At 70.8% G+C, this 56,719-nt stretch carries 51 protein-coding genes and 1 pseudogene (1 of these 52 cut by a window edge); 23 read left to right on the forward strand and 29 right to left on the reverse strand.

Annotation, left to right across the window (positions count from 1 at the left end):
- Positions 1-371 precede the first annotated feature (371 nt).
- On the reverse strand, positions 372-554 hold the full coding sequence (locus ACFYM0_RS35940; RefSeq protein ID WP_388509318.1) for a hypothetical protein: 183 nt from the start codon (positions 552-554) through the stop codon (positions 372-374).
- Between the two features lie 153 nt (positions 555-707).
- Here ACFYM0_RS35940 and ACFYM0_RS35945 point away from each other — a divergent pair, with 153 nt between their 5' ends.
- Together ACFYM0_RS35945 and ACFYM0_RS35950 are read left to right on the forward strand one after the other, a co-directional pair.
- A complete protein-coding gene (locus tag ACFYM0_RS35945; protein WP_388509321.1) occupies positions 708-1,643 on the forward strand; it encodes an NADP-dependent oxidoreductase in 936 nt (311 codons plus the stop codon).
- On the forward strand, positions 1,640-3,859 hold the full coding sequence (locus tag ACFYM0_RS35950) for a hypothetical protein (protein WP_388509324.1): 2,220 nt from the start codon (positions 1,640-1,642) through the stop codon (positions 3,857-3,859). Before ACFYM0_RS35945 ends, ACFYM0_RS35950 begins: the two co-directional genes overlap by 4 nt.
- 370 nt (positions 3,860-4,229) lie before the next feature.
- Here the strand turns inward: ACFYM0_RS35950 and ACFYM0_RS35955 are convergent.
- Positions 4,230-4,440, reverse strand: a pseudogene (locus ACFYM0_RS35955) (transposase); the annotation flags it as partial.
- A 71-nt stretch (positions 4,441-4,511) separates the two neighbouring features.
- On the opposite strand from ACFYM0_RS35955, the gene ACFYM0_RS35960 reads away from it, so the two are divergent.
- The 5 genes from ACFYM0_RS35960 (at position 4,512) to ACFYM0_RS35980 (ending at position 10,127) form a co-directional block, all read left to right on the forward strand.
- Complete coding sequence (locus tag ACFYM0_RS35960; RefSeq protein ID WP_388509326.1) at positions 4,512-4,853, forward strand: hypothetical protein; 342 nt, start codon at positions 4,512-4,514, stop codon at positions 4,851-4,853.
- Between the two features lie 323 nt (positions 4,854-5,176).
- Positions 5,177-6,412 (forward strand): MFS transporter, encoded by a 1,236-nt coding sequence (locus ACFYM0_RS35965; RefSeq protein WP_388509328.1) that lies wholly within the window; start codon positions 5,177-5,179, stop codon positions 6,410-6,412.
- A 5-nt stretch (positions 6,413-6,417) separates the two neighbouring features.
- Positions 6,418-7,341 carry a putative adhesin gene (locus ACFYM0_RS35970; protein WP_388509331.1) on the forward strand — a complete coding sequence of 308 codons (924 nt, stop codon included), beginning with the start codon at positions 6,418-6,420 and terminating at the stop codon, positions 7,339-7,341.
- 9 nt (positions 7,342-7,350) lie between these two features.
- A complete protein-coding gene (locus ACFYM0_RS35975; protein WP_388509333.1) occupies positions 7,351-9,723 on the forward strand; it encodes a hypothetical protein in 2,373 nt (790 codons plus the stop codon).
- A 41-nt stretch (positions 9,724-9,764) separates the two neighbouring features.
- Positions 9,765-10,127, forward strand: a complete 363-nt coding sequence (locus ACFYM0_RS35980) for a hypothetical protein (protein WP_388509336.1) — start codon at positions 9,765-9,767, stop codon at positions 10,125-10,127.
- A gap of 224 nt (positions 10,128-10,351) precedes the next feature.
- Here the strand turns inward: ACFYM0_RS35980 and ACFYM0_RS35985 are convergent, their stop codons facing one another.
- Together ACFYM0_RS35985 and ACFYM0_RS35990 are read right to left on the reverse strand one after the other, a co-directional pair.
- Positions 10,352-10,930: a hypothetical protein gene (locus tag ACFYM0_RS35985; RefSeq protein ID WP_388509338.1), complete on the reverse strand. Its 579-nt coding sequence runs from the start codon at positions 10,928-10,930 to the stop codon at positions 10,352-10,354.
- A 471-nt stretch (positions 10,931-11,401) separates the two neighbouring features.
- Positions 11,402-11,926 (reverse strand): hypothetical protein, encoded by a 525-nt coding sequence (locus tag ACFYM0_RS35990; protein ID WP_388509340.1) that lies wholly within the window; start codon positions 11,924-11,926, stop codon positions 11,402-11,404.
- A gap of 205 nt (positions 11,927-12,131) precedes the next feature.
- Between ACFYM0_RS35990 and ACFYM0_RS35995 the strand changes: the two genes are divergently transcribed.
- Entirely contained in the window at positions 12,132-12,974 is an 843-nt protein-coding gene (locus ACFYM0_RS35995) for a polysaccharide deacetylase family protein (RefSeq protein ID WP_388509343.1), read from the forward strand.
- Positions 12,975-13,579: 605 nt separating this feature from the next.
- Entirely contained in the window at positions 13,580-14,785 is a 1,206-nt protein-coding gene (locus tag ACFYM0_RS36000) for an Ig-like domain-containing protein (RefSeq protein WP_388509451.1), read from the forward strand.
- A 101-nt stretch (positions 14,786-14,886) separates the two neighbouring features.
- On the opposite strand, the gene ACFYM0_RS36005 is transcribed toward ACFYM0_RS36000, so the two are convergent.
- From ACFYM0_RS36005 to lepB, 3 genes are all read right to left on the reverse strand, one after another.
- A complete protein-coding gene (locus ACFYM0_RS36005; RefSeq protein WP_388509345.1) occupies positions 14,887-17,985 on the reverse strand; it encodes a hypothetical protein in 3,099 nt (1,032 codons plus the stop codon).
- Between the two features lie 190 nt (positions 17,986-18,175).
- A complete protein-coding gene (locus ACFYM0_RS36010) occupies positions 18,176-18,574 on the reverse strand; it encodes a hypothetical protein (protein ID WP_388509348.1) in 399 nt (132 codons plus the stop codon).
- Between the two features lie 81 nt (positions 18,575-18,655).
- Complete coding sequence (gene lepB, locus ACFYM0_RS36015) at positions 18,656-19,951, reverse strand: signal peptidase I (RefSeq protein ID WP_388509350.1); 1,296 nt, start codon at positions 19,949-19,951, stop codon at positions 18,656-18,658.
- Here lepB and ACFYM0_RS36020 point away from each other — a divergent pair.
- A complete protein-coding gene (locus ACFYM0_RS36020; protein WP_388509353.1) occupies positions 19,945-20,583 on the forward strand; it encodes an isochorismatase family protein in 639 nt (212 codons plus the stop codon). The two genes, lepB and ACFYM0_RS36020, sit on opposite strands and share 7 nt — an antisense overlap.
- A gap of 88 nt (positions 20,584-20,671) precedes the next feature.
- Here ACFYM0_RS36020 and ACFYM0_RS36025 read toward each other — a convergent pair whose 3' ends face one another.
- Together ACFYM0_RS36025 and ACFYM0_RS36030 are read right to left on the reverse strand one after the other, a co-directional pair.
- Positions 20,672-20,980 (reverse strand): hypothetical protein, encoded by a 309-nt coding sequence (locus ACFYM0_RS36025; RefSeq protein ID WP_388509356.1) that lies wholly within the window; start codon positions 20,978-20,980, stop codon positions 20,672-20,674.
- Positions 20,981-21,056: 76 nt separating this feature from the next.
- The gene (locus ACFYM0_RS36030; protein WP_388509359.1) at positions 21,057-21,455 is read right to left on the reverse strand and encodes a hypothetical protein; all 399 of its coding nucleotides are present in this window, start codon (positions 21,453-21,455) and stop codon (positions 21,057-21,059) included.
- A gap of 323 nt (positions 21,456-21,778) precedes the next feature.
- On the opposite strand from ACFYM0_RS36030, the gene ACFYM0_RS36035 reads away from it, so the two are divergent.
- Positions 21,779-22,348 carry a GNAT family N-acetyltransferase gene (locus ACFYM0_RS36035; RefSeq protein ID WP_388509362.1) on the forward strand — a complete coding sequence of 190 codons (570 nt, stop codon included), beginning with the start codon at positions 21,779-21,781 and terminating at the stop codon, positions 22,346-22,348.
- 687 nt (positions 22,349-23,035) lie between these two features.
- On the opposite strand, the gene ACFYM0_RS36040 is transcribed toward ACFYM0_RS36035, so the two are convergent.
- From ACFYM0_RS36040 to ACFYM0_RS36050, 3 genes are all read right to left on the reverse strand, one after another.
- Complete coding sequence (locus ACFYM0_RS36040; RefSeq protein ID WP_388509365.1) at positions 23,036-23,899, reverse strand: hypothetical protein; 864 nt, start codon at positions 23,897-23,899, stop codon at positions 23,036-23,038.
- Between the two features lie 308 nt (positions 23,900-24,207).
- Positions 24,208-24,438, reverse strand: a complete 231-nt coding sequence (locus ACFYM0_RS36045; protein ID WP_388509367.1) for a cold-shock protein — start codon at positions 24,436-24,438, stop codon at positions 24,208-24,210.
- Between the two features lie 191 nt (positions 24,439-24,629).
- Positions 24,630-24,866 carry a hypothetical protein gene (locus ACFYM0_RS36050; RefSeq protein WP_388509369.1) on the reverse strand — a complete coding sequence of 79 codons (237 nt, stop codon included), beginning with the start codon at positions 24,864-24,866 and terminating at the stop codon, positions 24,630-24,632.
- A 365-nt stretch (positions 24,867-25,231) separates the two neighbouring features.
- Here ACFYM0_RS36050 and ACFYM0_RS36055 point away from each other — a divergent pair, with 365 nt between their 5' ends.
- On the forward strand, positions 25,232-25,996 hold the full coding sequence (locus ACFYM0_RS36055) for an alpha/beta fold hydrolase (RefSeq protein WP_388509454.1): 765 nt from the start codon (positions 25,232-25,234) through the stop codon (positions 25,994-25,996).
- Positions 25,997-26,761: 765 nt separating this feature from the next.
- On the forward strand, positions 26,762-27,148 hold the full coding sequence (locus ACFYM0_RS36060; RefSeq protein ID WP_388509372.1) for a DUF6009 family protein: 387 nt from the start codon (positions 26,762-26,764) through the stop codon (positions 27,146-27,148).
- A gap of 369 nt (positions 27,149-27,517) precedes the next feature.
- On the opposite strand, the gene ACFYM0_RS36065 is transcribed toward ACFYM0_RS36060, so the two are convergent.
- The 9 genes from ACFYM0_RS36065 to ACFYM0_RS36105 all read right to left on the reverse strand — a co-directional run bounded on the left by ACFYM0_RS36065 (position 27,518) and on the right by ACFYM0_RS36105 (position 37,199).
- On the reverse strand, positions 27,518-28,792 hold the full coding sequence (locus tag ACFYM0_RS36065) for a YhgE/Pip domain-containing protein (protein ID WP_388509375.1): 1,275 nt from the start codon (positions 28,790-28,792) through the stop codon (positions 27,518-27,520).
- 795 nt (positions 28,793-29,587) lie between these two features.
- Positions 29,588-30,883, reverse strand: coding sequence for a hypothetical protein (locus ACFYM0_RS36070; RefSeq protein ID WP_388509378.1), 1,296 nt, complete (start codon positions 30,881-30,883; stop codon positions 29,588-29,590).
- A gap of 662 nt (positions 30,884-31,545) precedes the next feature.
- On the reverse strand, positions 31,546-33,009 hold the full coding sequence (locus tag ACFYM0_RS36075; protein WP_388509381.1) for a class I adenylate-forming enzyme family protein: 1,464 nt from the start codon (positions 33,007-33,009) through the stop codon (positions 31,546-31,548).
- A gap of 48 nt (positions 33,010-33,057) precedes the next feature.
- Positions 33,058-33,378, reverse strand: coding sequence for a hypothetical protein (locus ACFYM0_RS36080; protein WP_388509384.1), 321 nt, complete (start codon positions 33,376-33,378; stop codon positions 33,058-33,060).
- 51 nt (positions 33,379-33,429) lie between these two features.
- On the reverse strand, positions 33,430-34,425 hold the full coding sequence (locus ACFYM0_RS36085; protein ID WP_388509387.1) for a D-2-hydroxyacid dehydrogenase: 996 nt from the start codon (positions 34,423-34,425) through the stop codon (positions 33,430-33,432).
- Entirely contained in the window at positions 34,422-35,201 is a 780-nt protein-coding gene (locus ACFYM0_RS36090; RefSeq protein WP_388509389.1) for a thiamine pyrophosphate-dependent enzyme, read from the reverse strand. Before ACFYM0_RS36090 ends, ACFYM0_RS36085 begins: the two co-directional genes overlap by 4 nt.
- Positions 35,202-35,230: 29 nt before the next feature.
- On the reverse strand, positions 35,231-36,328 hold the full coding sequence (locus tag ACFYM0_RS36095; protein ID WP_388509391.1) for a thiamine pyrophosphate-binding protein: 1,098 nt from the start codon (positions 36,326-36,328) through the stop codon (positions 35,231-35,233).
- Positions 36,328-36,558, reverse strand: coding sequence for a 4Fe-4S dicluster domain-containing protein (locus ACFYM0_RS36100; protein ID WP_388509393.1), 231 nt, complete (start codon positions 36,556-36,558; stop codon positions 36,328-36,330). Before ACFYM0_RS36100 ends, ACFYM0_RS36095 begins: the two co-directional genes overlap by 1 nt.
- Entirely contained in the window at positions 36,555-37,199 is a 645-nt protein-coding gene (locus tag ACFYM0_RS36105) for a 2-oxoacid:acceptor oxidoreductase family protein (RefSeq protein ID WP_388509395.1), read from the reverse strand. The genes ACFYM0_RS36100 and ACFYM0_RS36105 overlap by 4 nt, the downstream gene beginning before the upstream one ends.
- Before the next feature lie 130 nt (positions 37,200-37,329).
- Between ACFYM0_RS36105 and ACFYM0_RS36110 the strand changes: the two genes are divergently transcribed.
- Together ACFYM0_RS36110 and ACFYM0_RS36115 are read left to right on the forward strand one after the other, a co-directional pair.
- Positions 37,330-37,950 carry a TetR/AcrR family transcriptional regulator gene (locus ACFYM0_RS36110; RefSeq protein ID WP_388509397.1) on the forward strand — a complete coding sequence of 207 codons (621 nt, stop codon included), beginning with the start codon at positions 37,330-37,332 and terminating at the stop codon, positions 37,948-37,950.
- Between the two features lie 381 nt (positions 37,951-38,331).
- On the forward strand, positions 38,332-38,919 hold the full coding sequence (locus ACFYM0_RS36115) for a DUF3152 domain-containing protein (protein ID WP_388509399.1): 588 nt from the start codon (positions 38,332-38,334) through the stop codon (positions 38,917-38,919).
- A 331-nt stretch (positions 38,920-39,250) separates the two neighbouring features.
- Here ACFYM0_RS36115 and ACFYM0_RS36120 read toward each other — a convergent pair whose 3' ends face one another.
- On the reverse strand, positions 39,251-39,811 hold the full coding sequence (locus tag ACFYM0_RS36120; RefSeq protein ID WP_388509401.1) for a TetR/AcrR family transcriptional regulator: 561 nt from the start codon (positions 39,809-39,811) through the stop codon (positions 39,251-39,253).
- Between the two features lie 8 nt (positions 39,812-39,819).
- Entirely contained in the window at positions 39,820-41,298 is a 1,479-nt protein-coding gene (locus ACFYM0_RS36125) for an amidase (protein ID WP_388509403.1), read from the reverse strand.
- A 65-nt stretch (positions 41,299-41,363) separates the two neighbouring features.
- On the opposite strand from ACFYM0_RS36125, the gene ACFYM0_RS36130 reads away from it, so the two are divergent.
- Positions 41,364-42,158: an SDR family NAD(P)-dependent oxidoreductase gene (locus ACFYM0_RS36130; RefSeq protein WP_388509405.1), complete on the forward strand. Its 795-nt coding sequence runs from the start codon at positions 41,364-41,366 to the stop codon at positions 42,156-42,158.
- Positions 42,159-42,205: 47 nt separating this feature from the next.
- Here ACFYM0_RS36130 and ACFYM0_RS36135 read toward each other — a convergent pair whose 3' ends face one another.
- The gene (locus ACFYM0_RS36135) at positions 42,206-42,844 is read right to left on the reverse strand and encodes a TetR/AcrR family transcriptional regulator (protein ID WP_388509408.1); all 639 of its coding nucleotides are present in this window, start codon (positions 42,842-42,844) and stop codon (positions 42,206-42,208) included.
- A 67-nt stretch (positions 42,845-42,911) separates the two neighbouring features.
- Here ACFYM0_RS36135 and ACFYM0_RS36140 point away from each other — a divergent pair, with 67 nt between their 5' ends.
- Positions 42,912-44,516 (forward strand): FAD-binding oxidoreductase, encoded by a 1,605-nt coding sequence (locus tag ACFYM0_RS36140; protein ID WP_388509411.1) that lies wholly within the window; start codon positions 42,912-42,914, stop codon positions 44,514-44,516.
- 913 nt (positions 44,517-45,429) lie between these two features.
- Here the strand turns inward: ACFYM0_RS36140 and ACFYM0_RS36145 are convergent.
- The 3 genes from ACFYM0_RS36145 to ACFYM0_RS36155 form a co-directional block, all read right to left on the reverse strand.
- On the reverse strand, positions 45,430-45,600 hold the full coding sequence (locus tag ACFYM0_RS36145; protein ID WP_388509414.1) for a hypothetical protein: 171 nt from the start codon (positions 45,598-45,600) through the stop codon (positions 45,430-45,432).
- Positions 45,601-45,667: 67 nt separating this feature from the next.
- Positions 45,668-45,949: a hypothetical protein gene (locus tag ACFYM0_RS36150; RefSeq protein WP_388509417.1), complete on the reverse strand. Its 282-nt coding sequence runs from the start codon at positions 45,947-45,949 to the stop codon at positions 45,668-45,670.
- Between the two features lie 390 nt (positions 45,950-46,339).
- The gene (locus tag ACFYM0_RS36155; protein ID WP_388509419.1) at positions 46,340-47,719 is read right to left on the reverse strand and encodes an MFS transporter; all 1,380 of its coding nucleotides are present in this window, start codon (positions 47,717-47,719) and stop codon (positions 46,340-46,342) included.
- 439 nt (positions 47,720-48,158) lie between these two features.
- Here ACFYM0_RS36155 and ACFYM0_RS36160 point away from each other — a divergent pair, with 439 nt between their 5' ends.
- On the forward strand, positions 48,159-48,764 hold the full coding sequence (locus ACFYM0_RS36160) for an MFS transporter (RefSeq protein WP_388509457.1): 606 nt from the start codon (positions 48,159-48,161) through the stop codon (positions 48,762-48,764).
- A 544-nt stretch (positions 48,765-49,308) separates the two neighbouring features.
- Complete coding sequence (locus ACFYM0_RS36165; RefSeq protein ID WP_388509422.1) at positions 49,309-51,183, forward strand: hypothetical protein; 1,875 nt, start codon at positions 49,309-49,311, stop codon at positions 51,181-51,183.
- 7 nt (positions 51,184-51,190) lie between these two features.
- Here the strand turns inward: ACFYM0_RS36165 and ACFYM0_RS36170 are convergent, their stop codons facing one another.
- A complete protein-coding gene (locus ACFYM0_RS36170) occupies positions 51,191-51,373 on the reverse strand; it encodes a hypothetical protein (protein WP_388509425.1) in 183 nt (60 codons plus the stop codon).
- Between the two features lie 375 nt (positions 51,374-51,748).
- Here ACFYM0_RS36170 and ACFYM0_RS36175 point away from each other — a divergent pair, with 375 nt between their 5' ends.
- On the forward strand, positions 51,749-53,158 hold the full coding sequence (locus tag ACFYM0_RS36175; RefSeq protein WP_388509428.1) for a DHA2 family efflux MFS transporter permease subunit: 1,410 nt from the start codon (positions 51,749-51,751) through the stop codon (positions 53,156-53,158).
- 362 nt (positions 53,159-53,520) lie between these two features.
- Here ACFYM0_RS36175 and ACFYM0_RS36180 read toward each other — a convergent pair whose 3' ends face one another.
- A complete protein-coding gene (locus ACFYM0_RS36180; protein WP_388509430.1) occupies positions 53,521-53,970 on the reverse strand; it encodes a MarR family winged helix-turn-helix transcriptional regulator in 450 nt (149 codons plus the stop codon).
- A 78-nt stretch (positions 53,971-54,048) separates the two neighbouring features.
- On the opposite strand from ACFYM0_RS36180, the gene ACFYM0_RS36185 reads away from it, so the two are divergent.
- From ACFYM0_RS36185 to ACFYM0_RS36195, 3 genes are all read left to right on the forward strand, one after another.
- Positions 54,049-55,329 carry an MFS transporter gene (locus ACFYM0_RS36185; RefSeq protein WP_388509433.1) on the forward strand — a complete coding sequence of 427 codons (1,281 nt, stop codon included), beginning with the start codon at positions 54,049-54,051 and terminating at the stop codon, positions 55,327-55,329.
- 35 nt (positions 55,330-55,364) lie between these two features.
- Positions 55,365-56,129: an SDR family oxidoreductase gene (locus ACFYM0_RS36190; RefSeq protein ID WP_388509435.1), complete on the forward strand. Its 765-nt coding sequence runs from the start codon at positions 55,365-55,367 to the stop codon at positions 56,127-56,129.
- Between the two features lie 305 nt (positions 56,130-56,434).
- Positions 56,435-56,719 carry the 5' portion of a DUF4404 family protein gene (locus ACFYM0_RS36195; protein ID WP_388509438.1) on the forward strand. 18 nt of this gene lie beyond the right edge of the window, so the window shows 285 of its 303 coding nt (coding positions 1-285); it begins with the start codon at positions 56,435-56,437; its stop codon lies beyond the right edge, outside the window.

Here is a 56,719-nt window from a genome sequence, read left to right on the forward strand (position 1 = left end):
CAGAGCGTCTACTACGAACCTTCGTAAAAGGACCAAAGTCCTGTGACCTGGGTCACAGCAAGAGCGGGTCGACTGGAGAAACAGCAGGTGAGAGGGCCGGCCGATCGGTGGAGGGAGGTACTCCCCCACCCGCTCCCCCGGTAAGAGGCCGTCCGTTCGGCCACCACCTCGTCGCAGACCGGAGCGTGGACCGGAAGAAGGCGGGGCGCTGCGGGGCGGGCGCGTATCCGTGGGGGCCAGGGCCGTAGGCGGTCACCTCGTAGGCGGTGGCCGGGCCCTTGTAGCGAAGATGGCCGGCTGCCGTGAGGCGGTGATCGGAAACATGGCCGTCGCTCCCGGGAGGGAGTGGGGACCGTCCCTGTTGTGGGGGCCTACCCGGAGGCGGCGAAGGCCGCGGCAGAGAAGGCGGCCCGGGAGAAGGCCGTACGGGAGGAGGCAGCCAAGGCCAAGGCGGGCAGGCCCAGCTCCACGGTCCCGACGCCGGGCCAGGGGGCCGCGGTGACCGTCGCGTTCGCCCGCGCCCAGGTCGGGGGTACCCACATCTCCGGCGGCACGTCCGCGCGGGCTCCTCCGGCCCGCACCGCCGGACGGACCGGATCCGCCGGTCGGATCCACCTCAAGGCGGTGCGTTCGACCGATCGTGCCGCACGCCCGGGGTTCCTAGCCTGAGAAGCCGTCAAAACCTGTACAGAGAGAAGAAGACCGCCGTGCGCGCTGCCATCGCAGAATCCTACGGGAACATCCAGGACGTCGTCAGGGTGTCCGCCGTCGACGAGCCGGCCATCGGGCCCACCGACTTGTACGTGGAGATGCGCGCCGCCAGCGTGAACCCCATCGACTGGTTGATCATCACCGGTCACGTACGGTTCCTGTCCGAGGCTGCCTTCCCCCTGCGGCTCGGCAGCGACGGCGCCGGTGTCGTGCGCGCCGTCGGCCCCGACGTCGCGGCATTCGCGGTCGGCGACGAGGTGTACTTCCGCGTAGCCCCTGACCGCCCGGGCACGTTCGCCGAGTTCGTGGCGGTCGACGCGGCACTGGCCGCGCACAAGCCCAGGTCCGCGACCTTCGTCGACGCCGCCGGGATCCCCCTCGTCGCGCTGACGGCGTGGCAGGGCCTGGTCGAGCAGGCCGAGGTCACGGCCGGCCAGCGGCTACTCGTCCTCGGCGGGGCCGGGGCCGTCGGCGCCGCCGTGGTCCAGCTGGCCAAGGGCTTCGGGCTGCACGTCACGGCGACGGCGTCCGCCCAGGACGCGGAATGGCTCCACGCCCTGGGCGCGGACCGGGTCGTCGACTACCGCACCCCGGCCTTCGACACCGCCCCGGACATGTACGACGTCGTGTTCGACACGGTGGGTGGGGACACCCAGAGGAGGTCCTATGCCGTCCTCGCGCGCGGGGGGACGCTGGTGTCGACCGTCGCCGCCCCGCACGCCGAGGCGCGCGAACACCTGTACGGCGTGCGGGTGAAGCCCTTCTTGATGCGTCCCGACGGCGACCAGCTGGCCCGGATCGCCGAACTCTCCGACGCCGGCGCCCTGCGGTCCCGGATCGACAGCGTCTTCTCGCTGGAGGACGTCCGCGACGCCCTGGGCCGCAGTGCCTCCGGCCACGCCAAGGGCAAGGTCATCATCGTCGCGACGTGACCAGCGCCCTGCCCGAGAACCCATGCCCCGTCCCGGTTCCCGAATTGCCGGACGGGTGCCCGAAGGCTTGCACGCCGAGCATCGCAATTCTTCCCCCGGCCAGCCACCATGAACTCATCACTGGATTTATCAGAGAGAAGCCCATGGAAACGATCACTGATCTCACGCTGGCCAAGAATGACCCGGAACTCGCTCCGTACTACGGCCTTCTGGAGCGGTTCGGCCTCACGAATGCCCAAGAGGACCTCCATCAGCTACAGTCCCTCCTTCCTCAAAACGGTTCAGTTTATCTGATCGCCGCCGCCGCCAATCACCCCGAAACCGTCAGGGAAGCCTTCCAAGGCATGGGGTGGGGGGCGGGCGTGACGTGGGATGACTGGGGCCTGCAACTTTTCCAGCACATGTTCGACGGCAAGCCGTGGACGGAGTATGCCCTGCGCTACCACTGCCCCGGGGTCGAAGACCCGTCCGACCCCTTCGGCTTCCTTACCCAAGTGTGGCGAACTTACGGCCGGGACACGATCAACCCCATAGTTCTGGCAGGCCACCTGCAGTGGTACCACACCGATGTGCTGGGCCTGCCCGGCCGACATGTCGTATTCACCACCTTTGAGCAGCTAATTTCTGATCCTGATATGACGCAGCAGCTGGCCGATTTCGCCGACAAGACAGTTAGGCCACGGGATTCAAAGAAATCGGATCGGGAGGCCGATTGGGATGAACTCTGCGAGATCCTCAAGACGGCGATCAAGGACTCCGCCACGCCGGACACCCTGTCCAACTATTTCAAGTCCCACACGAGCGAGCTAACAAAAACATTCCTGCAGGCCATCAAAAACGAGATCGGCGACGATAAATACCGGGGCAGCGGACCCCACGATTGGATCATCGAACTCGCAGAGTGGACCATCACCTTCGCCGATAAGAGTAAGCCTAAGCTCACGATCCCTCCGTGGCTCGTGGGTGCATTCGAGCGCAACATCGACCCCGGCAAGGTGCTGGAGATGGAGAGCAAAGGCATCCAGGTGGCAGCGGATTACCACAATTCCAATCACCCCCGGGACCACTTCGCCGGAAAGTCTCCCAAGAACAGCCTCGCCGCCCTAACCCGTCCGGAATACCGGGATCGACTCCCGGCATTCATCACCTGGCTGGAGAAGTACCAATACAATCCCGCCATGATCAAGATGGTCAACCTCCTCCTCAACGAAGGAACCAAGGCGTTCCAGGACGGGAAGCGATCGACATGGCGCGAGATCGAGGCCCTGTGGGTCGAGTTCAACACCCGAAAGGCACTAAAGCAGAACAAGGAAGCCCTGTCGAAGTCCGGCAATAGGTCACTCAGGCTCTCACACGGCAAGACGACCGTAATGGTCAGCGACGGCGCCAAATCGTTCCGCGAGAATGTCCACTCGTCGTACGTTGACGAGATCACAGTCGATTCCGAGTCCGCACAGAAGCTGCAGGCATCCGCGGTGGCGTTCAAGGCCATCGTGAAGGAAAGCGCCGCCAAGCTCGATGCGGAGATTCGCGACACCCTGGTGAAGCTCGTGGGCGAAGACGCCGACCTGAAGGGGCTGGAACACTCCCAGAAGCTACCAGAATCCGCCATCGACAAGATCGTCTCAGACTATAGAGACGGGCGCCCGGAAGACGTCCCGAAGGCCATCGAGGAAATTGGCCGACAGATCAAGGACTACGTGCGCTACACCGTGGTGGTCAAAGAACCCGAAAAGTACACCGAAGTCACACAGGGGATCATCAACGGTCTCAAAAAGGGGCAACAGAAGAACACCAGCTTCAAGAACTTCTGGGCGATCAAGCCGGGCCAGGGATTTGACAGCGGCTACCGGGGCGTCAATTCCCGATGGTCACACAAGGGGTTCGAATACGAGATCCAGTTCCACACTGAAGTGAGCCTCGACGCCAAGGAAGACAAGACTCACGAGATCAAGGCGAGAGAGCGGAAGTTCAAGAACGAGGCCAAGGCCCTGGCGCGGAAGGCCCACGAGAATATGAAGCAGGCCCAACGGTCAAACAACGACGGAGACAGGGACGCGGCGGAACTCTGGGCCATCGCGGCGAAGGAGGGGCGCGCGGCAGCCCAGGCCGAGTTGAAGAAGGCGAAGGAAGAGGAAGACAAGCAGAGGGAAATCTTCTATCGGATACTCGAGCAGCACGGGATGCCGCTGAATGCGGACAAAATCACGTCTTAACTGATTCGACACGGTCGCTGGTCCGTGAGCGGTGAAAGCGCAGTTGAGGGTGTTCTCGCGGTGGCCTGGGCTCCTCATCCAGGAGTCCATCACCGCGGGAGCGTTCGCCTACCCTCTCTCGATGTTCTCGCCGCTCCCGGACCAGGTGTAGCCAGCCGAGCCGACCTGGTCCGACGGCTGGGAAGCGTCCGTGCCCGTGTGGGAGAAGTTCCGGGTGATGGCCGTGCTGTCGCTGTAGGACTGCGCTCCCTTGATCTGGGCGGGGTCGGTCTTCAGGGCCGGGCACCCGGCGGAGCGGGGTCGGCCTGGGGGGCGGCTGCGCAGAGGTGGTGGTCAAGCGGCGCGCCCGGTAGGAGAGGCCACACGGTGCCCCCTTCTGGGGTGCATGTTCGCCGTTGATCGAGGTCCCTGAGGATCTGGTCATGGGGCGAGGCCGGCGTAGGAGGCGAGGTGGGCGGCGCTGGGAAGCCGGTGCCGTCACCGACGGTGGCCAGGAGAACGGCTGCGGTCCTGACGCCGACTCCGCCAATCGAGGTCTGGACCGGGTGAAGAGGGTGGGCCTCCAGCAGGGTGCTGATCTGGTCTCTCATCAGCGTCTCCGACGACGCCCCACCGCGCGCCCCCGGCGACCGCGCGCAACCGGTCTGCCCCGGTGTCTCCACCCGGGCAGACCGGGCCCGCCGACGGCGCATCGTGGTCTGTACCCGCCCGGGCAGAACCGCTCCCGCGGCACCAGGAACCGGCATGCCCCACCCGCCGTCCTCCAGGGCCGGGCCAGGTCTGGGAGCGGAAGGAGAAGGACGGCACCGGCCCCGACCTGCTGCTGATCCTCTCCTTCGACCAGTCCCAAGAGGGCCGCACGGCCTTGTGCGAGTACTCCGACGGCGAGCACGACGAACTGCTCCTCGACGAGCTCCGCCGGCACTACGCCCTCCGCTGCCGGCCCGCCGACGACAACACGGAGCCGTCCGGGCCCTGCCCCGGCCAGCACTGACACGGACGGCCCGCACACAACGGTGGGCACGCTTCTCCCCCGGCCGGTCCCACCACCGGGGGATCGGCCCACCCTGCCCGCCCGCCCAGACTTGAGGGACCGGCGTCACAGGTCGGTCCTACCCCGTGACCTGCCCCTTCGGGCAGAGCGCGAGGGGCCAGGCGTCACGATGCGGCCGTCGCCACCTTGGCCGGTCCGGGCGTCCACCTGTTGCGCGATCCCACCAGCCGGCTGATGGGGTCGGCGGCCTGACCCGCCGCCCCGCCCCCGCCCGCCCCCGCCCGCACCTCCCGGCTCCCGCGTCCCCGGAAAGGCCCCGCCCCATGACCCCCGACCTCCGGCTCGCCCGCGCAAGGAACGCCACGATGACCACCTTCGGCCTGGTGGGAGCCATCAGCGCGGTCTGGGTCGTACGGATCCCCGCCCTGCGGGACAAGTTCGGGCTCACCGAACTCCAAGTAGGGCTGGAAGTCCTCGCCTGGGGCCTGGGCGCACTCGTAGCCATGACGGCCGCCGGCCGACTGGTCACCCGTCACGGCAGCCACCGCGTGCTGCGCCTGTCCGTGCCCGCCGCGGTGGCCGGCCTCCTGATGCTCGCTTTCGCCCCCGGATTCCCCTGGCTACTCGCGGGCGGCCTCGTCTTCGGCGGCCTGTTCGGCCTGGTCGACGTCGCCGCCAACGCCCAGGCCTCCACCCTGGAACGGGTCGGCGGCAAACCCCTGATGGGCAGGATGCACGCGGGATGGAGCCTGGGCGCGGTGATCGGCGGCCTGCTCGGCGCCGGGCTCGCGGCCACCGGCCTGGGCTTCACCGCCTCGGTGGCCGCGGCCGCGCTCATCGCCCTCGCACCGGCCGGCTACACGATGTCCCGCTTCCTGCCCGACACCGCACCCGCTGCGTCCGCCGGCAGGACGGGGCGGCCCTTAAAACTGCCACGGGCCGTCCTGCTGCTGGGCGCCGTGATGTTCTGCGCCTTCCTCGCCGAGGGGGCCGTCGCCGACTGGAGCGGCCTCCACCTCCATGACGGGCTGGGCGCCTCGGAAGCGATCGCCGCCCTGGGCTATCCCGCGTTCGAACTGGCCATGCTCGCCGGCCGGCTGGTGTGCGACCGCATCACCCAGCGCTGCGGAGCCCGCCTCCTGCTCACCGGAGCGGGCCTGGCCGGCGCAGCCGGCTTCGCCGTCTTCGTCACCGCCTCCTCGGCGTTGCCGGCCATCACGGGGCTGGTGCTGGTCGGCGCGGCCGTGTGCGTCGTGGTCCCCCTGACCTTCTCACTGGCCGGCCTCGTCGGCGGGGACCGGTCAGTGGCCGCGATCGCCCGCGCCGGCACCTTCGGCTACTGCGGACTCCTCCTCGGGCCGGTGGCCATCGGCCTGATCGCGGAGCACTCCTCCCTACGGACCGGCTTCCTCTGCCTCATCCCGATCTCCCTGCTGATCTCCGCCGGAGCCTGGGCCCTTCCGGACCTGCGGGTCCCCGGCCATGCATCGGCCGTGCCTCCTCCAACCACGGCCGATGCACAACCCCCGACCGACAGTCCGCTCCCGATCGAAAGGTGACGGCGATGCCCGACCTGTACCTGGTGGCCCACGATTCACCCAGCTCCCCGGAGACAAAGGCCCTCGTCCCGCGGGACCGCAGCCTCGTGACGTACACGCCACCGGGCGACTCCCTGTCGACGACCGAGATCCAGTTGGTCGTCTCGGGCGCGGCGGACGCACCCGAGCCTCAGGTCCACACGGGTGATGTCGTACCGAACGCACAGCTGCTCCCGGTGGCCGGCGCCGAGCTGTCCACCGCCCAGGCCCAGTTCGACGCGGGGAACGGCGAACTCGCCACCGTGCCGGAGCCGATGTGGCTGTGCGCGAGCCCCACGCTGTGCACCGCCTCCCGGCACGTGTGCCGAGGAGTGCTCGGTCCCGCCTTCGAGGCCTACGACCGGATCCACGTCCTGGCCTGCCGGGGCGGGGCGAAGCCGCGCAACGCCGTCGCCGAATCCCTGGACCGGGAGACGGCCGCCTTCCTGGCGGGCAACTACCCGGCCACGCGCGCGCACTGGAGCCGCCTCGACCAGGTGCACCGGTCCCGCTACCTGGCTTTCGACGGGGTCGCCCTCTGGTACCAGGTCCACAGCTGCCACCTGCGCGCCGCGGGGGAACCGGGCGAGTTCCACCAGCTCCACGACTTCGAGACGGTGCTGCCCAGGGCGTCCCGCGCCGCGCTCCTCGCCTGCGGCGACGCGGACGACTGGCCGTGGGCCGCCGGGTTCATGGCGCAGGTCCGGGCCGAAGAGGAAGCCCTGACCGCTCTCGAACGGGACTTCTCCCCCGCCGCCTGGGTCAGCCTCAGCGAGGCGGGCCAGCTACGCGCCCTGGATGTCTACCGGGCGTGGGGGAGCCACTACTTGGACTCCGTCGAGGACTCCATCACCGCCGCCGGGCTCGTCGCGCCGGGTCGACTCACCCACCCTGCCGAATCACTCTTCTAGGAAAAGGCCATGGAAAACAATCTCTACACATACAAGAACTACGAGCTCCTCAACACAATGGATCCCCGATCAATTGCCGGGGTCGCCAGCCAAAGCTACACCAACCCGATCTCCTGGCCGCTCTTCCAGAACTGCCTGGAATGGTATCTAGGGAGGTACGACAACCTCCCCTCGGCGGAAAGGGATGAACTCGGGCTCATGCTCGACTACTCCCACTTCTGCACCCACTACGCAGCGAACATCGAGAAGCTGACGGGCTCCGCCCTCAACAATGACAGCAGCAGCTATGGCGAATTTCTCGCCAATTTCTATTACCAGAGCAATCTTGTCGAGAACATGGAAGCGCAACGAAAGCGCGAAAACGAACGCCGGAGAAAGAACGAGGAGGAGATAATAAAGGGAGTTAAGCTCTCCGCCAAAGAGGAAACCCGAAATAACCTGTCAGAACAACTGACGGCGGAGGACAAGCAGGGCAAGAAGCCGGGAAACACCCTGAGCGGCAAGGATCTGCTCGCGCACTGGACGAAATTGTTCGAAAAATCTGGAGCGTCAGGCGAGCAGCAGATAATCCTTGCCGAGGTGCTCAAGGACCGGAGGCGTGCCGTCGCCGTGGCCCACATCGACAAGAAGCGACCGAGTACCACCGGGTCGGACATCCTTGCCCTGGCTGGAACAGAGGACGAAAAACTCGCCGACTGGCAGCTCACGTGGAAGAGCCTGATCGGCACCACCCAGGAGGCCTACAGGGCGGTCGCCAGCGCGCTCGGCGATGGCGTGGTCCGGGATGTGATCCGTCACATGTCGACATCGGGATGCCTGATGCGGCTCCCTGAAACCTCCGCCGGAGCTCCGGCCGCACCGCCCCGATTCGAATCCTCCGAAGCGTCTCCCATGCGCCCCAAGGTGCGCGCCACGCTGCATTCCAGTGAGCGGTTCGACCTGTCGTCCTACCCGTTCCAGACCAGCTTCCCGTCCTTCTGGAAGGCCAAGCAGGAAGGGCAGGGCGACTTCTTGGCGAGCTTCCTCGACTACTGGCTGCGGGGAGCGCCCGGGATGTTCGGGGAGGCCGGCTTCAAGGGGGACGAACTCGGGGTCGCGGCGTACCAGGCAGCGCACGAGAAGCTCACCGGGATCAGCAGCCAGGGCAGTGCCGGCGAACGCATCGTGGGCATCCTGCACAAGGAGAACATCCCCCTCGACAAGCTCCCTGAGGGCCCGACCGTGCAGGAGTCCCTCGAGGGGACGTACGACACCTGGCGCGCCGTCCTCGTGGAGGAGAACCAGCGGAGGATCAAGGGCAAGGGGTACGGGCTCGGGAGCCACGCGGCCGAGGTGATCGCGAAGGGCCGCAACCGCCAATACACGATCTACCAGAAGGCCATGTGGGCGGCGATCGACAGCGGGCTGCCCCGCGTCGTCGCCGGGCTCAAGAGGAACTGGCCCAAGTTCACGGACATCCCGCTGAAGCCGTTCACCCCGGTGAAGGACTGCCCGGACGAGACGGCGGCCGGCCTGTTCAACGAGTTCGCCGTGAAGCACCAGCGGGAATACCTGGATGGGATGGAAAAGCACGCCGAGGACGCCCGGAACATCGTGCTGACTTCCAGGCCGAACAAGAAGGCTGAGCTCGACCGTGTGGCCGAGGAAACGCTCCGGGACAACATCGACACCCCCGGAAGGACGAAGTACGCCGTCAAGTCGGTCCCCTCCCTCCTGTCGAAGATGCTGGGGGACGCCAGCGAAGCCAAGTTCGCGAACCTGGAGGCCCCCTTCGGAAAGCTCGCGGGGAACGCCCGCGACTCGATGCGCTGCACCGTCACCGTCGAGACCCCGGTGATGCTCGCCACGACCGTGAACGCGTTGACCGACCACCTCATAGCCAACGGCTGGAAGTGCGTGCAGTTCAAGAACTGCATCGTGCAGCCTTTGAGCGGCGGGTACCGGGGCATCAATTCCCAGTGGTCCAAGGAGTTCACGGGAGAGGAGATCGACGCCCTGTTCAACCCCTCCGAGCTGACGGCGCTGGGCGGCCGGGAGGCCGCCCTCAACCGGAAGATCTACTTCGAGCTGCAGTTCCACACCCCCGACTCCTTCTTCTCCAAGGACGACGCGACCCACGCCGCCTACGGGAAGCACCGCGACCTGACCCGCGAGCTCGGGAACCTCAAGCGCGAGCTCGCGGAGCTCCAGCGCGAGCCCGGGGCTTCCGAGACCACCCGCATCGCGAACCTGGAGAAGCAGGTCGAGCAGTCGACCGCCGCGATCAAGGCGTTGAACATCTCCCTGATGGAGCTGACCCTCCCCAGGGCGGTCGGAGAGAAGATCCGCTCGATTCCCGCGGATGTGATCGACCCGTCCTTCTTCACCGGCATCAACCAGTAAGCCCCCCTCGACGTCCCCTCCCACAAGGAAAGCAGATCACCATGACCGAACGACCGACGTCCCCGGGCCTGCCGGCCACCACCGGAGACGACACCCCTGAGGCGTTCTACGCCATGGCGGCCGCCCTCCAGGGGCAGGACACCAAGGCCGCCGCCAAGCACGCCGCAGTCGGCGCCCTCCTCGCGATCGCAGCCGCACGGGACCCCGAGACCGGTGAGGTGCGGTCCGAGGACGCCCGGGCGGTGGAGGCCGTGTCCCAATTGGAGACCCATGCGGCCTGGCCGGTCTTCAACAAACTCTTGGAGAGGACCACCGCGCAGGCGGCCGAGCCGGGCGACAACGAGGCCTGGATCTCAGCGCTGGAGCAGGACCTCAGAGCGGGGGGTCCCGTCCAAGACGACTGAGGCGACGGCCTCCTGGCGGGGCCGTCCCGGCGCGGCGGCCGAGCGGTCCCGCCTCCTCCACGACCGGCAGGTCCGGCCAGGCGTCGAGCGGATCGGACCGGTAACCGGGAAGGCGCACGCAGCTCCTCCACGAAGGTGGTCTTGCCGGTGCGGTGCGTGCCGGACACCCCGATGCGTAGGACGTCACCTCACCGGTCGTCCGCGACCCGAAGCAGCGGGGCGGTCTACGGCGCGCAGACCGCGAGCGCCATGAAGGTCCCGGGGGTCGGGCTCGCCGCGACGGTGACCGTCCAGCCGTTCGCGTCGTCGCGCTCCGAGGACCGCACCGTTCCCGTTCCAGACACGAGCCGGTACCCCCCGCCGGTCACCGTGGTGCCCGGCGGGCAGGTGGCGGTGGAGGTGGAATCGCCCTCCGTGTTCGTCGGCGTCGCTCCGAGGAGGGGGCCGACTTCATGGGTGGACACCGGACCCGCCGGGCCGGGAACGCCCTGGGGGCCCTGCGGGCCGGCGGCCCCGGGCGCGCCCTGAGGACCCGCGACACCGGGCTGCCCCTGCTGGCCGGGAGGACCGGGCAGGCCCTGCGGGCCGGCTGGACCCGCCTGGCCGGCCGGTCCCGGAGGTCCGGGAGGCCCCGCCTTACCGCAGTGCTTGCCGCTCGGCTCCCCCGCCTGCCAGAGGTCGTCCCCGTCGCACCCGCCGCCCCCGGCCGTCACCGACGGCACCGGATCGCCCGTACGCGGCTGGGCCGCCGCGGGGCAGGCCGCCCCGAGCAGCAGCGCCGCCGAGGCCAGTGCCCCCGCCACTCCCCAGGGTGCCGGCCGCCTCCGTGCGGCTTTGACGAGTTCCCTTGAACCGGGCATGTACGCAGCCTCCATCAATCGATCCGAGCATGCAGCAGGATGCATCCGTTGCCCGCTGTGCGGCCCGCCTCACACAAAAGCCGGGTCCTCGCCCGGATGGACGGCACAGGTCACCCGCCCGGCAGTCCGTCAGCCCCGCTGCGGCCGCTCCCGCCATGACAGGGGTCAGGGGCGGGGCGCCGGACAGGTGTGTGCGGAGACCCTTGCGGCGGACGCCGTCCATCCCGAGGTCCGTGACCGCCGCCTTCGCCCGGTCCAGGGCCTGACCACGACCGGGACCGACCGGCAGGGGCTGCGCGTCCCGGATGGCGCCCGCCGGTGGTCTCTGCGCCCGCCGGCTTGGCCGCCCGTGCCGCGACGCGCAGGCGCACGGACGCCCCGTCCGCGCGGGCCGGGGTGCTGACCCCACGTGCCTCAGCGCTGCGCACCGCCGGCGTCGAGGGTGATCAGGTGCTCCAGGTACCTGTCCAAGGCCTGGTCGCGCCTGGAGGCGGCTTTCACCGCCGTGCGGAGCAAGGCGCGCTCCAGCCGTACCTGGACCCGCAACCTGTCCACGCCTTCGGGCGTGCCGAGCAGGACGCCCGAACGCCCGGCCGGCGTCGATGTCTCGCCGGCCTGCATGCGGCGCTGGTAGGCGGTCCCACAGGCGTGCGAGCAGACGATCCGCAGCAGCAGAGGATCGTCGTTGCGGATGACGGGCTGCGCGCACCGTACGCAGGGGGTGGGCGGCAGGCGCACGCCACGGCCACTGACCGCAACCCACGTGAGCGGCAGCCGTGCATGATCCAGATTGCCGTGCCCCGTCCGCACGCCGAAGCACGCGGCACAGATCAGCAGGCGGCGCGGCACCCACCGGTCACGCCAGATCGCCCCGGTGACCAGGTAGCCGGCCCTTCCGCGGAAGGGGTCTCCGCAGAGATCGCAAGATCGTGCAGTCATGATCGCAAGCTAGGCCGGGGCCCGGCGGCGGCGAATCCCCCCAATGGTCTCCGCTTGGGGCCAGACCGTGACGCCGTGCCGTGATGCGCCCGGTGGTCCGCCCGGTCAACCGCCGCGAGGGCCGATCGGCCGAAGCGGCACGTCGTCCCCGCGTCCAGGCTCGGATATGAGGTCACCCCCGAACAGTCGAAGCAGGGAGCGCACGATGCGTAAGAGGAACCGGATGCGGTCCGCCGCCACAGCGGTCACGACAGTGGCCGTGTGCACCTTGGGCCTGGCGGCCTGCAGCGCCGGCGCCTGGGCGGACACGGATCCGGCCAGGACCGGATCCACGGAGCCCGTCGCCGCACCGCAGGACGGCGCCGGGCAGGGCGCCCCGCAGGATCCGGCAACCTCCGGCACCTCCGCGGCCCCCGACACCGGCGCGGCGCCGGGCACGGTCCCCGAGAGCTTCGCCAAGACGTCCGAAGGCGGCCCGCACACGGTCGACATCACGATCGACGACGGTCCCAGCCCCGCGTGGACGCCGAAGGTCCTGGCCGTCCTGGCGCAGAACCACGTCCACGCCACCTTCTGCATGATCGGCAAGAACGCGGCCAAGTACCCGGCCCTGGTGAAACAGGTGGCCGCCGCGGGCAACCGACTGTGCGACCACTCCGTGGACCACGACATGACCATGGACAAGAAGCCCGCCGACTACCAGAAGTGGGAGATCCTCAAGGGCCAGAACATGATCGACCGAGCGGCCGGCGGACCCGCGGCCATGTACTACCGGGCGCCCGGCGGTGCGTTCACCCCCACCAGTCGTGGCATCGCCGCCAGGCACGGTCTGCGCCCGCTCGGCTGGGACGTCGACCCCAGGGACTGGAGCCGCCCGGGCACCGCGAACATCATCACCACGGTCAAGGAGGAGTTGAAGGACGGACCGATCATCCTCTTTCACGACGGGGGTGGGAACCGGTCCCAGACGGTCGCCGCCCTCAGGTACCTGCTGCCGTGGTTCAAGCAGCAGGGCTACGGCTTCTCCTTCCCCGCCCAGTCGACCTGACCGGCAGCCGCACCGGCCGGGCGAGGCCCGGGGACTACGCCCCCGGGCCTGCGGGCATCCGCCCTTTCGCGGACCATTCGGCTGCTCCGGCACACGGCCCGCGCACCCTACGGTGCGAACGTCGGCCGCTGCCCCTCGGCCGGCCGCCCACGGCCTGATCCGGACGGGGGCGTGACGGCCGGCGTAGCCATGCCCCGACCACGTCGGCCGGGCGGCCCGATGCCGGGAACGGCATCGGGCGCGGAGGCGCCGCCCCGACCACGGGCAGTGCCTCGGGCCCGAAGGACGGAGCAGGACACCGGCACGCTCCTGCCGGTGCGCCGCACCGGACCATCCGTGCCGGCCTCGGTCCCCGGGCCGGCCTGCCGCTCCGCCTCCACCGACCCGGACGAGACGGAGCGGCAGGCGAAGTCACTGGGCGGCCACCCCCTCCCTGTCCGCCGGCCGCCCCGCGGCTCTCCCCCCGTCGGCGGACCCCCGTACCAGCCCCCGCAGGGGCCGACCGGCCGACCTGCTCGGCCGCACGGCGCGGACAGGATGGGCAGCGCAGTGCATCCCGTTCCCGAGAAAAGCGCCGGAGTCCTCAGATGAAGAAGCGCTCAGCCATGACACTCGCCTGCGCGGCGGTGGGGGTGTGCGCCGCAGCGGCGGCGGTGCCCTTCTTCCTTCCCGACCCCACCGGCCACGGGGGCACGCCCCCTAGTGAGGCCTCGCAACCGTCCCCGGCACGGATATCCTTCAGCCTCCCCGACGGCAGTACCGGCGTACGCCCCTCGCAGACGCCCTCGGTGTCGGTGGGCAACGGACGTCTGGACTCCGTGACGATGGAGCCGCGGTCGGACGGCGGAACGGGCACCTTCTCCCCCGACCGCACCCGGTGGACCGCAGGGGGCGCCTTGGCCCTGGACACCACCTACACCCTGCACGCAGTCGCCCGGGGCACCGGCGGCGCCCCGGCAAGCCGGGACTCGACGTTCACCACCCTCCCGGCCTCGCAGGTCCTGCGCGCCACCGTCAGCCCCTCCGCCGGGGGCACCGTGGGGGTCGGCATGCCGGTGTCCGTCCGTTTCAACAAGCCCGTGCAGAACGAACAAACCGTCGGACGGGCGATCGCGGTGACCTCCACCTCCGGACAGCAGGTGGCCGGCCACTGGTTCGGGCCCCGCCGACTGGACTTCCGCCCCCAAACGTTCTGGAAACCCGGGACGACCGTCCAGGTCCGCCTCACCCTCGACGGCGTCACCGCCGCACCGGGCACCACGGGAATCCAGAACAGGACCCTCGACTTCACGGTGGGCCGCTCCCAAGTCTCCACCGTGGACGCCGCCACATCGACGATGACCGTCGACCGCGCCGGCAAGACCGTCAAGGAACTACCGGTGACCACCGGAGACGCCGAGCACGCCACCTACAACGGCACCATGGTGATCTCCGAGAAGAAGCTCGAAACCCGCATGAACGGAGCCACCGTCGACCTCCTCGACGCCGACGGGAAACCCGCCTACGACATCCCCGACGTCCCACACGCCATGCGCCTGACCACCTCCGGCACGTTCATCCACGGCAACTACTGGGCCGCCCCTTCAGTCTTCGGCACGACGAACACCAGCCACGGCTGCATCGGACTACAAGACGTCAAGGGCGGCGCAGACCCGAACACCCCCGCCGCCTGGTTCTACAAGAACTCCCTGATCGGCGACCCAGTGGTCGTCAAGAATTCCAAAGGCGGCGGAACGGTCAAAGCGGCCAACGGCCTGAGCGACTGGAACATGCCCTGGTCACAATGGAAGGACAGCCCAGCCCCAGCCTGACCGACCTCATCGGGGACACCGCCGAAAGCCGTCCGGCCCCGCCTCCGGGAGGAGGCGGGGCCGGCTCCCGCCCGGGGCGGGGCAGCATGCGGGGCAGGCGGTCAGCTGCGGCGGAGCCGGGCCGCGATCAGCAGGGCGGCGCCGATGCCGGCCGCACCGAGGGCGCCCGCTCCCCACCAGAGGGCGTTGCTGCCGGTGGCGGCCAGGGCCTGGTCCAGAACCGACTCCTCCTGCCCACCGTCGGCGAGCGTGTCGCCGTCCGTTCCGGCGCCCGCGCCCGCCTCGTCTCCGGAGGCCGGAGCCTCACCGGACTTGCTGAACTTGGCTGTGGCGCTCGCGCACACGTCCACGCACGCGTTGGGGTCCTCGGCCGCCGACGACAGCGCCAGGACCTGGAAGGAGCTCTCCTGCTCCTTGTCGGAGCTGAAGTTCAGGGTCAGGGACTTCTCCTCCCCGACGGCGAGATCCCCGACCCGCCAGGTACCGGTCTGCGCGTCGAAGGAGCCGGTCCCGTCGTCCGTGATCCCCGTGAGGTTGTCGGGCAGTGCCAGCTCCGTGGTGGCGGCACGGGCCACCGAGGGACCCGCGTTGGACACGGTCACCGTCACGGCGCCCGTCTCGCCCGGCTTGAGGCCGCTCGCACCCGGGGTCAGCGTCAAGTCCAGGTCTGCCTGCTGAATCACCTTCAGGGAGTTCACGGCCTTGTGCTGGGGAACCTGTCCGACGGCTCCGCGGGCGTCGGGGGCACCGGCCTTCGTGACCGAGGACGTGAAAGCGAGTGTGTCCCGGTCCGCGGGGACGGTGCCGGTGATCGTGAGCGTGGCGGTGTCACCCGGCTTGAGGTCTGCCGGCTTCCACACGTGCTCGGCTCCGTCGAGTGCGACGTCCTTGCCCTCCTGGTCCTTCGCGGAGGTCAGGGTGACCCCGTCGGGCAGCTGGTTGGCGATCTCCATGCCCCGGGCGATCGACGGTCCGCCGTTCGACGCCGTGACGGTCCAGGTGGCCTCGTCACCCGGCCGGGCCTCGGCCTTCGGCTTGGTACGTGCGACCGCGACGTTCATCTCCACCTGCTGGGTGACTTCGGTCGTCTGGGACACGCGGTGGGCTTCCAGCCCCCCGTACGCACCCCCCTCAGCCCGCAGGTCGGGAACGGACGCCTCCTCGATCTTCGCCTCGTACTTCAACGAGGGGTGGTCGGGCAGGACCCGCCCCTTGAGGGCCAGCTCCACGCTCTGGCCGCCGGGGATCGATTCCACGGTCCACTTGCGCTCGTTCCCGTCGTAGCGGATGCCGCGGGGCGGATACGTCGGATCCGGGCCAAATCCCGGGGGCAGTTCCTGGGACACGACCACGTTCCCGGCCGCCGAGGGGCCGTCGTTCGCGATCTTGACCTTGTACGTCAGGGAAGCCCCCGGTACCACGGGGTCACCGGGCTGGGCCCCGCCGCCCTCCACGGACACCGACGCGTTCAGCTGCGCGTTGCGGTTCACCTTGACCGTGGACTCGGACTCCTTCTCCTTGGACTTGTCGGTGCCTGCGAACCCGGTCACCTTGGCCCGGAACTGGAAGTCCGCGGTGTCCGCGGGGGCCTTGGCGGTGAACTCCAGTGTCTTCGCCCCGCCCGCCCCCGGCTCCAGGTTGCCCACCGGCCAGGTCTTGGGCAGCGGCTCCTCCGAGGTCAGCCCCTCGGGCAGCTCGAAGGAGACCTGCACGTCACCGGCCGCGTTGGGACCGGTGTTCTCCATGGTGGTCTTGAACGTCAGCTCCTCGCCGGGGTCGACCGTTTCCGCCTCTTCTCCCTTGGAGTTCAGGACCGTGGTCTTCACCTTCATCATGGAATACACGTCGATCGAACTTGAGTACGATCGACGCATGTCCACCTGCCTGCTGGTGGCGGTCAAGACCGCGTCCGCCTGCAGGGTTCCGCTGCCGACGACGTTCCCCTTGACGGTGAAGACCTTTGTTGTATTTTTCTGGAGCGCAGCGACGGAGCAGTCGACGGCCCCCGGGACCGTGGATTCGACGCAGTCGCCGTCGACTCCGGTGAACTTCTCGATCCCGTTGCCCTTCTCGGCCGAGACCCGGACCACGACGTTCCGGGCCTCGTCGGGTCCGGGGTTCGTCACGGGAATCCGGAGCACTGCCTCCTCGCCCCTGATGTACGGAGTCTTCTTCTCGAAACCGCCCCCCTCGTCGGCGAACTGCGCAGCCGACTTGGCAACCGTGAAGTCGGTCTTCTCCACGGTGATCTTCTGATCACGCTCGCCCGCCGCCTTCGGGGCCCACTGGTGGAACAGCGTGGGCTTCAGCTCGAACGTGTCACTCACTTCCTGTGCGACCGTCACCTTGTAGGTCACCGTGTACTTGCCGGGCGTCATGGTTCCGTCCGTGGTCGGTTTGACCTCCAGCAGCCGCCCTCCGTCCTTGAGCACGCTCTCCGCATGTGCCGTCGCCCCCTCGTTCACCACCTCGGCACTGCCCGGGACGTACGTCACTCCGGCCGGCAGGGGCACACTGAAGAGGGAGTTGTGCAGGGCGCCACCACCTGTGTGCTCGATGGTCGACGTGACCTCCACCGTCGATCCGAGCTGCACCGGTGCCGCCGTCTTCTCGGAACTCGTCGTCACCTGCGGCGCGTACTCAAGTTGGAAGTTGTCGACCAGCACCTCCTGATTGCCGGAATCGATCTTGTCAGGACCGATCTTGAACCGGGTGATTCCCCCCTGGCTCTCCGTGAAGACGCCGCCGATGGTGTTCCAACCGGTCTGCTGCGGACTGGCGGTGAACGTCTCGTACTGGTAGGCCCCGGTGCCGTTCGGCTTCGACGAGGTCACCCGGTACGCCACAGCCGGGTCGAGGGTCCGGTAGTCGAGCCGGAACCGGATGTGGCTGTTCTCCATGACGGCGATGTCCTGCTGGGCGATGGCACCTTCGAAGAGCCGCAGGAACTTGCTCCCGTCGGAAGCCGTCACCACCCCCCGGTAATTCGTCTCGACGGCGTACAACTTCCTGTCTTCGGAAAGCTTCTTGGAGATATCCCACCCCTTCAGGTCCGCCTCCTCGAAACTGCCGCTCTGGAGCTCGATGGCTTCCGTGGCGGCGTTCGCCTGCTGGAGCGCTGCCACGGAAATGACCGCCATCGCCGCGCCCATCCCCACGTACACGCGCTTCCGGGAGTTCCGGTGCTTCCTCTTGTGCATTGCGATCCTGGTTCCTCGATCGTTCACACCCGGACTGAACTCCGGCTGCGTCATCGGGAGTCAACCCGCCCGAGAGCGATCCACCAGGCGGCACAAGGGCAGCCCTTCGGGCAGAGCGCGGGACAGCCGGGCGTCGAGGGCACAGGCCGACGGTCCGGCAGGCACCGTGCCCACCGCGCGTCCGGGTGCGTCAGCAGGCCTCGGTCTCGTCCGCGAGGTGGCGCAGCAGGTCGGCGCCGGACTGGCGGCGTGCGAAGACGGCCCGCTGGCGGGCCGCCGGCGATCCTTCGCGGACCATGCCCATCAGCGTGCGGGTCACATGACCGTAGTCCCCGGCCGCCTCCAGCTCGGGTCCCAGCAGATCCACGAGCCGCCACACCAGCGTGGCCGCGGGCACCTCGGCACCCGTGAAGGGGTCGATCCCCTCGCCTTCGAACCCTCCACGGGCGGCACGCCAGCGCGCCAGCCTCAGCGCCCGACCCGAAACCACAGGGCTCATGAGCAGGCCGGGGTCCTCGGCGAGCACATGGGCCGCCAGTGCGCGGGCCAGGGCCGCCTGCAGCAGGGCATCGTCGAGCCGCGAAGACATGTCCGGTGCCCGGAGTTCGACAGTGGGCGGCCAAGGCCTCCGGTCCTCCACCGATCAGGGGGTCCGGCGGGGGGAGCCGGACTACACCGTGCGCCAGTGCGCGGTGGGCCAGACCACGGCGAAGGCCTCTCCGATCACGGAGTCCTCCGGTATCGACCCCCCGTAGCCGTTGCCGAGGTGGTAACGGGAGTCGGCGGAGTTCCCCCGGTTGTCGCCGAGCACGAACAGCCGGCCCTCGGGCACGGTGACGCGGAACGGGGCGCTCGGGCGCGCTGGTGGGGCCGGGGAGCCCTGCGCCTGGGCGAGCACACCGTTGACACGTACGTCCCCCGCCGCGTCCCCCTGCACGGTGTCGCCTCCCACCGCGACCACGCGTTTGATCATCGTCTTGCCGTCGTCCACCGGGAGCAGTCCCAACGAGGCGATCAGCCCCTCCCCCGGGAAACGCTGCTTCGATCCGGCGGTCGGCTGCTGCGGGGGCGTCCAGTCCTCGGGGGCGTGAAACACGACCACCGCGCCCGGAGCCGGGGTACTGCCGGACCAACGGGTGAACGTGTCCGCCAGCACCCGGTCGCCGACGCGCAGCGTCGGCTCCATCGAGCCGGAGGGGATCACGAAGGCCTGGACGACGAACGTCTTGACAAGCAAAGTCAGGAGGATGCCGCCGCACAGGACGGCCGCGATACGGCGGGGCGCCCGGCCCGCCCGGCGCCGTCTGGCGCGCCGGGCCAGCTGCCGGCGCTCGGCCCTGCCGCGCCGGGGCGGCGCGGCAGGCCGCTCCGGCGCGGGCCCCTGCGGGGCACGGCGCCGGCGGCCGGACGGTTCGGAAAGACGCATGCGCACGCCAACCTGCCGGGGTACCCGGCGTGCATCGGGGCGGGTGGACAGACGTCCACCGTGCACGACGCCGGGTTGGCGCAGGCCTATCCCCGCCTTGTCGGCCGCTGAGCGGACGCCGGGGTCCGATTGCCCGCCAGGGTCGCCCGCCCGCGCTTCCACCCGCAGCCGTGCGTCTCCCGCCGGCAGCAGGACGTACGCGACGAAGCACGCGGCGGTGATCGCGGCGGTGCGCCGCACCGGGATCTGGAAGATGCGGCCGGGTGTGGGGCCGGGGCTTGGTCCGCACCGTGCGGCCCCCGTAGGCGAACTCCTCTCCCGTCCACGCAGCGAGGAGGGTGTCCAACAGCTCGTCCTGCAAGGCCCCCCGCCGTTTCCGGTCCACACCTGGCCGATCGGCGGAGCCCACGACCGCCCGAGAGACCGTACGTTCGGCAGTGTCCCGTCCGCGCCCCCAAGGAGAGAGTTGAAGGTGTCGGCCACGCGGCCGACACCAGCCACCGCCATCAGCCGACCACCGCGACGAGGCATCCGTGACATCTTTCTCCCTCCGGCCGGAGGACTACGACGCCGCGCGTCTGGAACGGCACTGCGGCGGACCGGTGTGGGCCGTCGTACCCGCGCGGGCGGCGCTGCTCGTGCACGACCTCCAGCCGCACTACCTCCGCACGCTCTCCAGAGCGGGCCGCCGGCACCTGCTCGCCCGTGTGGTGGAGGTCGTGAACTGGGCCGACGGCCACGGTGTCCCCGTCCTCGCCAGCGGCCCCCGGCCTGCGGCCGACCTCGCCCAGCGCGGTCTGCTGGGCGCCTGCTGGGGGATGGGGCTCTCGCCGAAACAGGCCGCCCGCATCGCCCTTCCCCGCCTCGGCGCACCCGACGTCACCCGCATCGCCAAGCGCGCTTACAGCGCCTTCTACGCCACCGACCTGGAGGCCGAACTACGCAGGCGCGGCCGCGACCAGCTGGTCGTCGTCGGGATCTACGCCAGCCACGGCATCCTCGCCACGAGCGTCGACGCCATCAGCCGTGACATCCAGGTGTTCGTTCCCTTCGACGCCACCGCCGACTACACCGCGTACCGGCACGCCGCGGCCCTGGACCTGATGGGCACCATGAGCGCACGCGTCCTGGCCGTCGACGACCTCCCCGGGGACCCGGACGACACCTTGTAACCCCCGCGCCGCCCTCGGCGGTGCCTGCCCACACCGGGAGGTCCCCTCATGCGACGGCCGCCCCTCACGCGTTCGGGATCGCGGGGCGTCACTTGAGGGCGGCGGCGATCCGGTGACGACGGTCCTGCCTGACGTTCGCCTGGACCATGCGGACCAAGACGTCCAGGACGTCCTTGTACTTGGACCGCCGATTCATCACCGTGACGTAGACGCCCCTCACCTCCGCCTTCGCCTGGTGCTGAAGGGCCGGCGGAATGGGACGGGGGCGCCCCGCTTCGAGCCGGGGGCCGTAGTGACGCTCCTGGATGACCTCGCGGATCCCGCGATAGAGGTCGCCTTCATTGCGGAAGGCCCTCAGGACCTGCTGGTCGTGGACGCTGAACTGCCTGCAGATCACGGCCCATTCCTTGGAGCTTTGCGGTCCCTTTCGAAATACCCCTGGCCGCCGGCCGACGAAATGCTCTCCATCGTGCCTACCGTGCCGGGCCCGCCACGTCGGAGTCCTTCGGCCAGTGGGCGAGCGCGTAGCCGCTCCCGAGCTCCTCCAGAGGGACCTTCGCGATGATGCCGCACGGCTCGCGGCAGACCGCGAAGTGGCCGGACTCGCTGTTCTCGACTTCCATGACCAGCAGTTCCTCGGTCGCAGGACCGTCAACGCAGCCGGCACCTCCCTCGTCCTCGGCGGCGGGCCGCGTCCATGTCTGGCCCGGGGCGGCCAGGAGGTGCACGCACCCGGCGGCATAGGCGTAGCAGGCGACGTTGAGCGCTGCCTGCGGAGGCAGGAGGTCCAACCGCTCCAGACGCCCCCGGTAGGCGTTGACGAGCTCCGCAGCCCGCATTCCTCCCACGACCAGATCAATTCTCGAATTCATCTCAGACCCAACTCCACAGTGTGCGAAAGACATTTCGTCCCACGTCACCGGCACGGCACTAGCACCTCCGAATTCACCGGTCCGCGGGGGTTCGCACATCCTGCTGGGCGGGGCCCGCCGGGCCGCTTCCCTCGGGGCAGGCGTACGGGCAGTCCTTCCTCCGCCGCCCGCGGCCGAGCCCGGGCATCCGTCGACCCCCTGGCCCCACGGGTGCCCCAACGGGATTGTCCTCAGGCCTCCCCCCGGGATGGACTCTCCACAGGCGCAGCGCCGCCCGCCGGCGCACCGTCCTTCCCCACTCCCCTCACGTGAAGGCACACCCCATGCACGTCAGCACCCGGCGCCCCGTGCCGGTCCTCACGGCCGTCGACATCGGCGCCTTGGCCGAAGAGACCCTCCGCGTCCAGGCGGCGGCCCTCGGGCTGGCGCCCCGCGCGCTCGACGACCGGGTGCCGGAGCGCCGTGCCCGCGGCGCCTGCGGCCTGACCGCGATCGGCGCGTTCCATGACGGTCAGCTCGCCGGCTTCACCTACGGGGTACCGGCCCACGAGCCCTACCCCTGGCGGGAACCCGTCCTCCACCGGCTCCTGGCGGCCGGCCGGCGTTCCTGGACGGGGGACGCGTTCTATCTGTGCGAGCTGCACGTCCTTCCGGACTTCCAGCGCCAGGGGCTGGGCACCCGACTGCTGACCGCACTGTGCGCACGCGCCGGGGAGCACCGCGTGATCCTCACGACTCCGGCGCAGCCGACGCCGGCCCGCCGGCTGTACCACCGCCACGGCTACCGCGACCTGATCGACGTCCCTCCGTACGCCTCCGACGCGGCCCCGTACGCGATCATGGGCGCGGAGCTGCCGCTCCTGCCGGAGGCGTTCCGCGCCCGCGCGGCCTGAGGCCGCCGGCTCCCACGGCGGTTCCGCCGGCGCACCTGCCTTCCGAGCGGTCCGCCCCGCCCCCGCCACCCTGCCCCGATCAGCGGATCCCCTACGGGCAACCGGGGCGGGAGGCTGAAGCCTGCGACACGTCTGAAACCTGGGCCCTCGAGTCCCTCGCGACGATGACCCTCCCCTGCCCTCGACGCCGGCGCGCCCTGTGGGAAGCGGGCGTCCAGCGCCTCTTCTCCGCGGACGTGAACGGCCGGGTACGGGGGATGGAGATCGTCACCGGCCTCTGAGCCCGGCCGGCCCGCACCCGGCAGCCAGGGAAACCACAAGGCTCGGGAACCGAGCATGGGAGAACCCCCGGTGGCGTTCCGTCGCGCCGCCGATCCACACGAGAAGGGCCTCGCCCGACATGCTGGACGCCCCGTCGACAACACTCCCGCGGCCGGTCAGCGCGAGACGGTGATCCGCTGCGGGCCGGGCGGGAAGCCGGCGGCCCTCGCCGTGGCCACCGCGCTCGGCGTCATTGCTCCAAGTCGACTGCCGATTAGCCCCGCGCGGGGCGGGTGACGGCCCTGTCGGCCGCGAGCAGGGTAGAGAACGAGGCATCCCGCGACGGCCGTTTGGGCAGAGCTGCCGGCGAGAGGGGCGGCCGCATATGCGGCTGCGTCCTGCCGGATCAGGGCTCGGTGCGGCGTATCAGTCGTTCGCCTGGGACGGCTCGACCGGCGGCGGCATGTACCGGCCGCCCCGCAGCGGACTCGGGTACAAGTCCCGATTGACGGCGGTCGCCACCTGCTGGATCTTTGCGACCGCGGGCTTGAAGCCGTAGAAGGGGTTCTTCCTCCGGGAAACCCTGTTGTCCTCGGTCAGCACCACGAGGTTCGACTGGTACCGCCGGGGCCCGTGGCCGCCGGTGACCGCGCTCATGCTGTTGACCTTCCAGTCCAGGCGGTCGAAGTCGTTGTCGGGGCCGTTCTCCGAGCGCTGGAGCCATCCGTTCTTGACGGCCGTCAGCGCCGCCGCGGGCGCGCCGGCGGTGCTTCCCCACCGCTGGTCCGGCCGCACGGCGCGCATGAGACCGAGCTCGTACGCACGCTCCTGGGGGTTCAGGACCGTGCTGTCCTTCCCGGTCAGGACGTCCAGCAGCCTGAGCTGGTCGGCCGCGGTGGTCTGGGTGAGCCCCCAGGAGGTCCCGTCCTTGTCCGGCACCGTGCCGGACATCCCTGCCGTGGCGAGGAACGAGCTGAACTCGCTCGTGTTGGGCTTGGCCGGGTCCGTCATGTCGGACAGGTCCTTCCACAGCGCTCCGGCGGAGTCGTTGTCCGAGTCGATGATCATCTTGCTGGCAAGCGCCTTCTGCGCGCCGGTCAGCTTCCCCTGCTCGGCATGCATCAGCGCGGCCAGAATGGTCGGCTTGACCAGGCTCGCGGTGTCGTTCTGACTGTTCGCGCGGTAAGTGCAGCGCACCCCCCACGGCTGATCGTCGAGGGCGACCGAGATGTACTTCTTCGCCCCGACGGCCTTGGTGATGTCCTTCTCGAGCTTCTGGGCGAGCTTCACCGAAGACGCGTTCCTCGGTGAGGTGCACGCAACGCGCGCACCTCCCGGTGCCGTCGGCGGCTGAGCGGCGAAGGCGGGCCCGGCAACAGCTACCGAGGCCGTCACGGCGAGGGCGGCTGTCAGCGCCCGAGAGGTCGTCTTGTGCACAGGATTTCCCACAGTTCGCTAGTCGGTTACGCGGCTGGACGCAACAGGTCCAGAACCCGTCACCACGCTAGACAGCGGTCTCCGCGCGGTCGTCCGACCACCGGGCCGCATCACGTCCCGCTGCCCGTCCGCCGATCGGAGGACCGGCGCTCGACCGGCGCTCAACCGCGTCGGCGCACATTGCGCGCCCACGGCCCCAGCGGCCCGACGTGGACCTCGTAGTCGACCGCATCCCCCCCGGCCAGGGGCGCCGCCGAAGGATCGGACGCCATGTCGGAGCGGTGGACGAACAGGTCCGGCTCACCCTCCGCGTCCGGGACGATGAAGCCGAAGTCGCCGCACGAGGTGCGCCAGAGCACCGCCCCCGACGCGGCTCGCTTGGTATCCGGCATGCCCGGCTTCCCCTTTCCTCTCAGGTATGTCGTTGACGGGTACCAATCCATCACCGGCGAGAACCCGCGAGAAGGAAGGGAGGGACAAGTGTTCGTGCAGACGGCCGGCGCCGCGGGACTCCGGTGTCCGTCGGGAGCAAGGGACCGGTTCACGGCTCTCTCGACCCCCTCGATGGTGGCGACGCGACGCCTTAGGCGTAGCCCGCACGGCCGGGACGCCTCTGGGCGCCCGGTCGTGCTCGGTCAGGCCACCAGGTCGTCGTCGAGGTCACGGCTGCGGCCGCGCTGTTGATCTTCCAGTCGCCCCGGTCGTCCACCCCGTCGGCCTGCCGGCTTCGCTGCGGCCGGCCGTTCTCGACGTGCACCTCGGCACCTTCGGGGGCGCCGGCCGGTGCTCCCCGTCGCTGGTCGGCCCGTACGTCTGCCATCAACCCGAGCGCGTAGGCACGGGAAGCCCCGCCGGGCAGCCCGCTCCCGCTCCTCTCGGAAACCTTCCGGCCACAGCACCAGGCGCCCCGGACTGACGCCGTTCCACCGGTCGGCGGGCAGACACGGAGGGGATCGGGCCGCCGTGTGGAGTACGGCGGCCGACCGGACCGGGCGCATTCCTGCGGCTACCCCCGTCCGTTTGGTGGAGCCGCCGGGAGGAGCCGAGATCCGGCGCAGGGCCGCACCCGACGGGCGATGGCAACGCCGTCGGGCCCGCAGAGGATCGGACAAGGATCCTGAAAGGAACGGAACGTTGAAAATCAAGAGAACGGCCGCCACGCTGGCCGCCACCGCGGTCGTCACGATGGGGGCCACGTCCTTCGGCACGGGCGCCTTCGCCACCGGTGTTCCCGAGCAGAAGCCCACGGTCGTCCTGGTGCATGGCGCCTTCGCCGACGCCTCGGGGTGGAGCGACGTCGTCCAGCGGCTCCAAGCGCGCGGGTACAAGGTGGTGGCCGCGGCGAACCCGCTGCGTGGGCTCGCCTCCGACTCGGCCTACGTGGCCGACGTGCTCAAGGGCATCCCCGGCCCCGTGGTTCTGGCCGGACACTCCTACGGCGGCGAGGTCATCACCAACGCCGCTGTCGGAAACCCTCAGGTCAAAGCCCTCGTCTACATCGCCGCCATCGCCCCGGACAAGGGTGAGAGCGCCAACGACGTCCTCGGCAGCTTCCCCGGCAGCCGGCTGCCGGAGTCGCTGAACGCGGTGCCCTACACCCGTGCCGACGGATCCGCGGGCGCGGACCTCTCCATCAAGCCGGACAAGTTCCGCCAGGCATTCGCCGGAGACCTCCCGGCCTGGAAGGCGTCCGTCATGGCAGCCACCCAGCGCCCGATCGAAGCGTCGAGCCTGGGAGACCAGAGCGCCAACGCCGCCTGGAAGTCCATCCCCTCCTGGTTCCTCGTGGCAACGAAGGACCAGGCGATCCCGCCCGCCGCCCAGCGCTTCATGGCGGAGCGCGCCGGTGCGCACACCGTGGAGGTGGACGCCGCCCACGCGGCCGTCGTCTCGCGGCCCTCTGCCGTGAGCGACATCATCCTCGACGCCGCACGCAGCACGACGAAGTAGCAGGCGGCCGTGCCGGGACCGACCCGGCACGGCACGCGGCGGGCCGACGGCGCGGGAGCGGCCCGTACCGAGTCGAGGCAGATCCGCACGCCGTGGTCCCGCAGCGCTCCAACGCGGCTGCGAGGGCCGGCACGTCGGGCACCGACGCGCTCAACCCGCACCCGAGGGACAAGGTCCTCGACGTCCTCCGGAGCCATCGGCGATCCCGGCCACTCGACGGAGCCGCTCGTTGCCTGCTGGCTGGTGGTCGATCCGCCGGATACGTCGTGACCGGCGGAGAGCACCGTTCACTCTGCGCCGAGCGTCGCGAACTACCCGGTGAGGCAGGCCCGGACGATGCCGTGGACTCGGGCCGCGGTCACATCGTGGGTCCGACCATGGCCGAGCAGGGGAGAACCACAGCGGTGTTCCGCCGGGGGCAATCCTCCACTGAATGGTCCAGGGGGCCCGGGCCTACCTCGCCACCAAGCCCTCGCTGGTCGGCCCCCACGTCGTGCGCACCGCCACCCAGGCCCACGCGAACACCGAGGACCACACCGGCCGCTTCCTGACGGAGTGCTGCACCACCACCGCCGACGGCGGCCATTGGTCTCGAGGTTCGCGAACGTACTGTCGACCCACGATTCGACGATTTACCATGGGGCCCAGCATGACTATGGGCGAAGGACCGGGGACGCGGTCGACCGGTACGCATCTGCGAACGCTCCCAAGGGCATCGGGCACGGAATGCCGGCACGCGGCGGACACGAGAGGGGAGCAAAGCTCATGAGTTCGCTATTGAACGCGTGCGATCTCTTCCACGAGGACAAAGTCGTGTGGCTGGAAAGCCCGGAGTCGCTCGACTACGTCCGCCAGGCCCTCGACAAAACACCCCGGCGCCGGGGCAAGCCGCGCTACTTCCGCGACGGCCGCATGGTCGGCTTCGCCGAGTTGGACGACCGCGCCGAGGCGGACCCCGACACCGGACTACAGAAGCGGCGGGTGTTCTACCTGCTCCCCCACGACCGCGACGCACAACCGGACGGCCTCTACCAGGAGGGCGCACCCGGCGAGGCGGTCGACCCCCGCACCGTCGAACCCCGCAAAGTCGGCCTCAAGACCCCCCGCTCCCAACACAGCCTCACAACCCCCCGACCCCCCAGCGCCGTCTGACGACCATGTTCCGCCGGCCGACAGGAAGGCCACGGCGCGGTCGGCCGGGGCCACATCCTGCACCGCACTGGCCGACCCCCGCAACGGCAACGTCGTCTCGATCCCCACGGCCCGCTACAAGTTCCTGTCCGCCCTCATGACAATGGCCCCCAGCTGGTCGAGAGTGTACGGCTACGACCTCGGGCAGCAGCACACCTGAAATTCAGAGTCCCTTCGGTCCCTGTTTTCTCTGGCTCAGACCCTCTGAGCAGCACTTTCACCAAGTGGCTGAACTTCCTCAGGGACGGAACGCAGGGTTCAGGGACCGAAGAACCGGGACCAGGTCGGGACGCCGCCGGCCTTCGGCCCTCGACCGAAGGCCGACGGGGGTCAGCCCCTCGCCGCGGCGGTCCTGTGCAGTCCCTTGCGGTCGTAGAAGGTCGTGACCACCCACCCCAGGGCCAGGGCCGCCACCAGCCCCGCTCCCGTCATCACCCAGGCCCTCGTCAGACCCGCGTCCGCCTGCGCACCGAAGTAGAGGATGGACCGCACCCCGTCGGTGACCTGTCGCATCGGCTCGAACTCCGCGAGGAGGCGGTAGGCGTGGGGGACCGCCTGCACCGGGACGGTGCCCCCTGAGGACGGCAGGGCCAACGCGATGAAGACCAGCATGGCCACCGGCTGCCCCAGCGCCCCCAGGACGGAAGTCAGCGCCTGCGCCCCGATTCCCACGGCGGAGGTCACGCACACCGAGAACACCCACAGCAGCGGCAGGTGCGCGGCGTCCATGTCGAGGAACCCGACGGTGACGGCCATCAGGATCGACGAGGTCGCCAGGGAGAACGCCGCGGTGAACGCGCTGTTGGCGAGGAACGCCTGGCGGCGGCTGATGGCCACCAGCGGCCGATGGGTCCGCAGGGGGCCGAGGTCGCTGGCGGCGTACCCCAGGCCGATGTCGGTGCCGTTGCTGACGATGCCCGCGCAGAGGAAACCGATCAGCACCAGCAGGAGCGCGTAGTAGAAGGCGGACAGGCCCAGGCCACTGCGCGTTCCGATGGAGTGCCCCACGGAGACGGTGACTTCCACCGGGTCGTCCAGAAGCAGACGTGTCGAGGGCGCAGGCGCCCCGTGGCCGGTTTCCGCGTGCTCGGCGAGGAGGGCGGCACCGAGCCGGGCGGAGGCCTCGTGGGCCGCCTGCTGCATCGCGGTACTGGCCAGCGAGGATCCGAGGCTGCCTGCACCGGGGCTGGTGAGGACCTCGATCCGCGGACGCGCCGTCGCAGGACCTGTGAGCGCCCGTACCTGCGCGGTGAAGTCCGAGGGAATCACGAGGACGCCGTAGAGCTTGTCGGCCGCCAGCTGTCGACGTGCCTCGGTGAGGGTGAGGGGCTTCCAGTCGACGTGGCGGTCCGGGTCGGCCGTCCGGATGGCCGCCGCTATGCCCGTCCCCAGGGGTTCCGGCGCCCCGGGGGCGCCGCGGTCTTCCGTGACCAGGCCGATGGGGAGACTCTTCATGTTCCCGCGCGGATCGAGGATCCCTCCCATGTAGATCAGCGAGAGCAGCAGGGCAAGGACGGTCACCAGACCGGCCGGCACGGCCCAGAGAGAGGGGCTGGTGAGTTTTCTGAGCAGTGTGCGCTCTGTCCCTCGATGCGTGGACGTCATGGAACCTTCCCGAGAACTGTGGATCGGGGACGGCTCGCCGGGCCCGCTAGCCCGCCGAGCGGCCCCCGGCTCGGCCGGTGATCGCCCGGCCGACCAGGGCATGGTTGCCCAGGGGGCAGCGATCGGGATCCCCCCTTCGCACCTCAGGCAGGACTAGGACCGGGAAACTCCACCAGGACGCGCCGTTCCTCGGCCGGCAGCGCCGCCGCCGGTTGTCGGTAGGTCGCGCTCGCGCTCGTGCCGTCGACGGGGCACTCGGTGAGAGAGCCCTCCGCGACGCTGCTCGGCCGGCGTCCCGGCACTCCCCCGCAACCTTTCCTCAAGGTGTGCGGGCAGGGCGTGCCGCGCGTCGCCCAGGAGTCCTTCGAACCGTGCCGGAGCCGCGCGCGACGGGACCTCCTGAGCTTCCTCGGCAGCCCGAGCCGTCGCCCTGGGATCCCACCACGGCGACCAGGCCGGCGCTGTCCGCTGCGGCAGCGTGGAGCAGGGGAGGCGGCAGCACGAGCGGGACGAGCGCGGGGTCCGGTGCGTAGGCCGGTGATCCGGGCAGCGCGGCCACCTCCGGAACTGCCATGTCTGCTGTCCGAGCACGGTGCGACGGGAGTGACGGAAGGCCGAGCGTAACGGGCGCCCCGACGGGCCGGATCGCCCGTCAGGCAGGACTGTGGGTGGAGCCGGGCCGGACGAAGGGTCCGGGTTCGTCGTCCGGACCGGGACCGGCCGACGCACGACAGCACGATCGGCGCACGACGGCCCGGCCGGTCACGACGGACCGGCCGGGCCCAGCCACCGGGGTCAGTCCCGAGCGGTCGGCTCTTCGCCGGTCGACTCCTCAGCGGCTGCCGCCTCTGCGGCACGCTGGCGACGACGGCCGTAGTACACGGCACCCGCACCGCCTCCGAGGAGGACCGCCGCACCGCCGGCCAGAGCGAGGCCGTTACTGCCCGTCTCGGCGAGGAAGCCGCCGCCACCACCCTGTCCGGAACCACCCTTGTCTGAATCACCCGTCCCGGAGCCGCCCTCGCCGGTGTCGGGGGTCTTGGTGGGGACGGCGGAAGGGCGCGCAGTGGGCTTGACGCCCTCGCTGGGGTCGGGCTTCGGGTCGGTCCCCTCGCCCGGACTGCCGCCGTGCACCTCCTGCTCCGCGGCCCACTTGTTGTTCGTCTTGTCGGGGTCCGCGGTCTTCGACTGGGCAGTGACGGCGAAGGAGAGCTCCTTGCCGGCGGTGTCCTTCGCGAGCACCGACTTCACCTCGATCGTGGCGGAGCCGCCCTTGGCCAGGTCGCCGACCTCGCAACCCACTTTGCCGTCCTCGACAGAGCAGTCAGCGGTCTTGCCGTCGGGCAGCGTCACCTTGGCGGCGACCGTCCCGGCCTTGGCATCCTTGCCGAGGCCGGGCGAGGTCAGCCAGACCTCTTCGGCCGAGTGCGGACCGGCGTTGGTCACCTTGGCCTCGTACGCGACGTCCTTCCCGGCCATGAGTTTCTCCGTCAGGACCCGGCCCACCACTTTCAGGTCACTGCTGTTCGCAGGAGGCGTGTACGACGCCAGACGCACGATCGCCGGGTCCGACACGGTGGAGAGTTGCGGCGACGCCGGGTTTCCCGGAAGCAGCCAGTTCCTGTAGGTGACCTTCGGGCTGAGGGCCAGCTCCCCAGTCAGCTTGGACGTGACCTTGGCCTTGAAGGAGAGCGTGGACGATCCCTTGTCGTCACTCACACATCCGTAGTAGTGGTAGTCAGGCTGATTCGTCGAGAACCTGGCAATGAGCTGATGGTCGTTGGCTTCGTAACGTGCCCAGCCAGTCTCCGACTTGCCGTTGAGCCGCAGTGAGCCAGGCTGATATTCGAGCCCCTCCGGCACCACGTACCGCGTTTCGAGGTCACAGGTCTTACGGAAGGTGTTCGGATCCGGAGAGGACACCCTGATGGTGACCTCTACGTCATCCCCCGGCTCTACGACAGCTGCTTCGCTGCCGCCGTTGACGGTGGTGTTCACCCTCACGACGGGCGGCGGGTCTTCTGCAGGCTTGGCGAATGCCGCCGGGGCGAGGGCGAGACACGAGGCGGAGAGCGCGACGGCGGAGCCCACCCGTGCGGCGTACTTCAAGGAGGGCGAGGGGATACGGCGGAGCTGGGATGACATGGAAGGTGGCTACCTCGGGTGATGTGTGACGGGTGCAGTGCCCGCCACGGTGGATGGCGGCTGCCAGGTGAACGCCCGGCCGGCACTACGCCGTGCGGGGGACGGCGTCTGTGCAGATCGTTGCGTCTTCTCCCCCGTCCGCACACGTGGCGTTCAGGCAGTCGTGAGCGCATGCCCGCAGCGCCCGGCAGACTGGCCGAAAGGTCAGGACGCGCGCCCTCGGATCGCCGGGGGCACACACGAAACTCCCCGGCGGTCCGCAGCCGGGCGTCGACCGATCGTGCGGCGAGCGATTCAGGCCGCGACCGTGGCGGCGGGAGCCGACCCCTGATCCCCCGCGTGGCCGCTGCGGGGATCACCGCGTCGTCCTCCGAGGTCAGCAGAGGGACCAGCGTGCTGCCGTCCCTGAGCGCAGGGCCAGGATGTACGGCCCGTCCTCGAGGCCTTCCAGGCGCCTCCGGGACCCACAGCGGGCGGCCGGGAAGTCCTTCGGGCAAGGGCCGACCGCCGGGTCGGTGTCATCCGGTGTCTCGACCCAGGACGGGGAGTTCGGTCAGCGGGAGCGGGCCCCGGTCACGTCAGGTCAGGTCAGGTCAGGTCAGGTCAGGTCAGGTCAGGTCAGGTGCCATCGCGCGGATCAGGTCGCGGCGCAGTTGGCCGGTGGCGGGGGTGCGGGGAAGGGCGTCCACTATGTGGATGCGGCGGGGATGCTTGTGGGTGGCGAGCCGTCCGCGAAGGTGCCGGCGCAGTTCGTCCAGGGCGGGCGGGCTGCCACGGCGACTGGGCACGATCACACAGCAGACGAGCTCTCCCCAGGCCGGGTCCGGCAGTCCGACGACCGCTACGTCCGCGACCGCGGGATGGGTCGAGAGCGCCTGCTCCACTTCGCTCGGGGACACCGCCTCGCCTCCGGTCCTGATGTGTTCACCGGTGCGGCCTACGATCGCGAGCTGACCGGCCCGGTCGAGTTCACCCAGGTCGCCGGTGCGGTACCAGCCGTCGGCGAAGGCGGACGCCGTGGCGGTCGGATCCCCGAAGTAGCCGTCGAACAGCAGCGGCCCCCGGACCTGTATTTCACCTGCCGCGTCGACGCGCAGCCGTACCGAGGTGGCGGGCAATCCGACGCTGCCGGGGTGGGCGAGCAGCTCGTCACCGCCGAGGCAGGCGATGTTGCCGGCTTCCGTGGATCCGTAGAACACACGGAGGTACGCCTGTGGAGCGGCGGTGCGGATGGCGTGGAGCAGTTCTGCCGTGACTGCGGAGGTGCCCGTGTCGGCGAACCGGAGTCCGGACAGCGCGGCGTGGTCCCCGTCCAGGACGCGCTGCCAGACGGCGGGCACGCAGTAGAGACGTGTCGCCCGGTGGCGGGAGAGGGCGTGGCGAATCGCCGGGCCGTCCGCGCGGGCCAGGAAGACGACGGTGTCCCTGGCCTGCCACTGCTGGAGTGCGATGGTCCACGCCGCCATGTGGAACAGGGGGAAGGTGCAGACCGCGGTACCGCGCGGCTCTAGCTGTGATCCGGGGTGGGAACGCAGGAAGCTGACGCGGTGGGAGAGGACGATGCCCTTGGGCCGTCCGGTCGTTCCGGACGACGCGAAGATGACGTGGGGGTCGGTCTCGGATACCGCCCGGTCGGGATGGAAGCCGTGCGCGGCGCCGGACGCGCCGTCGAGGAGGGAGCGCAGGGTGACGACCGGGGCGCCGGCCGACAAGGGCAGGACGTCGATCGCGTGCCGCATCGGTTCCGTCGTGACCACGACGAGCGCGGGCCGGAACGCGGCGGCGAAGGCGGCGGCCTCGGCGGGGCCGAGGTTGCCCGGGACCGGTACGAAAGCCGCTCCGGTTCTGGCCAGGGCCGCGAAGAGCACCACGAGGCCCAGATCGGTTCCCGACCAGCACGCCACCCGGTCGCCGTGGCGCACACCGAGGTCGTGGAACGCGTGGGCGAGCAGGTCCGCGCGGCGGTCCAGCTCTCCGAAGGTGATCCTGCGGTCGCCCAGCACCGCGGCGGTGCGGCCCGCCGTCGCGCGGGCCGCATTGGCGAACACATCGCCGATCAGCAGGTGTTCCAAAGGGGGGTCCCTTCGCTCCGGTCCGTCGCACCTCGGGCGGACCGCCGTTCACGTCTTCAGTTCGACGATGACCTCGTGGTACGGGCATGCACCGGGGTTGACCGCCGTTTCGACGCCGCCGCGGCCGACGTAGACCGCCGCACCCGGCACCACGTCCGCTTCGAGGTGGTCGCGGTACGGTCCCTCGGTGTCGGGCTCCGGGTGTACGGCGATCCGGTCGCCGGCGATCTGGATGAGGACGTGGTCGAGTTCGTGCCGGTGCACGTCGCTCCGCTCTCCCGGTGCCAGGCGCAGTTCCCACACCCGTACCCGGTCGTTCTCGAAGAGGATTCGGCTGCCGATGCCGCCGAGGGCCCTGTCCTGTGTCACGGCGTCTCCTTACGTCGGTCCTTCGGTTGCGCCCCTAACCGCACGGCACGTTCAGTAGCCGCGCTCCGGGTCGACCTCGTTGATCAGCGGGCGGCCGCTCAGGAAGCGGGCGAGGTTGTCCCGCAGCAGCCCGTAGAGTCCTGCGAAGTGCGCGTCGGCGGCCGTCGCGGAATGCGGCGAGATCACCAGGCGGGGTACGTCCCACAGGGGGTCGTCCGTGGGCAGCGGCTCGCGGCGGGCGACGTCGATCGCGGCTCCGCCGAGGTGTCCCGACCGCAGGGCCGCCGCCATCGCCTGCTCGACGACGGCTGAGCCCCGACCGACGTTGCAGAAGAAGGCGCCCGGCCGCATGGCGGCGAAAGCATCGGCGTCCATCACCTCCGCGGTGGCCGCGGATTCCGGCAGCGCGGCGACCACCGCGTCGCACTCGGCAAGCATCGCGTGCGTCTCGTGCGGCCCGTACACCCGGTCGGCATGTGGGGACGGCCGGTCGACACGTCGGCGGACCGCAGTCACGGACATGCCGAACGCACGGGCCCGTAGGGCCACCTCGACTCCGATCGCGCCGAACCCCAGTACGCCCAGGGTCTTGCCCGCGAGCTGGGTGCCGTGACAGGGGCTCCACCGGTGTTCCGCCTGTAGCCGGCGCAGTTCGTCGAACCGCTTGAAGTGGGCGAGGACGCGTGCGAAGGCGAACTCCGCCACCGCCACCGCGTTGACCCCGGACGCAGAGGTCACACGGATGCCCGCGGCGGTGACGTCGCGGGAGACCAGACCGCCCACGCCTGCGCCCACGGACTGTACCCAGCGCAACCGGGGCGCGATCCGCAGGACGTCGGAGGGCAGACTGAGCGCGACCACCACGTCCAGGTCGCGGACGAGGGCGGCCGATCGTTCGTCCCCGGCGTCCAGCCGGCAGTGTGTGAGCACCACGCGCCGGTCGACCTCGGCGACGGAACGCACGTCCCTCGCGATCGTCCCGGCCGGGCGCCGGTCCCACTCGGGCGGGTAGGCGAGGCCGACGACGATGCGTTCGTCCCGGGTCATGGCCGCGCCTCCCCGGGCAGGTCCTTCAGTACGCCCAGGGTGTGCACCTGTGCGTGGTGGTCGGCCAGGTAGGCGGGGGCCCGGGTCGTTTCCACGAGCCAGCCGGTCGGGCACATCGTCAGGATCTCCACGAAGGAGAAGCCGTGCTGCTGCGCCCGGAGCGCCCGCAGGACCGTGCGCTTGGTCCGGCGCACGTGGGGGGCCGTATCGACCGCCCCGCGCGCCACGTAGACGGAGCCGTCCAGCGCGGCCACGAGTTCGGCGAGCCGGATCGGGTGGCCGTCGCGGGCGGCGTCGCGGCCGTCGGGGGTGTTCTTGGTGCGCTGCCCGAGGACGGTGGTGGCCGTCATGTGGCCTCCGGTCTCCCCGAACACGCCGTTGTTGAGCATGAAGCAGGTGATGCGCTCGCCTCGGGCCGCGGCGTGCAGCACTTCCTGCAGACCTTCGCTGGCCATGTCGCCGTCGCCCTGCACGGTCAGCACCGTCAGGTCCGGGCGCGTGCGTTTGACGCCCGTCGCGACGGACGGAGCGCGTCCGTGCAGGGCCTGGACGACTTCGACGTCGAGGTTGTCGGAGAAGGCGGTGGAGCAGCCGATGCCGAACACGGCCACGCTGGAATCGGTCGCGCCCAGCTCCGCGATCGCCTCGACGACCGCCCGCAGTGCGATCGGCTCCCCGCACCCGGGACACAACTGGTGGGTGCGCGAGCCGATCAGCTCGGGGGCGAAGTCGTGGACGAGCCGGGCACCGCAGGCCGGCGGACTGTCGGTCCCCACGATGGGAAGGAGGGGGCGGCGCGGGACGGTCATCGCGTCACCGCCAGGGCGAAGCGCTCGGTGATCCGCTCCCCCAGCAGCCGGACGTCCAGATCGGGGGCGATCCCGAAGCCGGAGGGGTCCGTCGACAGGCCTCCGATGAACTCGACGGGGATACGGCCGTTCACCGCGAGCCGTACGTCGTCGACGGCCTGGCCGGTGTTGTTCTCGTAGACCGCCACCGCACGTGCGGCCCGGGTGAGGCTCGCGATCTCCGTGTAGGGGAACGGGACCAGGGTGACGGGCCGGACGAAGCCGACGCGCAGGCCCCTCCGGCGCAGCTCCCGGACGGCGGCGCGTAGGTACACCGCCGGCGTGCCGTAGGCGACGACGACCACTTCGGCGTCCTCGACCGACTCGGCTTCCACGCGGGGTGTGATGCCGTGGAGCATCTGCTCGGTCCGCGCCGCGCACGCGCGGTAGTGGACCGACAGGTCGTAGCCGGTCTCGGTGCCGAGGCCGTCGCGCTGTTTCGCCGTGCCCAGCGGGGAGACGAGCGTGGCCTGCCCCGTACCGCCGGTGCGACCGCCGACCGCCCACGGGGGCCGGGCCGGGAACGCCGGTTCGGGTAGGGCCACCGAACGGTGCGTGTGGGCGAGGTAGTAGTCCCCGAGGACCAGGACGGGCGTGCGCCACTGCTCGGCCCATGCGAACGCCTGCGTCACGTGTGCGACGGCCTCGACCACGTCCAGCGGAGCCAGGACGGGCAGTCGGTAGTCGCCGTGACCGCCGCCCCGCGTGCTCTGGAAGTAATCACCCTGCCCGCGGGCCATGTTCAGGACGACCAGGGGCAGCCGGGCGAGGGTCATCTCGGCCAGGGACTCCTGCATCAGGGCGAGCCCCTGACCCGTCGAGCCGGTCGCGGCCGGGGTCCCGGTCGCGGCGGCCCCCCAGCACATGCCGATCGCCTCCAGCTCGCTCTCCGCGTTCACGCAGGTCCCCCCGGCAGGGGGCAGGCGCCGGGCCATCGCTTCGAGGACCTCGGTGAACGGGGTCATCGGATAGCCCGCGAAGAACCGGCAGCCGGCCGCCACCATCGTGGCGGCGATCGCCTCGGAACCGGCCATCAGCAGGGCGCGGCCGGCCATCACCGGCTCGCTTCCGGGGCTTCGTAACGGTAGACCTGGAAGACGAAGTCGGGGCAGATCGCCGTGCAGGCCTGACAGGCGATGCAGCCGGGCAGCAGCAAGGGGTAGCGGTGGCCCCGTGTGTTGACCTCGTCGGCGGTCATGACGAGCACGCCCGGCGGACAGGCCGCTATGCACAGTTCGCAGCCCTTGCACGCCTCGCGGTCGATGACCAGGGTTCCCCTGCTCATACGGGCACCTCCGCCCAGGCCGGCCGGCAGCGGACCGGTACCGCGCCGAACCCCGCCGCCAGCGCCTCGGCGTCGACGGGGAGTTGCTCGTGGCGGTACCGGGGCAGCGCCTCCGGCAGGGCCAGTAACAGGTCGGCGAGACCGACGATGTCCGTGGCCGCGACGTACGCGCCGAGCGCGACCATCGTCGCCGCGGCGACCGAGCCCAGCTCGGTGGCGAGACGGGTCGCGGGGACCGCGAGCGTACGGACCGCCGTGTCCGGCAGCAGGCCCCGGCCCGGGCCTCCCGGTGGTGGTGCGTCCGGTGGTTCCGCCGGCGCTTCGCCGTCGTGCCGCGGCGGACGGCAGACGGTGCTGTTGACCACGAGCAGGCCGCCGGGACGGATCCGGTCCTCGATGCCTCCCGCATAGGCGTCGTGCATCACGATGGCGGACCAGGCAGGTGAGACGGTGGGAGGGCTCTGGACCGCGCTCCGGCCGACGACCAGGGTCACTTCCGTGTTGCCGCCGCGCATCATTCCGCCATAGCTGCCGAAGAGTTGCACGTCGCGGCCCGCGGACGTCAGGGAAAGGGCCAGGAGCCGACCGGCCAGTTGGACTCCCTGGCCCCCGATGCCCGCGATCAACAGCTCTCGTTCCATCTCGCCACCGACTCCCGCGATCGTTTCTGACGGATCTTCAGAACGTTGTTCCGGCAGCATAGGGAACAACGTTCTCAAGGGCCAGGGTGCTGTGGCAACATCTCTTGGACGCCACGAGAGGGGAGGGCCCATGGGAGAGCCGGAGGTCCGGGCACAGCTGATCGAGGCGGCCTACGCGGTCGTCGAGCGGACCGGGGCGCTCGACCTCACGATGCGCGACCTGCTGTGCGAGGCGGGGCTGTCCAACCAGGCGTTCTACCGGCATTTCCGTTCCAAGGACGACCTGTTCATCGCCATGCTCGACGACGGGCGCCGCCGCATGGCCGGGCACCTGCGCCGCCGGATGTCCGGAGCGGCGACGCCGGCGGCCGCGGTGCGGTCCTGGGTGGAGGGCGTACTCGGCCAGGCTGGCGACCCCCTGGCCGCGGCACGCACCCGGCCGTTCCTGACGCACGTGGACCGGCTCGCCGCGCGTTTCCCCGAGGAGCAGCGCGCCTCCGAGCGGACGATGCTCGAACCGCTGGTCGCCGCCCTGCGCGGGGCGGACGACGGGGGCCCGCGGTCCGGGGCGGAGCAACGCGGCGACATCGAACGTGACGCGCGGACCGTCTACCTCCTCACGGTCGCCGCCCTGCACCAACACCTGCGCGACGGCACCCGTCCGGGCCGCGCGGACACCGACCACCTGACCGCGTTCGTCCTGAACGGACTGCGCGGCACCGGGGACCGGAGTCCGGACACGTCCCGCTGAACCGTCCCGGGCCCATCTGTCTCTTTCCTTGCTCCCCCCGATGCCGTCGGTCGCTCCGCGGGGACCGGCCGGGTAGGGCCGCGCGCGACCTTGCCGTAGCGCTGCCTTAAGCCGCGGCGCGGTTGTCTGGCACTGGACACTCCTCTACGCGGTAGGGGACCGCGACGGCATGGGTTGGAAACGGTGAGAAAGAGAAGCAGCGGAAGGGCGACGGTCCCTACCTGGAAGAATCTTCACGCACGGGTCTGCATGTGTGCGGCGGCCCTGGTCGCCGCCTTGTTGGCCTACGGCGGACCGTTCGGCATGAGGCCCTCGTCGGCCAACGCCGCGCCGGCCACCGTCCCGGCCGCCGTCGTGCCCGAGCGGTCGTACGAGGCGAGGATGTCCGAGCTGTACGGCATGGCACCGGACGCACACGGCGCCGGGACCTTCGCCGAAGCCCCGGTGCACCGGGACGCGGATCCCGGCAGGGGCAGAACGATCAGCTACCGGGTAGAGGTCGAGGACGGGCTCGGCCTCGACGCCGGCCTCTTCGCCGAGGCCGTCCAGCGCACCTTGGACGACGCCAGGAGCTGGGCAGGGAAGGGAAAATTCCACTTCCGCCAGACCGACTCCCGGAACGCCGAGTTCGTGATCACGCTCGCCAGCCCGGGCACGACCGCCGCATGGTGTGCCAAATCAGGCCTGGACACGACGGTCTCCAACGTGTCGTGCGACTCCGCATCCACGAAAAGAATCATGATCAATGCCTTCCGCTGGGCACAGGGCTCACCCACCTTCGGCCCTGAAAAGATCTTCGAATACCGGCAGATGCTCATCAACCACGAAGTGGGACATCGGATCGGCCACCGGCACCAGAACTGCGGGACACCGGGTACACCGGCGCCCGTAATGCAGCAGCAGACCAAGAGCCTCACACTGAACGGCATCAGCTGTCGACCGAACCCCTGGCCCTACCCCGACAACTGATCACACGATCGAGCCCCGCCTCCGCCGGTGGGAGGAGTCCGCTGGGTCCGGACCAGGTCCCGGCATGCCGCCCGCCGGACGGTTTCAGTCCCCCGGGCCGGGGCCGGAGCCTCATCTGCAAGGCGGTCTTCGGCCCCCTGGACAGTGCCGACTGGCGCACGAGCTGGGGATTCGACCCGTTCCACGTCTACGCCTCCGGAGACATGCGAACGGCCGTGGCGCCGTCCGTCGAACCCGTCACCGACCGGGATGCGCCGCACCGCAATGGGAACGCGGGCGACTGCACCGTGCGGCGAGTGGTGCGCCCGGCTGTCCGACGGTGCCGAACTGCTCAGCTGTGGGTGCCCGTCAGGAGGAGGAGTGCGTCGACCAGTTCATCGGTGGCGGCGCCGGTGGCCAGGCGGCGGAGTTGCAGACCGATGACCAGCGCGACGACGGGTCCGGCCATGCGTTCGGGGTCCGGCACGCCCAGGGCGCCCAGGATGGACGCCGCGAGTTGGTCGTAGGCTGCGAAGCACTCGGCTGCGGCGGCCCTCAGCTGGGGGTCACGGCCGGCTTGGATGTAGAGCTCGAAGGGTGCGATGTGCTCGCTGTCGAAGGCGGTGTCGGCAGCGACCTGGCCGACCAGCGCCGCGGCCTCCTGCGGGGTGGTGGGGCCCGTGCAGTGCAGTTGGGCGAGGTCGGTGAAGCGGCGGGTCTCCTGGACGACGAAGGCGTGCAGGCTCTCGCGCAACAGGTCGTTCTGGGTGGCGAAGTGGTAGGTGATCGAGCCGAGGGAGACCTCGGCTTCCTGGGCGACGCGGCGGTTGGTGACCGCGGCCACGCCGTCCTCACCGATGATCCGCAGTGTGGCCGCGACGATGCGTTCCTTGGTCTGGGAGGGGTTCGCCATGGAACCCATCATCCCATGGCCGACCCTCCGGAGCTGCGGTGTGTCCCGGCGTTGGCCCGCGGGCGGCAGGGGGACCCGCCGTCGAAGCGGTCGGGGTCGGGGCGGTGTTCGTACCAGCGCAGGTCTTCCTCGAGTTGGGCGGCGAGGGAGATGAGGCGGGGTTCGCTGTGTGCGGGGCCGAGGAGTTGCGCCCCCAGCGGGAGCCCGGAGGTGGTGAAGCCGGCCGGGATGCCGATGGCGGGCCAGCCGAGGACGTTCCAGGGCCAGGCGTAGGGGCAGGACGCGATCATCGCCTGGTTGGTACGGGAGTTGGACAGGCCCGTGGACGCGCCGATGCGCGGGGGCGGGGTGGCCGTGGTCGGGGTGAGGATCACGTCGACGTGCCGAAAGATCGCCCCGACCCGGTGTCGCAGGCGGTGTTCGGCGGCGCGGGCCGCGCGCAGGGCGGGTCCGGCGAGCATGCGTCCGAGGCGGGCGTTGCTGCGGGTCCGGGGGTCGAGGAGGACACGGTCCGGCGTGCGCTCGCTCCAGTCGCGGATGCCGGCCAAGCCCCGGGGCGCCTGGGTCAGCCCGATGAGGCCGTAGCGCGGCTCGGCCTCGATGACGTGGTGGCCGAGGGCCGACAGGGTCTCGGCCAGGTTCAGGGTCGCGCGGCGCGCCTCGGGTTCCAGCGGCGTCCGGGTGGCGGCGAAGGCGCTGCGCAGCGACAAGGCGATCCGCAGCCGGCCCGGGTCCCGGTGGGCGGCTGGCAGCATCTCGCCCGGCGGGGGCTGGTGGAGGTCGTGCCGGTGGTTTCCGGAGGCGGCGTCCAGGAGCAGGGCGGCGTCGGCCACGGTGCGGGCGAGCGGGCCGAACACCGTCAGTCCGTGGAAGGATTCGGGGTCGGGCCAGGTGGATATCCGTCCCCGTTGCGGCTTGATCCCGACCAGATGGGTCCAGGCGGCGGGGATCCGGATGGAGCCCGCGCCATCGGATCCCAGGGCGGCGGGGACCAGGCCGGCCGCCACGGCGGCGGCGGAGCCGCCGGACGAGCCTCCGGGGGTGTGGTCCGGATTCCAGGGGTTGCGGGTAACGCCGAACGCGGTTCCCTCGGTGAAGGGCCACTGCCCCAGTTCGGGCGTGTTGGTCTTGCCGACGATGACCGCCCCCGCGGCCTTCAGACGGCGGACCGCCTCGCCATCGGCCGCTTTGGGAGGGAAATCCCCGTCGCACCCGAAGGCGGTCGGCTCGCCGGCCACGTCCGTGTCGTCCTTGACGGCGATCGGGACGCCGAGCAGCGGCAGCCGCTCCCCGGCCGCCAGGCGCCGGTCGGCGGCATCGGCCTCGGCCAGGGCCGCATCGGCTCGTACCCGGCGGAAGGCGTTGAGGGTCGGCTGAGTGGCCTCGATGCGTGAGAGCGCCTCCTCGACCAGGGCTCGTGAGGAGACGTGTCCACCCGCGAGAGCGGCTGTCCGGCCGATCAGGCCGGCGTGACCGGAATCAGGCATCGTCTTTCCCTCCGAGCGCCACTACTGTTCATTGTTCGTTCGAACGAACAGTAGTGGAGGATGCTTTGACGAACATCAGCGGATCGACCGTTCTTCTCACCGGCGCCAGTGGCGGCATCGGCCATGCCCTGGCCCGGGCGCTGGTCGCCAGAGGCGCCGATCTGGTGGTCACCGGAAGGCGGGCCGACGCCCTCGGGCGACTCGAGAAGACCTTGGGCGCCCGCGCCGTGGTCGCGGACCTCGGCGACCGCGATGCGGTCGAGCTCCTGGTCGAGCAGGCCGGCCCCGTGGACATCCTGGTCGCCAACGCCGCGCTGCCGGCCAGCGGTGAACTGCTCGACTACACCACCGAGCAGATCGACCGGTCGCTGGACGTGAACCTGCGCGCACCGCTGATGCTCTCCCGCCTGCTGGCACCGCGGATGGTGGCGCAGGGCCGCGGTCACCTGGTGATGATCGGGTCCATCTCGGGCCGGACCGCGTCCCCGGCCACCTCGCTCTACAGCACCGCTAAGTTCGGGCTGCGCGGATTCGCCCTCGCACTGCGCCAGGACCTGCACGGCTCGGGTGTCGGCGTGTCCCTCGTACAGCCGGGCTTCGTACGAGAAGCGGGGATGTTCGCCGAAACCGGCGCCACACCGCCCGGCGGCATACGCACCGTCAGCCCCGAGCAGGTCGCGGCCGCCACCGTCAGGGCGATCGAACGCAACCGGACCGAGGTCAACGTCGCACCGGTCGAACTGCGCCTGGGCAGCGCCATCGGCGGCCTCTTCCCCGCCTTCGGCGCCGCTGTCCAGCGCAAGGCGGCGCCCGACGTGCTCCTGCGGCAAATCACCGAGGCGCAGCGCGACAAGCGCTGACCGGAGCCGTCGGCCTCAAGCCGGTACGGCTCACGTGCCGGTACGGCTCACGTGTGGTCGCCGCCGGCGGTGAGCATCACGCCGGCGGCTGCGGTGAGCCGTGCGCAGCGCCGGGCCATGGCCTCGGGCGTCTGGTCCGGATGCTCGATCCACCAGCGGACGAGAGCGGTGCACAGGCCGCGCCACGCGTACTTGAGGGCGTCGGCGTCGAGCGGATCGTGGGAGCCGGCCGTGCGCAGGAGTTCGGCGGTGCCGGTGGCGGCGAGGTCGTCGATGGTGTCGCGGTAGTACGCGGCGCTGCGGGCGGCCTCGCTGTCGGGCGGCAGCGAGGAGTCGTAGAGGACGAACCAGGCCTCGCGCTGTCCGTCGAGGGCGTCGAACAGGGCGTTCAGCACGCGCAGGGGCGTGGGTGGTGCGCCGCCGTCGTGCTCGGCCATGGCGCTGCGGATGGCACCCACCAGCCGGTCGCCGACCGGGTCTAGGCAGGCGAGGTAGAGGTCCTGCTTGCTGCCGAAGTACTGGTGCAGGAGCGGCTTGGTGACACCGACGCGGGCAGCGACGGCGGCCACCGTGGTGGCCTCGTAGCCGTGGCGGCCGAACTCCTCGGTGGCCGCGGCCAGGACCTGCCGTTCACGATCGGCTCTGGGCACGCCCTTGGTGCCGGCCCGGGAGGATGGCGTTGTCATGAGGTCAGATCTTACCCTAAGGTAATTTACCGTTGGGTAAATTACCTGGACCTCGCTGGAGCGCGCCATGCCTGCTACCACGTCCGACCCCCGAAGTACCCGTCTCCGCTCCTGGTGGGGCTGGGGCTACACCGACGCCCGCACCGACGACGCCGAGTGCGCCGCCATGGGCTCCCTGCTGCCGGGGACCCTTGCCGCACCGCTGCCGATACCCCGTGTTGCCGACCTGTCCATCGCCCCACCCGCGGTGACGCCCCCACCCTCCCTGGCACACATCGTCACCGCCGACCCGCGGGTGCGCGCCGCCCACTCCATGGGCAAGGCCTACCGCGACGTCATCCGCGCCCTGCGCGGCCGGCCGGGCCGGATCCCCGACCTCGTGGCCCACCCGACCGGGAGCCGGGAGGTGGCCGACCTGCTGGACTGGGCCGGCGGGCGCGGTGTGGCCGTCATCCCCTTCGGCGGCGGATCCTCCGTGGTCGGCGGCGTGGAGTACCGCGGTGACGCCCACCGCGCGGTGCTCTCGCTCGACCTGACCGCCATGGACCGGGTCCTGGAGATCGACACCGCCGGCCGCGCCGCCCGGATCCAGGCCGGCGCCCTCGGCCCCGTCCTGGAGGACCAGCTACGGCCCCACGGCCTGACTCTGCGCCACTTCCCGCAGAGCTTCGAGTTCTCCACTCTCGGCGGCTGGCTGGCCACCCGCGCCGGCGGCCACTACGCAACCGGCCGGACTCACATCGACGACTTCGTCCAGTCCCTGGAAGTGGTCACCCCAGCCGGAGTGAGCACGTCCTGGCGGCTGCCCGCATCCGGGGCTGGCCCCTCGCCCGACCGGCTGTTCCTCGGATCCGAGGGCGCGCTCGGCGTCATCACCGAGGCCTGGATGCGCCTGCAGGAGCGCCCCCGCCACAAAGCGTCCGCGTCCGTGGCCTTCGCCGACTTCCAGCGTGCGCTGGACGCGGTACGGGCCATCGCGCAGTCCGACCTCGCCCCCGCCAACTGCCGTCTGCTCGACCCCGGCGAAGCCCTGTTCTCCGGCGCCGCCCACGACGGCTCGACCGTCCTGGTCCTCGGTTTCGAGTCCGCCACCGGCCCCGTCGACGACCGCCTCGCCGGCGCCCTCGATCTGGCCCGCGCCCACGGCGGCCACGGCGGGGCGGCCACTGCGAACCGCGAAGGCCCGGCCGACGCGGCCGTGAGCGCCTGGCGTACGGCGTTCCTGCGCATGCCCTACCTGCGCGACGGCCTGGCACGCATGGGCGCCGTCGTCGAGACCTTCGAGACCGCCGCAACCTGGGACCGGATCCCCACGCTGATCGAGGCCGTCCGCACCGAGGTCGCGGCCGCGGCGCTGAAGGCCACCGGACACCGGGCGACCGTCAACTGCCGACTCACCCACGTCTATCCCGACGGGGCCGCCCCGTACTTCACCGTGGCGGTCGCCGGCCGCCCCGGCGAGGAAGTCCGGATCTGGGACGACATCAAGGCCGTCGCGAACGACGTGCTGCACCGCCACCGTGCCACGATCACCCACCACCACGCCGTCGGGCGCGACCACCGCGCCGCCTACGACCGCCAGCGCCCGGAACCCTTCGCGCTGGCCCTGCGCGCCGCCAAGGACGCCCTGGACCCGCACCGCATCCTCAACCCCGGCGTCCTGGTCGACTGACGGCACGGCGGGGGCCCGGGGGACGGCGTCGGCCCGTCGTCTCCTCGGGACCGGCTTGCGGCGAGGAGAAGCCGCCCGGGACCGCCGGCCTGGCCGCGGGCGCGGCCTCCTTGCCCGGCGATTCGGGTGTGGGAGCCGGGCCCGGTGCTCGCGCGAGGATGGACAGGTGCGGGATCCGCGAGGCGCAGGCCTGGCACACCTCGGCCACGGTCCAGACTTGCCCGACGGCCGGATTGTGCACCACGACGAGGAGCACCGGCCCTCCGCAACGGACGCCCGGCTCGTGGAAGAGACACTGCACGGCCCGGCAGGAGCAAGCTGCGTGGGGGCGGACCGTGGCGAGCCGGGCATGGGCCCGAGCGTGTTCGGCGGCGAAGCGCCGCAGACTCGCGGTGTCATTCGACCGTGCCGGCATGCGGCAGGACCGGGTGCTGCAGGTGACGGACACGGTGTGATCGGTATGGCCGGTGAGACGCACGGTCCAGGTCCGTCCGGGCATGCGCGATCCGGGCGTGAGGGTCAAGTCGGGGCTCCTGCATCGTCGTTGTTGGTGCGATGACTCCCGCGCGAGGCGGGACACGACCCGTGGCGGTGGGAAGCCGAGGCGCCCGCAGCGCTCTCAGCGGCATCCGGAGCCGACCGGCATGAACCCGCCCCGCCGTGCCCGGGCGCGGGAAGGCAAAGCACGGCGGAGCGGGTCGTCTTGGGCCGGGTCCCACCGCCTGTCGTGGGACCCGGCCGGGCCGCCTCGGGGCTCCTGACGACGGCCCGTCCGGCAGTGCTCGCCGTTGAGCTGCCGGAGTGTGCCGACCGGGGTCCAGCGGGTCCAGAGCACCCGCCCGGCCGACAGTCGGCACGCTATCCGGGTCGGCGCGGACACGGGAGGGCTGGGGACGGACTCCGGCCGCGGGGTCTACGTGCCGTGGCCGATCGGTGGAGGCTGGTGGTACTCGACCACGGCCGACGGGTTCTCCTGTTCGCCGATCGGGATTCCGTGCTCGATGGGGATTCCGTGCTCGATGGGGCGTACGCCCGCCCGCAGAGCGCGGTTGACGGCCGGCGCGGTGCAGGCGTGGGCCGCCACGTACCGGTTGGCTTCGTGGGCCTCGCCGGCCGGCGATCGCCCGCGGTTCGCCGTCAGAAGGCATGACCTAGATGTCGTGGGCGCCCTCGCGGAGTTCGTCGCGTCCGGCAGCCCGTCCGGCGCCGACGTCGTCGGCGATCCGGCCGATCCCCGCGCCCAAGGGGTCGTCGTGCCGGTGCGTGCCGCGGCCGCGGCAGTCACCGTGCCCGCCGGTCCGGCTCAACGCCTTCCCGCGGAACAGCAGTCGTGGACCGCGGATCAGTACCTCGGCCTGCGCGTCGGCCCGTCCGTGGTCGGCGCCGGAACCGTCCCGGACCGTGGTGAAGCCCCGGTCCGGCATCCGTCCCATGATCGGCATACTGTGCGGGGCCACGCAGGGCGGCGGCGCGGGCAGCTCGCCCAGCTCTGCGGTGAGCGCGGTCGCTCTCGCCGGAGGCGTTCCTCGCCCGCAGGAACGGAGCGCCCGGTCGGCCGATCGTCGCGTTGGTGCGTGCCGTCGCCTGGACGTTCCGGTAGGAGACGAGCTGCTGCATCTCGGGGTCCGGTGCGATGCCGGTCCCGGTGCCGGGGTGGTTGGTGGACACGGTACGCTCCCGCCCCCATGAGCCGGCCGTACCCACCGGCCTCCACGAAGGGCCGGGGCTCGCCGTTGGGGTCGGGCAGCACCAGGCCGAACCGGGTGTGCCAGTGGCCGGTGACGATGACGTCGATATCGCAAGGAGCGTCGGCCGGCCCGGGTTCAGACGGCAGCGCCTGCACTCTCGCGGGCCGGGACCGGGCGGGCCGGGTCCTGCGCCTGGTGGCCGAGGCCGCGCCGGCCGGTCTCCGGGAGGAAACAGAGGCAGGCCAGGGAGACGACGCCCGCCGCGCCCATGTAGAGCCCCACGGAGAAGGAGCCGAACGAGGCCTGCAGGTGGGTCGCGATCAGCGGGGCTGCCGCCGCCCCGAGCACACCGCCGAGGTTGTAGGCGAGGCTCGCCCCGGTGTACCTGACCCGTGCGCCGAAGAGTTCCGGCAGGTAGGCGCCGATGGGCCCGTAGGTCAGGCCCGTGCAGAAGTTCAGTGCGCCCAGCGCCAGCGCGATGAGGACGATCTGCCGGGTGTCCATCAGCGGGAACACCGCCAGGGCGCACGGCACGGACACGGCCGCTCCGATCAGCATCATCCGCTTGCGCCCGATGCGGTCGGATCCCGTCGCGGACAGCCAGATTCCCGCGGCGAAGGTCAGGCAGCCGATCAGGGAGATCGCGAGCATGTCGCCGCGCGCGATCTTCAACGCACCCGTGGCGTAGGAGAGGCAGAAGGCGGAGCCGGTGTAGAAGGTGCAGAAGACCACGACCATCGCTCCGGCGCCCAGCAGGAGCTCCCGCGGGTTCCTGCGCAGCACCTCCTTGACCGGGACCCGGCTGAGCACCTGCGCCTGTGACATCGCGCGGAAGACCGGCGTCTCGGCCACCTTCAGCCGCACCACGAGTCCGACGGCGGTGAAGGCGAAGGACAGCAGGAACGGAACGCGCCAGCCCCACGCGATGAACGCACCGCCGGGCAAGGCGCAGGACATGACCCAGAACACTGCGGTGGCGACCAACAGGCCTAGTGGGGCGCCTAGTTGTGCAGCCGAACCATACTTGCCGCGGTGCCCGCGAGGCGCGTGTTCGACCGCCAGCAGCGCGGCCCCGCCGAACTCGCCGCCAAGTCCGACGCCCTGGACGAACCGGAGGAGTACGAGGACGACGGGCGCGGCGATTCCCCACTGCGAGTAGCCGGGCAGAAGGCCGACGAACGCGGTCGACAGGCCCATCATCAGCAGGGACACGACCAGGACGGACTTGCGCCCGAAGCGGTCGCCGAAGTGGCCGAACAGCATCGATCCGAAGGGGCGGGCCACGAAGGCCACGCCGAACGTCGAGAACGAGGCGAGCAGGGCGCTCGTCGTCGAGAGGTCGGGGAAGAACACGTGGTTGAAAACGAGGGCGGCCGCCATGCCGTAGATGTAGAAGTCATAGAACTCGATGGCGGTGCCGAAGAGACTGGCGGCTGTGATCCGGCCCATGCGCCCGTGCCCTGCGCCGCCCTCGGGGACGGGACCTGTGGACAGCTCCTTCGCATATTCGGCCATGACCTACCCCTTACGGATATCTATCGATCCAAAACGGTCAAACCTCGCTGAGGTTATCGACGCGGGCAGGCACGGCCGATCCTCCGATCGGGGGGCAGGCAGGGCCACGGGAGAGTCGACCGCTCACGGACACGCGCGACAGCATGGCGACAATCGACTCCAGACCGGCATGGATGGTCGCCGATGAGGCGCGCTCATCGCCTGACACCAAGGATTCGACTTGTCATCCGCCCACACCCCGGGACCCCGCCCGGCAGAGGAGCCGCCCCCCGTCACTCCGCCCCGCGGGCTCGTGGCGATGCTGACCGCCGCCGCATTCCTGGTCTTCGCACAGGCGTTCATGATCGCGCCGATCCTGCCGCAGCTGGCCCGCGCTTTCCACTCCACGACCGGGACGGTGGGTCTGGCGGTACCGGCGTACCTGGTGCCCTGCGGGGTGATGACACTGCTGTGGGGGCCGCTGTCTCACCGGCTACCGGGCCTTGCTGCAATCCGTTCGGGGGCGGCGCACCTACGCGTACATCCTGTTCAACGCGGTGTTGCACTCCGGCGTCTACACCTGGCTGGGCCTCTACCTGCTCCGGCGGTTCGAGCTGGGCCCGGTCGGATCGGCCTGGCGCTCCTGGGATACGGGGTCCCCGGGCTCCTGCTCGGCCCGGTCATCGGGCGCCTCGCCGACCGCAACGGGCGTGCCCGCATCATTCCCGCCGGCGTAGCGCTGGCCTCCGTGTGCGTGCTGCTCCTGGCAACCGATCTCCCTCTGCTCGCCGTAGCCCTGGTCATCGCCGTGCTGTCGCTCGGCTACGACATGACGCAACCACTCCTGGGCGGCATCGTCACCGACCTGCCCGGCGACCATGGCCGGCGCGGCCAGGCCCTGGGCCTCAACGCGTTCTGCCTCTTCGCCGGATTCGGCCTGGGCAGCCTGGCGTTCCAGTCCCTGTTGCCCGCCGGCTTCACCGTGGCGTTCACCGTCTTCGGCGTCGCCGCCCTGCTCGCGGCCGTCGCCGCCGTCCCCGCGTTCCGCGACGAGCGCGCGCTCTGAGCCGGTCGCTCCCCAACGGCCCGCCGGCGCCGCCGACACGGGGATCGCCCCACGGCCCGTCCACCGGTCGGCTCGCTCCGGTCACCGCCCTCGCACGCTCATTAGCATGATCGGCCCCGGACGGCGCGGTTCGCGCGAGGTGCCGTGCGTGATGCGGCGTGCCGCGAGTCGGCCGAAGGGGATCCGGGCCGCCGGGTCCGGCGGCTGCCTTACCGCCCTTCCGGATTTCGGCGTCACCCCCCTGTGACCGGTCGGGCGGTCAGACCTGGTGACGCGACATCGGGTCGGGCGGGTGGTGCCTCCACCCGGACGACCTGGCGGAATTCGCCCCCGCCTCGCACTGCGGGCGTGCACCCCCTACCAGCCCGAGCCACGCTGGATGGGGTGGCGGAACCGGGACCGAGCAGGCTGCCGGCGACCTCGGGGGTGCTTCCTCCGTCCGGGTGGGAAGCACCCGGTGCTCACCGCCGTGGCGATCATGCGATGTCATGCTGTGCCGATGCCGCGGCCCTCCCGCGCCGCACCGCTTCGGAAGGAACCGCAATTGATCGTTCCGGTGGCTTGGACGCTGGCACCCGCGATGGCCCTCGCACTCGTGGGGGGAGCGGCGCCCCCGGCCGCTGCGGCCACGGCGTACGACGGGCAGTCGCTGCACGGCACGGCGCTGTTCAGCGTCAAGGCGACGAACAACGCGGCCGCCCAGGCCTTCACGACGGGCAGCAGCCGTGTCACCCGGGTGAGCGCGTACGTGGCCAGTGGCGCCGCCACCGGCTCGATCACGGCCCAGATCCGCAGGAACAGGACCGACGGCGCGTCCTCCATCGCGAGCAGGACCATCAGCCTGGCCTCCCTGGGCGGAGCCGGCGCCGGGTGGCTGGAGTTCCCGGTCAACGCGGCCGTGACGCCGGGCACGACGTACTACCTCCACCTCCAGGCGACCACGACGGAGAACAAGCCGATCGCCTGGTACGGAACCGTTTCCTCGGTGCCGGGCTCCCTGACCAGCTGGAACTACGACAGGGCCTACTGGGGCGGGTGGCACGCGTACGCCTCCCGGCTCGCCTTTTACGTCGAGCCCACCGGCAGCGAGCGGTGCGGCGAGACCGATCAGTGCTACGTCCCCACCACGGCCCTCGCGGCACGGACCTCGGGTCTGCTGGGCAACCTCGACGCCACCGAGGCCGTACTGCCCTCCTTCGCCGTCGGAGCGTCCTACGTCGGTAACAGCAACGTGCTGCGCCTGCCGTCCGGCCGCTGGCGGTACCTGCCCGCCGGGGCTCGGACCTCCGTCGTGGTCCCCGCGAACGCCCCGGGCGCACTCTCCCAGATCGCCGAGAGCGAGCGCTGGCTGGCTTCGGGCACGGTCCCCGGCACCACGGACATCCAAAGGGCCGCCGCGCGGCGCGCGCTGCTGTCGATGCGCGCCCTCCTCCAGCCCAACGGGGCCTCGGCCGCGGCCTGGTCCCCGCCGTGGGAATACTCCTGGCCCCGGGACGGCGCCTTCGTGGCGGCGGCCTTCGCGGCCACCGGCCACGACGAAGAGGCGTACCGCATCCTCCAGTACGACGCCCGCACGCAACGGGCCGACGGAACCTGGGAGGCCCGGACGAAACTGGACGGCAGCGGTCCGCCGGACGCGCGCCCCTGGCAGCTCGACGGCAGCGGCTGGGTGCCCTGGTCCGTCTGGCAGTGGTACCGGGCAGCACCCGCCGGTGACCGGACGGCGCGGCTGACCGCCCTCTACCCGATGGTGCGCAAGGCAGCGGACCGGGCCGCCGCCTCCCTCGGCTCGAACGGGCTCCCGCCGGCCTCCCCCGACTACTGGGAGCTGCCGACCGGCACCACCAACATCGGTACCGCCGCGCCGCTCCTCGCCGGTCTCAACGCGGCCGCCGACCTCGCGGGAAGCCTCGGGCAGGACGCCGACCGGGCGAAGTGGACCACCGCGGCCGGCAAGCTCTCGGCTGCCATCGCCCGCTACTTCGCGCCGCAGGGCTACCCGCGCACCCCCGACGGCGACCACGGCCGGGACAGCGCGGCGGCGTTCATGGCTCCGCCCTTCAACCGGGCACCGGCCGATCTGCCGGCCGCCCTGGTCTCCACCTACCGCGCCCTGCTCCTGCCGAACGGCGGCCTGCTCCCGGGCAACGACCCCGGCGCGCCCTGGGGCTCGTACGCCTGGACCGCCAGCACCGGCTTCTTCGCGCTGGCCTGGGCCCACCTGGGCGACACGGGCCGGTCGGACGCGGTGCTGAACTGGCTCCTCGCCAAGCGCAACGGGCTCGGCGAGTTTCCCGAGACGGTCAACGGAGCCGGGTACCCCTCGTCCGTCGCGCCGCTCGGCTGGACGGACGCCGTGGTGGTCATGGCGCTTCGCGCCCGGCAGGGAGACCCGCTGCCCACTCCTCCGCTGCGGTAGCGGCCGGTCACATCCGCGGTCCCGCCGAAGAACGGTCCGCCGTGGTGGCGGCCCGCGTTCCGTAGGTCTCCAGGATGTAGTCGTACGCGTCGCCCACGACCTGGGACCAGGAGGGCCGCGTGTCGTGGAGCGGGCAACCGGTACGCGGCGCAGCCGCCTGTGCGCTGGTGGTGCGAACTGCCGTGACCATGTCCATGGTGTCCTGCCTTCCTCTGGGCCCCCGCACTCAGGTTCCCTCGGAGCCGCCCCGCGGATCGCCCCCTGACCGGGGGAACGGGGGGCGGAGGGCCCGCAAGCCCGTCGGAGGAGGGGCCGCCGACGGCCGGGGCATGCGCTGCCGCTCCCCCGTCCGGTCGGCCGATCGGCGGATGCCCGGGTGCCGGCTGCCCGCCGAGGATGGTTCCAGATCCAGTTGCCCTGGTGTTTCGTCGAGTCTTCGGGAGTCCTGCCGTGCTGATCGAAGCGTGCGTGAACGTCATCGCCCGTGAAGGGCTTCCGTTCCCCGCTCCGGTTCTCCGCGCCGTCACGTGCGGCTGGGGCGGGCACCCGAAGGACACGACCGACATTGCAACGCCTGCTCCGTAACCCCTCTTCTTGCGGCCCGTCCGCGAGCCCCCAGGCGGCGCTGTACGCGCTGTGCGTCAGCTTCTTCATGATCTGCCTGGACGCCACCGTCGTGAACGTGGCCCTCCCCGACATCCGCACGTCCCTCGGGGCCTCGCTCAACGATGCCATCTGGGTCAACAGCGCCTACGCCCTCTGCTACGCCGTCCCCCTGATCCTCGCGGGCCGGCTCGGTGACCGCTACGGACCCAAGCGGCTCTTCCTGGCCGGCCTGGCCGGATTCACCCTGGCCTCACTGGCCTGCGCTCTCGCTCCGAACGCTCCGACGCTGATCGCCACCCGAGCCGTCCAGGGCCTGGCCGCGGCGCTCATCGCGCCACAGATCATGTCGCTCATCGTGTACCTGTTCCCTGCCGAGCGGCGGGGCCGGGCCCTCGGTGTGTTCGGTGCGGTCGGCGGTGCGGCCATGGCCGCAGGACCCGTGATCGGCGGACTGCTCGTGGCCTGGACCGGCTGGCGGGGCATCTTCCTGATCAACCTGCCCGTCGGTGTCGCCGGGTGGATCGCCGCGTACCGCCTGCTGCCCGACTGGCGACCGGCCAGGGAACACCGGCTCGACCTGTGGGGCATCATGCTCAGCGGCCTGGGACTGACCGCGCTGGTCTTCGGCGTACAGAGCGGGGAGGCCTACGACTGGGGCACCGTCGCCGGACCCGTCACGATCCCCTCGGTGCTGGCCTTCGGCGCCGTGTGCCTGGCGGTGTTCATGTGGTGGCAGCACCGCAACACGCGCGAGCCGCTCCTGCCGCTGCGGCTCTTCCGCAACCGGGCCTTCTCCGCGGCCGCCACGGCGGGCGGAGCCATGGGAGCCGCCATGATCGGCATGTTCCTGCCGCTGATGATCTACCTGCAGAGCGACCTCGGCTACGGCCCGCCGGCCGCGGGCGCCGTCACCGTGCCCATGTTCGCCCTGTCCTCGCTGTGCGCGCGCCTCGCCGGCAAGCGATCCGACACCACCAGCCCGCAGCTGCTCGCGGCCCTCGGCTTCGTGCTCCTGATCGCGGGGGTAGGTTCCCTGACCTGGCTGCTGCACCCGGGCATCGGCCCGTGGACGCTGACGCCCCCGCTGCTCGTCACCGGCATCGGGATCGGTCTGGTTTCCGCCCCGTTGGCCGGCATCGCCACCCGCGGCCTGGAGCCTGCCCTGGTCGGCGCGGCGTCGGGGGTCTTCAACACCACCCGACAGCTCGGCGGAGCCCTCGGCAGCGCGGTCACCGGCGTACTCCTCCAGGCTCAACTCGGAAACACTCCAACCAGTGCCACCCAGGCCGCGCTCGCCTTCCCGGTGGCGATGCTCCTCGTCGGCCTCGCGTGCTGCGCGGCCGCCCGGCCGGTGGTGGTCAGGACGTGAGGATGCGGGTGGCTCCGGCGAATCGGCCGCTCCACTCGGTGCCGGTGCCGAAGGATTCGCTCCGTACGTCGCCGATGCCGGCCACCCGGGTCCCCTTCGCCGACCCAGCCGGTGCCGTGCCCGTACCGATGTCCATTCGGCGGCCGGAGTCGCGGGGGATCGCGTAGCCCAGCCAGGAGGAGACCTGTCCCGTGAAGCCCGGGCGGTCGTAGGGCCGACGACCGGGAGGGCGGTGTCGAACGTGAACTCCGCCCACCGGCCGCTGCCGCGCTGCTCCTCGGCGCCTTCGACGCTGTCGTACACCCACGCGGTCCTCGCCGATACGCGGACGGTGCCGTCGTTTGCCGTCCTTCTCCGCCGAGTCAGCGGATGGGCGCCGCCCGGTTCAACGCTTCGACGAGCCTGGCGGCGAGGTCGAGGTAGGCGTCGAGGTCCTCGCGCCCGAAGTGTTCCAGCGCTGGCCGCAGCGCGGCGTCCGCCTTGGCGACCGTCTCGTCCGTCACCGTCTCGCCCCGGGCGGTGAGGCGGTTCTCCACGATCCGCCCCCGGCCTGCGGCCCGCTCCACGATGCCGTCGGCCTGGAGCTGCTTGAGGATCGCCCCGCAGGCCTGCGGGGTGTGACCCGCGGTCCGGGCGAGCTCGGACGCGGACGCTCCGGGCGTCCGCCTCAGCTCCCGCATCACCGTCCACTGACTGAGGGTGAAGCCCATCGGCTGGACGACGGCTTCGATGCGCACCGCGAAGGCGTGCTGCACGGTGCGTGACAGTGCGCCGGTGTCGACGGTGAGGGGGAGGTCGCCCTGGAAGTCCATGGATCCATCATATACACTCCTTTCCATATAGAAAATCTCTTCTATATGGAAGATGGATTCATCAGCCCGGAGGTGCCCGTGTCCACACTCCAGAACCAGGGGGCCAGCCCCGCCCCCACGACCGCCGCCCCCACCCCGCGCCGCACCATCAGTGGCCCGCCCGGCTGGCTGGTGATCCTCCTCGCGGCCTCCTGCGGCCTGACCGTCGCGAACCTCTACTACGCCCAGCCGCTGCTCGAGATGCTCCAGCACACCTTCCACCTGGGCGAAGGCACCATAGGCACCCTCGTCACCGTGACCCAGATCGGCTACGCCGCGGGCATGCTGCTGCTGGTACCGCTCGGCGACCGGCTGGAGAACCGCCGCCTCGTATCCGTCCTGCTGGTCATCGTCACCGTGGCCATGGCCGCCGCCGGGCTCGCGCCGAGCTTCCCGCTGCTCCTGGTCGCGGCCATGATCGCGGGAGCGACCTCCGTCGTCGCCCAGATCCTGGTTCCCTTCGCGGCGGACCTCGCGCCCGACCACACGCGCGGACAGGTCGTCGGACGCGTCATGAGCGGACTCCTGGCCGGCATCCTGCTGTCCCGCACCCTCGGCAGCATGCTCGCCGAGGTCGCCGGATGGCGCATGGTCTACCTGGTGTCGGCCGCACTGATGGGCATGCTCGCCCTGACCCTGCGCCTCACCCTGCCCCAGCGCACCCCCACGGCGAAGGGAAGCTACGGCGCTCTGCTGCGCTCCACCGCCTCCCTGGTCCGCACCCACTCCGTGCTGCGCCGCCGCGCCCTCTACCAGGCCGCCATGTTCGGTGCGTTCAGCGCCTTCTGGACGACCGTCTCCTACGTCCTCACCGACGCCCCGTTCCACTACTCCCAGCTCGGCATCGGCCTCTTCGCCCTGGTGGGCGCCGCGGGCGCGCTGGTGGCCCCGCTGGCCGGCCGCTGGGCCGACCGGGGGCACGGACGCACGGTGACCGCAGCCGGTTTCCTCCTGTGCATCTGCGCGATGGGCCTGGCCGTGATCGGGCGGCACAACATCGTCGTGCTGGTCGTCGCCGCCGTCCTGCTCGACCTGGCCGTACAGAGCACGCTCATCGTGGGCCAGCACGCCATCTACCAGCTCGACCGCACCGCGCGCGCCCGCCTGAACAGCATCTACATCGGGACGTTCTTCATCGGCGGGGCGGTGGGCTCCCAGGTCGGAGCCTTGGCCTTCCACTTCGGCGGGTGGACCGCCGTCGCCGGCTGCGCCGCGGTACTGCCGGCCCTCGCGCTGCTGCTGTGGCTAACCGATCGGACAGGCCGATCGGTGGATGTGCGCGCCGCCGACGGTTCGGATGATGGCTGCCCGGCGATCTGACCGCGCCCACCCCGGGCCCTCGAGAAAAGCGAGCCATGGAACTCAAGAACAAGAACGTCGTCGTCACCGGTGCCGCGAGCGGCATAGGTCTGGGCCTCGCCGCGCGCTTCGTCACCGAAGGCGCGCGGGTGGTCATGTCCGACCTGGCCACGAGCGCCGGCGCGGACAGGGCGAAGGATCTGGGTGCCCGGTTCGTCGCGGCCGACGTCTCACGCGAGAGCGACATCGCGGTGCTGGTCGACGACGTACTCACCCACGAGGGCCACATCGACCTGTTCTGCTCGAACGCCGGGATCGCGACGCGGATGGACGCGCTGGCGGACGACAGCACCTGGGAACGGATCATCGACGTGAACCTCAACGGCCAGATACGGGCCGCCCGCCACGTCCTGCCCCACATGCTCGAGCGGGGGGAGGGCTACCTCCTCAACACCGCGTCCGCGGCCGGCCTGCTGACCGAGCTGGAGAGCGTCGGCTACGCGACGACCAAGCACGCGTCGGTCGGGTTCTCGGAGTGGCTCGCCTTCACCTACCGCGACCGCGGCATCGGCGTATCGGTCCTGTGCCCCGAGGGAGTGCACACCCCCATGGCCGAGCAGGCGCCCTACCTGCTGCACAACGCCATCACGGTCGAAGACGTGGCCGACACCGTCGTCGAGGCACTGCGCGCGGAGCGCTTCATGATCACCACGCACGCCTCGACCCTGGAGCGCTTCCGTCTGAAGGCCGTCGACTACGAGGGCTACATCGACGCCCTGGTCGGACGCCGCTCTCAGGTCCTCGGCGCGAACGCGGGCTGAACGTAGGCCGACCCCGTCCCGGCCTCCCCCTTCTGCAAGGCCTGTTGGTGGGCGCGAACCCATCAGCGCGCCACCTACGCTGCCCGGAGTGTCGACCCGGCCCCCCGCGGTTGGCACACCTCGTCCGCGCTGCCGGGCGGTGGCGGTCGGCCTGTCATACGCGCCCTCGATCGTCAAGCGGCCCCAGGCAGTTGCGGCACGGGCGCGGCGGGGCGCTCGCTCCAGAAGGGAGAGCGCCCCCTCACCGGCACCCCTCCACACTCCCCCAGGAGAGGTGCCGGTGCGCTGTGCCGTGCCGGTGCGCTGTGCCGTGCCGGTGGCCCCATGCACAAGGAGGACGATCCGCAGGGGCGGCACGTGAACTGGAAGAGCAGTTGCGCATCCTTCGGGAGCTGGAAGGGCATCCCTCGGTCCGGGTCGGGGAGCACGCACACCTGCGGGAACTCATACGGCGCCTCGAAGATCCGAGCGTGCGCGATGCCGCTTCCGGCGACGAACACCTGACGGACAGCGTGAGGCTGGCGGTGGAGAGGTTCGAGATCAGCCATCCCGCCGTGGCCGCGACCCTGCAGAGCATCGGCCTGGCTCTC

This window comes from Streptomyces sp. NPDC006487 (genome assembly GCF_042870555.1).
GTDB lineage: Bacteria > Actinomycetota > Actinomycetes > Streptomycetales > Streptomycetaceae > Streptomyces.

What these genes read in the sequence shown, in the direction of transcription:
- ACFYM0_RS36010 (WP_388509348.1), bottom strand. Translation starts at nt 18,574, where the DNA reads ATGTCTTCGCGGCTCGACGATGCCCTGCTGCAGGCGGCCCTGGCCCGC.
- ACFYM0_RS35980 (WP_388509336.1), top strand. Translation starts at nt 9,765, where the DNA reads ATGACCGAACGACCGACGTCCCCGGGCCTGCCGGCCACCACCGGAGAC.
- ACFYM0_RS36095 (WP_388509391.1), bottom strand. Translation starts at nt 36,328, where the DNA reads ATGGCCGGCCGCGCCCTGCTGATGGCCGGTTCCGAGGCGATCGCCGCC.
- ACFYM0_RS36000 (WP_388509451.1), top strand. Translation starts at nt 13,580, where the DNA reads ATGACACTCGCCTGCGCGGCGGTGGGGGTGTGCGCCGCAGCGGCGGCG.
- ACFYM0_RS36060 (WP_388509372.1), top strand. Translation starts at nt 26,762, where the DNA reads ATGAGTTCGCTATTGAACGCGTGCGATCTCTTCCACGAGGACAAAGTC.
- ACFYM0_RS36170 (WP_388509425.1), bottom strand. Translation starts at nt 51,373, where the DNA reads ATGGTCACGGCAGTTCGCACCACCAGCGCACAGGCGGCTGCGCCGCGT.
- ACFYM0_RS36160 (WP_388509457.1), top strand. Translation starts at nt 48,159, where the DNA reads ATGACACTGCTGTGGGGGCCGCTGTCTCACCGGCTACCGGGCCTTGCT.
- ACFYM0_RS35975 (WP_388509333.1), top strand. Translation starts at nt 7,351, where the DNA reads ATGGAAAACAATCTCTACACATACAAGAACTACGAGCTCCTCAACACA.
- ACFYM0_RS36190 (WP_388509435.1), top strand. Translation starts at nt 55,365, where the DNA reads ATGGAACTCAAGAACAAGAACGTCGTCGTCACCGGTGCCGCGAGCGGC.
- ACFYM0_RS36100 (WP_388509393.1), bottom strand. Translation starts at nt 36,558, where the DNA reads ATGAGCAGGGGAACCCTGGTCATCGACCGCGAGGCGTGCAAGGGCTGC.
- ACFYM0_RS36050 (WP_388509369.1), bottom strand. Translation starts at nt 24,866, where the DNA reads ATGGCAGACGTACGGGCCGACCAGCGACGGGGAGCACCGGCCGGCGCC.
- ACFYM0_RS35970 (WP_388509331.1), top strand. Translation starts at nt 6,418, where the DNA reads ATGCCCGACCTGTACCTGGTGGCCCACGATTCACCCAGCTCCCCGGAG.
- ACFYM0_RS36115 (WP_388509399.1), top strand. Translation starts at nt 38,332, where the DNA reads ATGTCCGAGCTGTACGGCATGGCACCGGACGCACACGGCGCCGGGACC.
- ACFYM0_RS36135 (WP_388509408.1), bottom strand. Translation starts at nt 42,844, where the DNA reads ATGACAACGCCATCCTCCCGGGCCGGCACCAAGGGCGTGCCCAGAGCC.
- ACFYM0_RS36105 (WP_388509395.1), bottom strand. Translation starts at nt 37,199, where the DNA reads ATGGAACGAGAGCTGTTGATCGCGGGCATCGGGGGCCAGGGAGTCCAA.
- ACFYM0_RS35990 (WP_388509340.1), bottom strand. Translation starts at nt 11,926, where the DNA reads ATGACTGCACGATCTTGCGATCTCTGCGGAGACCCCTTCCGCGGAAGG.
- ACFYM0_RS36035 (WP_388509362.1), top strand. Translation starts at nt 21,779, where the DNA reads ATGCACGTCAGCACCCGGCGCCCCGTGCCGGTCCTCACGGCCGTCGAC.
- ACFYM0_RS36055 (WP_388509454.1), top strand. Translation starts at nt 25,232, where the DNA reads ATGGGGGCCACGTCCTTCGGCACGGGCGCCTTCGCCACCGGTGTTCCC.
- ACFYM0_RS36125 (WP_388509403.1), bottom strand. Translation starts at nt 41,298, where the DNA reads ATGCCTGATTCCGGTCACGCCGGCCTGATCGGCCGGACAGCCGCTCTC.
- ACFYM0_RS36150 (WP_388509417.1), bottom strand. Translation starts at nt 45,949, where the DNA reads ATGGGACGGATGCCGGACCGGGGCTTCACCACGGTCCGGGACGGTTCC.
- ACFYM0_RS36065 (WP_388509375.1), bottom strand. Translation starts at nt 28,792, where the DNA reads ATGACGTCCACGCATCGAGGGACAGAGCGCACACTGCTCAGAAAACTC.
- ACFYM0_RS36110 (WP_388509397.1), top strand. Translation starts at nt 37,330, where the DNA reads ATGGGAGAGCCGGAGGTCCGGGCACAGCTGATCGAGGCGGCCTACGCG.
- ACFYM0_RS36030 (WP_388509359.1), bottom strand. Translation starts at nt 21,455, where the DNA reads ATGAATTCGAGAATTGATCTGGTCGTGGGAGGAATGCGGGCTGCGGAG.
- ACFYM0_RS35965 (WP_388509328.1), top strand. Translation starts at nt 5,177, where the DNA reads ATGACCCCCGACCTCCGGCTCGCCCGCGCAAGGAACGCCACGATGACC.
- ACFYM0_RS36140 (WP_388509411.1), top strand. Translation starts at nt 42,912, where the DNA reads ATGCCTGCTACCACGTCCGACCCCCGAAGTACCCGTCTCCGCTCCTGG.
- ACFYM0_RS36085 (WP_388509387.1), bottom strand. Translation starts at nt 34,425, where the DNA reads ATGACCCGGGACGAACGCATCGTCGTCGGCCTCGCCTACCCGCCCGAG.
- lepB (WP_388509350.1), bottom strand. Translation starts at nt 19,951, where the DNA reads ATGTCACGGATGCCTCGTCGCGGTGGTCGGCTGATGGCGGTGGCTGGT.
- ACFYM0_RS36180 (WP_388509430.1), bottom strand. Translation starts at nt 53,970, where the DNA reads ATGGACTTCCAGGGCGACCTCCCCCTCACCGTCGACACCGGCGCACTG.
- ACFYM0_RS36155 (WP_388509419.1), bottom strand. Translation starts at nt 47,719, where the DNA reads ATGGCCGAATATGCGAAGGAGCTGTCCACAGGTCCCGTCCCCGAGGGC.
- ACFYM0_RS35995 (WP_388509343.1), top strand. Translation starts at nt 12,132, where the DNA reads ATGCGTAAGAGGAACCGGATGCGGTCCGCCGCCACAGCGGTCACGACA.
- ACFYM0_RS36005 (WP_388509345.1), bottom strand. Translation starts at nt 17,985, where the DNA reads ATGCACAAGAGGAAGCACCGGAACTCCCGGAAGCGCGTGTACGTGGGG.
- ACFYM0_RS36045 (WP_388509367.1), bottom strand. Translation starts at nt 24,438, where the DNA reads ATGCCGGATACCAAGCGAGCCGCGTCGGGGGCGGTGCTCTGGCGCACC.
- ACFYM0_RS36120 (WP_388509401.1), bottom strand. Translation starts at nt 39,811, where the DNA reads ATGGCGAACCCCTCCCAGACCAAGGAACGCATCGTCGCGGCCACACTG.